Origin of the sequence: Stenotrophomonas sp. PA-6-5C, assembly GCF_021605635.1 — a bacterium.
Taxonomy (GTDB): Bacteria; Pseudomonadota; Gammaproteobacteria; order Xanthomonadales; family Xanthomonadaceae; genus Stenotrophomonas; species Stenotrophomonas lactitubi.
Genome location: NZ_WKEE01000023.1, coordinates 1 through 57,308 on the forward strand (window position 1 = coordinate 1; position 57,308 = coordinate 57,308).

Annotated in this window: 46 protein-coding genes and 2 pseudogenes (1 of these 48 running past the window's edge); 25 read left to right on the top strand and 23 right to left on the bottom strand. The window is 67.5% G+C overall.

Translation table 11 applies throughout. The features are described 5' to 3' along the window. Window positions 1-541: 541 nt before the first annotated feature. Window positions 542-1,729: a benzoate/H(+) symporter BenE family transporter gene (locus GIW57_RS11630; protein ID WP_236510923.1), complete on the top strand. Its 1,188-nt coding sequence runs from the start codon at window positions 542-544 to the stop codon at window positions 1,727-1,729. Window positions 1,730-1,734: 5 nt separating this feature from the next. Here the strand turns inward: GIW57_RS11630 and GIW57_RS11635 are convergent, their stop codons facing one another. From GIW57_RS11635 to egtB, 4 genes are all read right to left on the bottom strand, one after another. Then, complete coding sequence (locus tag GIW57_RS11635; protein ID WP_100461605.1) at window positions 1,735-2,478, bottom strand: DUF2628 domain-containing protein; 744 nt, start codon at window positions 2,476-2,478, stop codon at window positions 1,735-1,737. 31 nt (window positions 2,479-2,509) lie between these two features. Next, a complete protein-coding gene (locus GIW57_RS11640; RefSeq protein ID WP_236510986.1) occupies window positions 2,510-4,645 on the bottom strand; it encodes a lytic murein transglycosylase in 2,136 nt (711 codons plus the stop codon). Between the two features lie 137 nt (window positions 4,646-4,782). Next, window positions 4,783-5,760, bottom strand: coding sequence for an L-histidine N(alpha)-methyltransferase (gene egtD, locus GIW57_RS11645; protein ID WP_236510926.1), 978 nt, complete (start codon window positions 5,758-5,760; stop codon window positions 4,783-4,785). Further along, the gene (gene egtB, locus GIW57_RS11650; protein WP_236510929.1) at window positions 5,757-7,028 is read right to left on the bottom strand and encodes an ergothioneine biosynthesis protein EgtB; all 1,272 of its coding nucleotides are present in this window, start codon (window positions 7,026-7,028) and stop codon (window positions 5,757-5,759) included. The genes egtD and egtB overlap by 4 nt, the downstream gene beginning before the upstream one ends. Before the next feature lie 94 nt (window positions 7,029-7,122). On the opposite strand from egtB, the pseudogene GIW57_RS11655 reads away from it, so the two are divergent. Further along, window positions 7,123-8,025, top strand: a pseudogene (locus GIW57_RS11655) (GGDEF domain-containing protein); the annotation flags it as partial. Here GIW57_RS11655 and GIW57_RS11660 read toward each other — a convergent pair. After that, window positions 8,007-8,399 (bottom strand): YchJ family metal-binding protein, encoded by a 393-nt coding sequence (locus GIW57_RS11660; protein ID WP_100461621.1) that lies wholly within the window; start codon window positions 8,397-8,399, stop codon window positions 8,007-8,009. The pseudogene GIW57_RS11655 and the gene GIW57_RS11660 sit on opposite strands and share 19 nt — an antisense overlap. Window positions 8,400-8,471: 72 nt before the next feature. On the opposite strand from GIW57_RS11660, the gene GIW57_RS11665 reads away from it, so the two are divergent. After that, window positions 8,472-9,251 carry a sulfite exporter TauE/SafE family protein gene (locus tag GIW57_RS11665; RefSeq protein ID WP_100461625.1) on the top strand — a complete coding sequence of 260 codons (780 nt, stop codon included), beginning with the start codon at window positions 8,472-8,474 and terminating at the stop codon, window positions 9,249-9,251. Window positions 9,252-9,576: 325 nt separating this feature from the next. Here GIW57_RS11665 and GIW57_RS11670 read toward each other — a convergent pair whose 3' ends face one another. The 4 genes from GIW57_RS11670 to folE all read right to left on the bottom strand — a co-directional run bounded on the left by GIW57_RS11670 (window position 9,577) and on the right by folE (window position 15,852). Next, complete coding sequence (locus GIW57_RS11670; protein WP_236510932.1) at window positions 9,577-12,957, bottom strand: ATP-binding protein; 3,381 nt, start codon at window positions 12,955-12,957, stop codon at window positions 9,577-9,579. Between the two features lie 16 nt (window positions 12,958-12,973). Beyond that, window positions 12,974-13,675, bottom strand: coding sequence for a DUF4194 domain-containing protein (locus GIW57_RS11675; RefSeq protein ID WP_100461634.1), 702 nt, complete (start codon window positions 13,673-13,675; stop codon window positions 12,974-12,976). After that, window positions 13,662-15,131 (bottom strand): DUF3375 domain-containing protein, encoded by a 1,470-nt coding sequence (locus tag GIW57_RS11680; protein ID WP_100461639.1) that lies wholly within the window; start codon window positions 15,129-15,131, stop codon window positions 13,662-13,664. Before GIW57_RS11680 ends, GIW57_RS11675 begins: the two co-directional genes overlap by 14 nt. A gap of 109 nt (window positions 15,132-15,240) precedes the next feature. Beyond that, window positions 15,241-15,852 carry a GTP cyclohydrolase I FolE gene (gene folE, locus GIW57_RS11685; protein ID WP_089241981.1) on the bottom strand — a complete coding sequence of 204 codons (612 nt, stop codon included), beginning with the start codon at window positions 15,850-15,852 and terminating at the stop codon, window positions 15,241-15,243. 589 nt (window positions 15,853-16,441) lie between these two features. Here folE and GIW57_RS11690 point away from each other — a divergent pair. The 6 genes from GIW57_RS11690 (at window position 16,442) to GIW57_RS11715 (ending at window position 22,164) form a co-directional block, all read left to right on the top strand. Beyond that, on the top strand, window positions 16,442-16,897 hold the full coding sequence (locus tag GIW57_RS11690) for a MarR family transcriptional regulator (RefSeq protein WP_025875653.1): 456 nt from the start codon (window positions 16,442-16,444) through the stop codon (window positions 16,895-16,897). Between the two features lie 108 nt (window positions 16,898-17,005). Next, on the top strand, window positions 17,006-17,215 hold the full coding sequence (locus tag GIW57_RS11695) for a DUF1656 domain-containing protein (protein WP_010487502.1): 210 nt from the start codon (window positions 17,006-17,008) through the stop codon (window positions 17,213-17,215). Next, window positions 17,212-18,129 (top strand): HlyD family secretion protein, encoded by a 918-nt coding sequence (locus GIW57_RS11700; RefSeq protein ID WP_236510935.1) that lies wholly within the window; start codon window positions 17,212-17,214, stop codon window positions 18,127-18,129. The genes GIW57_RS11695 and GIW57_RS11700 overlap by 4 nt, the downstream gene beginning before the upstream one ends. Beyond that, on the top strand, window positions 18,126-19,586 hold the full coding sequence (locus tag GIW57_RS11705; RefSeq protein ID WP_236510938.1) for an efflux transporter outer membrane subunit: 1,461 nt from the start codon (window positions 18,126-18,128) through the stop codon (window positions 19,584-19,586). Before GIW57_RS11700 ends, GIW57_RS11705 begins: the two co-directional genes overlap by 4 nt. Before the next feature lie 3 nt (window positions 19,587-19,589). Continuing rightward, window positions 19,590-21,629, top strand: coding sequence for an FUSC family protein (locus tag GIW57_RS11710; RefSeq protein WP_236510941.1), 2,040 nt, complete (start codon window positions 19,590-19,592; stop codon window positions 21,627-21,629). Between the two features lie 136 nt (window positions 21,630-21,765). Beyond that, window positions 21,766-22,164 (top strand): hypothetical protein, encoded by a 399-nt coding sequence (locus GIW57_RS11715; protein ID WP_236510943.1) that lies wholly within the window; start codon window positions 21,766-21,768, stop codon window positions 22,162-22,164. Between the two features lie 314 nt (window positions 22,165-22,478). On the opposite strand, the gene recD is transcribed toward GIW57_RS11715, so the two are convergent. Genes recD through recC form a run of 3 tightly spaced genes read right to left on the bottom strand, consistent with a single transcriptional unit; the run spans window position 22,479 to window position 31,368 of the window. Then, window positions 22,479-24,359, bottom strand: a complete 1,881-nt coding sequence (recD, locus tag GIW57_RS11720; protein ID WP_236510946.1) for an exodeoxyribonuclease V subunit alpha — start codon at window positions 24,357-24,359, stop codon at window positions 22,479-22,481. Beyond that, entirely contained in the window at window positions 24,356-28,030 is a 3,675-nt protein-coding gene (recB, locus tag GIW57_RS11725) for an exodeoxyribonuclease V subunit beta (RefSeq protein WP_236510949.1), read from the bottom strand. The genes recD and recB overlap by 4 nt, the downstream gene beginning before the upstream one ends. After that, on the bottom strand, window positions 28,027-31,368 hold the full coding sequence (recC, locus tag GIW57_RS11730; RefSeq protein ID WP_236510952.1) for an exodeoxyribonuclease V subunit gamma: 3,342 nt from the start codon (window positions 31,366-31,368) through the stop codon (window positions 28,027-28,029). Before recC ends, recB begins: the two co-directional genes overlap by 4 nt. Window positions 31,369-31,562: 194 nt before the next feature. Here recC and GIW57_RS11735 point away from each other — a divergent pair, with 194 nt between their 5' ends. The 6 genes and pseudogenes from GIW57_RS11735 to GIW57_RS11760 all read left to right on the top strand — a co-directional run bounded on the left by GIW57_RS11735 (window position 31,563) and on the right by GIW57_RS11760 (window position 35,646). Then, the gene (locus GIW57_RS11735; RefSeq protein WP_100461673.1) at window positions 31,563-32,351 is read left to right on the top strand and encodes an ATP-binding cassette domain-containing protein; all 789 of its coding nucleotides are present in this window, start codon (window positions 31,563-31,565) and stop codon (window positions 32,349-32,351) included. Continuing rightward, on the top strand, window positions 32,351-33,100 hold the full coding sequence (locus tag GIW57_RS11740) for an MlaE family lipid ABC transporter permease subunit (RefSeq protein ID WP_005414955.1): 750 nt from the start codon (window positions 32,351-32,353) through the stop codon (window positions 33,098-33,100). Before GIW57_RS11735 ends, GIW57_RS11740 begins: the two co-directional genes overlap by 1 nt. Window positions 33,101-33,158: 58 nt before the next feature. Continuing rightward, window positions 33,159-33,626 (top strand): annotated as a pseudogene (gene mlaD / locus GIW57_RS11745) (outer membrane lipid asymmetry maintenance protein MlaD); the annotation flags it as partial. 50 nt (window positions 33,627-33,676) lie between these two features. After that, entirely contained in the window at window positions 33,677-34,339 is a 663-nt protein-coding gene (locus tag GIW57_RS11750; RefSeq protein WP_236510956.1) for an ABC transporter substrate-binding protein, read from the top strand. After that, a complete protein-coding gene (locus GIW57_RS11755) occupies window positions 34,329-34,640 on the top strand; it encodes an STAS domain-containing protein (RefSeq protein WP_100461686.1) in 312 nt (103 codons plus the stop codon). Before GIW57_RS11750 ends, GIW57_RS11755 begins: the two co-directional genes overlap by 11 nt. Window position 34,641: 1 nt before the next feature. Further along, window positions 34,642-35,646, top strand: coding sequence for a VacJ family lipoprotein (locus tag GIW57_RS11760; RefSeq protein WP_236510958.1), 1,005 nt, complete (start codon window positions 34,642-34,644; stop codon window positions 35,644-35,646). 105 nt (window positions 35,647-35,751) lie between these two features. On the opposite strand, the gene GIW57_RS11765 is transcribed toward GIW57_RS11760, so the two are convergent. The 3 genes from GIW57_RS11765 to rmuC form a co-directional block, all read right to left on the bottom strand. Continuing rightward, window positions 35,752-36,297 carry a glutathione peroxidase gene (locus tag GIW57_RS11765; protein WP_099821635.1) on the bottom strand — a complete coding sequence of 182 codons (546 nt, stop codon included), beginning with the start codon at window positions 36,295-36,297 and terminating at the stop codon, window positions 35,752-35,754. A gap of 126 nt (window positions 36,298-36,423) precedes the next feature. Further along, window positions 36,424-36,825, bottom strand: coding sequence for a hypothetical protein (locus tag GIW57_RS11770; RefSeq protein ID WP_236510960.1), 402 nt, complete (start codon window positions 36,823-36,825; stop codon window positions 36,424-36,426). Between the two features lie 70 nt (window positions 36,826-36,895). After that, complete coding sequence (gene rmuC, locus GIW57_RS11775; RefSeq protein WP_099819403.1) at window positions 36,896-38,446, bottom strand: DNA recombination protein RmuC; 1,551 nt, start codon at window positions 38,444-38,446, stop codon at window positions 36,896-36,898. 45 nt (window positions 38,447-38,491) lie between these two features. Here rmuC and GIW57_RS11780 point away from each other — a divergent pair, with 45 nt between their 5' ends. Further along, entirely contained in the window at window positions 38,492-39,097 is a 606-nt protein-coding gene (locus GIW57_RS11780) for a glutathione S-transferase N-terminal domain-containing protein (protein WP_236510962.1), read from the top strand. Between the two features lie 145 nt (window positions 39,098-39,242). Here GIW57_RS11780 and GIW57_RS11785 read toward each other — a convergent pair whose 3' ends face one another. Further along, the gene (locus GIW57_RS11785) at window positions 39,243-40,250 is read right to left on the bottom strand and encodes a zinc-binding alcohol dehydrogenase family protein (protein ID WP_236510965.1); all 1,008 of its coding nucleotides are present in this window, start codon (window positions 40,248-40,250) and stop codon (window positions 39,243-39,245) included. A 90-nt stretch (window positions 40,251-40,340) separates the two neighbouring features. On the opposite strand from GIW57_RS11785, the gene GIW57_RS11790 reads away from it, so the two are divergent. Beyond that, entirely contained in the window at window positions 40,341-41,315 is a 975-nt protein-coding gene (locus tag GIW57_RS11790) for a LysR family transcriptional regulator (RefSeq protein WP_100461691.1), read from the top strand. A 12-nt stretch (window positions 41,316-41,327) separates the two neighbouring features. Next, entirely contained in the window at window positions 41,328-41,957 is a 630-nt protein-coding gene (leuE, locus tag GIW57_RS11795; protein ID WP_165378510.1) for a leucine efflux protein LeuE, read from the top strand. On the opposite strand, the gene GIW57_RS11800 is transcribed toward leuE, so the two are convergent. Beyond that, the gene (locus tag GIW57_RS11800) at window positions 41,895-42,863 is read right to left on the bottom strand and encodes a LysR family transcriptional regulator (protein ID WP_236510968.1); all 969 of its coding nucleotides are present in this window, start codon (window positions 42,861-42,863) and stop codon (window positions 41,895-41,897) included. The genes leuE and GIW57_RS11800 overlap by 63 nt on opposite strands. Before the next feature lie 99 nt (window positions 42,864-42,962). On the opposite strand from GIW57_RS11800, the gene GIW57_RS11805 reads away from it, so the two are divergent. The 3 genes from GIW57_RS11805 (at window position 42,963) to GIW57_RS11815 (ending at window position 46,094) form a co-directional block, all read left to right on the top strand. Next, window positions 42,963-44,051 carry an aldo/keto reductase gene (locus tag GIW57_RS11805; protein ID WP_202908219.1) on the top strand — a complete coding sequence of 363 codons (1,089 nt, stop codon included), beginning with the start codon at window positions 42,963-42,965 and terminating at the stop codon, window positions 44,049-44,051. 47 nt (window positions 44,052-44,098) lie between these two features. Next, window positions 44,099-44,512, top strand: coding sequence for a hypothetical protein (locus GIW57_RS11810; RefSeq protein WP_100461695.1), 414 nt, complete (start codon window positions 44,099-44,101; stop codon window positions 44,510-44,512). A 154-nt stretch (window positions 44,513-44,666) separates the two neighbouring features. Next, window positions 44,667-46,094, top strand: coding sequence for an amino acid permease (locus GIW57_RS11815; RefSeq protein WP_100461696.1), 1,428 nt, complete (start codon window positions 44,667-44,669; stop codon window positions 46,092-46,094). Window positions 46,095-46,164: 70 nt separating this feature from the next. Here GIW57_RS11815 and GIW57_RS11820 read toward each other — a convergent pair whose 3' ends face one another. Together GIW57_RS11820 and GIW57_RS11825 are read right to left on the bottom strand one after the other, a co-directional pair. Continuing rightward, window positions 46,165-47,406, bottom strand: coding sequence for a dipeptidase (locus GIW57_RS11820; protein WP_236510972.1), 1,242 nt, complete (start codon window positions 47,404-47,406; stop codon window positions 46,165-46,167). 145 nt (window positions 47,407-47,551) lie between these two features. Continuing rightward, window positions 47,552-48,721, bottom strand: a complete 1,170-nt coding sequence (locus GIW57_RS11825; protein WP_100461698.1) for a class I SAM-dependent rRNA methyltransferase — start codon at window positions 48,719-48,721, stop codon at window positions 47,552-47,554. A gap of 351 nt (window positions 48,722-49,072) precedes the next feature. Here GIW57_RS11825 and GIW57_RS11830 point away from each other — a divergent pair, with 351 nt between their 5' ends. Together GIW57_RS11830 and GIW57_RS11835 are read left to right on the top strand one after the other, a co-directional pair. Next, entirely contained in the window at window positions 49,073-50,029 is a 957-nt protein-coding gene (locus GIW57_RS11830) for a TerC family protein (protein WP_025875596.1), read from the top strand. A gap of 106 nt (window positions 50,030-50,135) precedes the next feature. After that, the gene (locus GIW57_RS11835) at window positions 50,136-50,906 is read left to right on the top strand and encodes a rhomboid family intramembrane serine protease (protein WP_100461700.1); all 771 of its coding nucleotides are present in this window, start codon (window positions 50,136-50,138) and stop codon (window positions 50,904-50,906) included. 149 nt (window positions 50,907-51,055) lie between these two features. Here the strand turns inward: GIW57_RS11835 and GIW57_RS11840 are convergent, their stop codons facing one another. Then, entirely contained in the window at window positions 51,056-52,171 is a 1,116-nt protein-coding gene (locus GIW57_RS11840; protein ID WP_236510975.1) for a glycerophosphodiester phosphodiesterase, read from the bottom strand. A gap of 187 nt (window positions 52,172-52,358) precedes the next feature. Between GIW57_RS11840 and GIW57_RS23695 the strand changes: the two genes are divergently transcribed. Together GIW57_RS23695 and GIW57_RS23700 are read left to right on the top strand one after the other, a co-directional pair. Beyond that, a complete protein-coding gene (locus tag GIW57_RS23695) occupies window positions 52,359-52,859 on the top strand; it encodes a hypothetical protein (RefSeq protein WP_268927342.1) in 501 nt (166 codons plus the stop codon). Window positions 52,860-52,870: 11 nt separating this feature from the next. Continuing rightward, a complete protein-coding gene (locus GIW57_RS23700) occupies window positions 52,871-53,473 on the top strand; it encodes a hypothetical protein (protein ID WP_329605758.1) in 603 nt (200 codons plus the stop codon). On the opposite strand, the gene GIW57_RS11850 is transcribed toward GIW57_RS23700, so the two are convergent. The 3 genes from GIW57_RS11850 to GIW57_RS11860 form a co-directional block, all read right to left on the bottom strand. After that, window positions 53,421-54,008, bottom strand: a complete 588-nt coding sequence (locus GIW57_RS11850; protein ID WP_100461702.1) for a sce7726 family protein — start codon at window positions 54,006-54,008, stop codon at window positions 53,421-53,423. The genes GIW57_RS23700 and GIW57_RS11850 overlap by 53 nt on opposite strands. 68 nt (window positions 54,009-54,076) lie before the next feature. Beyond that, window positions 54,077-55,426, bottom strand: a complete 1,350-nt coding sequence (gene mnmE / locus GIW57_RS11855) for a tRNA uridine-5-carboxymethylaminomethyl(34) synthesis GTPase MnmE (RefSeq protein WP_236510978.1) — start codon at window positions 55,424-55,426, stop codon at window positions 54,077-54,079. A gap of 3 nt (window positions 55,427-55,429) precedes the next feature. Next, window positions 55,430-57,308: the 3' portion of a polysaccharide deacetylase family protein gene (locus tag GIW57_RS11860; RefSeq protein ID WP_236510980.1), read on the bottom strand. 791 nt of this gene lie beyond the right edge of the window; 1,879 of the gene's 2,670 nt are visible here — the last part of the coding sequence; the start codon falls outside the window, past its right edge; the stop codon is at window positions 55,430-55,432.

Consider the following 57,308-nt stretch of genomic DNA (forward strand, 5'->3'; position numbering starts at 1 on the left):
GCAAGATGGACAATCATCCTTCCTGCAGGCGCCTTCACAAGATACCTGCGCATACTTTCAAAGATCCGGGGAAGTGGCCTCAGCGCCGTTCCCGTGTGCTGCGAAGTTTCCTTCGTAGCGAGCCGCCCATTATAGCCGGCTTTTCCGCTTCGTCAACACCTTTTTTCAAGGCCGTCTCTCCGAAGTGGACGTTGTTGCCGATGCTGCTTCGGCGTTGGACCCGAGGGCCTTTCGTCGTTGCGAGCCGCCTATTATGCCGGACTTTTCGAGTCCGTCAACACCTTCGTTCGATCATCTCGTCCGGCGGTGGTGGCGTCGCTGTTCGCGTTGGTGGCTTCCGAAGAAGTCGCCGCGCTGCAGCAAGGGAGCGAATTCTAGAGATCCTGCAGAATTCGTCAACTCTTTTTTTCAGGAAGATGACAGAACAGCGCCTGCACCCTGCATGGCCGCTGCTGATGCATCGCCTGCGGCGTTGCCCGCGCGTTGCGCGGGCAACGCCGCAGGCGCTATCAATACACCGGTGCATAGCAAAGAGAAGAGCATGGACACGCAGAAACGACAGGGATGGTGGCGGGATCTTTCGACGCCGGCGATCGTCGCCGGCTTCATCACCGTGCTGGTCGGCTTCGCCAGTTCGGCGGTGATCGTGTTCCAGGCGGCGCAGGCGGTCGGTGCCGACCAGGCGCACATCGCCTCGTGGATGTGGGCCCTTGGGCTGGGCATGGGCGTGACCTGCATCGGCCTGTCGCTGCGCTACCGCGTGCCGGTGGTCACCGCATGGTCGACGCCGGGCGCGGCGATGCTGGTCGTCGGTGCCGGTGGCGCGTCTCTGTCTGAAGCCACCGGTGCATTCCTGCTTGCGGCGGTGCTGGGCATGCTCGCGGGCTTCTCTGGGGTGTTCGCCCGGCTGATGAAGCGCGTGCCCATGGCCTTGGCCGCTGGCATGCTGGCCGGTGTACTGCTGCGCTTCGGACTGGACGTGTTTGTGGCAATGAACACCCAGCGCGTGCTGGCGTTGGCCATGTTCGCTACGTGGCTGCTGGGCCGCCGCCTGTTCCCCCGTTATGCGGTGATCGCCACTCTGCTGGTCGGCATCGCCATCGCCGCCAGCCAGGGTCTGCTGCATGCACAGCAGGTGCACCTGCAGCTGGCCGTACCGCAATGGGTCACTCCTTCGCTGTCGTGGACGGCGATGGTCGGTATCGCCCTGCCCCTGTTCGTGGTCACCATGGCCTCGCAGAACATCCCCGGTGTGGCGGTGATGCGCGCCTCCGGCTACGACGCACCGGTGTCGCCGGTGATCGGCTGGATCGGCGTGGTCAACACGCTGCTGGCACCCTTCGGTGCCTACGCGTTGAACCTGGCAGCCATCACTGCGGCGATCTGCATGGGCCGTGATGCGCACGAGGATCCGGCACGGCGCTACACGGCGGCGATGGCGGCCGGCGCCTTCTATATCGTCATCGGCCTGTTCGGGGCCACCGTCGCGGCCCTGTTCGCTGCCTTCCCCAAGGAACTGGTGGCCTGCGTGGCCGGCATCGCCCTGTTCGGCACCATCGGCAACAGCCTGGCCGGTGCATTGGCAGTGGAGCGCGACCGCGAGGCCGCGCTGGTCACCTTCCTGGTGACCGCCTCGGGGATGACACTGGCCGGTATCGGTTCTGCGTTCTGGGGCCTGGTCGCCGGGACGCTCTGCCTGTGGGTGCTGCGGCCGCGGCAGGCCAGCTGAAGGGATCAGCCCGTCAACGCGGCCCCGATGATGGCCAGGGTGGCGGACACGGCGATGGCGATCACGGCACCAATCACGCTGGTATCGCCACGTGCTGCCAGCGCGCTGCGCACCGCAGCGTCATTGTCCGTATTGAGCGACTGGGCGCGCGCGATCTCCCGCTGGCAATGCTGCAGGTACCAGCTGTTGGCGAAGACACCCACGGTAACGCTCAGGCCCAGGTTGATCACCAGCGACAGAGCATCCGGCACGTCGAGGAATACCTCGATCGCGCTGGATGCCACCAGCACGCCGACCCAGATGGCGGCCATGCGGTACATCTTCCGGTACATCATCCAGATCACGCCAAACAGGAACCCCGGCCAGTGCCAGGTGCCCACCGCATTCGCGGTGCCCTGGTCCAGGCGCCAACGCTTGCGATAGATCGGGAAGTTGCCGCCGACAATGGCTGCATACAGACCCAACTGGCCAGTCAGGCCGGCGCCCAGTGGAATGACATCGGGCGTTGCCGCCGCCGCCGGCGCACGGTAGGGGTCATGGCTGGCCGCTGCGGCGCCGCCGTCGGCACCCGACGCCGGCGTGACAGTCAACTGCAGCGTCTGCAACGCCTGCCAGCCAGCCATGCCCTCGCACCAGAGCAGGGTGTGGCCGGTGATGACGCCGTCCTGCTGCAACCTCCGCAGGCCAGCCAGGTCCACTGGCCCTTCACTCTTGCCGTTACGGGCGTAGTACCACTGTGCTTCCTGCATTGAAGACCTTCCTGGGTGGGCGTTGCGCGGTTTACAGGGACGCGCTGGAGAGCGTCTGCACCAGCGTGTGGCGACCGCCGGGAGCGACGGTGATCACATCGGGCCCGGCGTTGGCGGCCTCCAGGCAGACGTAGTCGCGCCAGCCGTCGCCGACATCGGCCATCTTCGCGGCAGCGTCGGCGCCAGGGTTCCATGCCACCAGCGAGCGGCTGCCTTCGGTGCGGATGTCGATGCGGCGCTTGAGCATCGGGTCGCGCAGCACATAGTGCCCGCCGGCCTGGGTGTAGATGCGGTCGCTGCGGCCCGGATCACGAGGATCACGCAGCGACCAGGGACCCTGCTGGCGGCGAGGCTGGGCGTAGTTCTCGAACTTGTCGAGGTAGTCCAGGCCATCGACGCCGTCGACGTCGACCTTGCTGGCGTCACCGACACGGAAGTAGTTGTGCAGCGCCTGGGTGATGGTGGCCGGGGCCTTGCCGGTGTTCTCGGTAACCAGCTGCTGGCGCAGTTCACGGCCGATACGGACGGTCATGGTCAGGCGCAGGCCGAGGTTGTCCAGCGCGGGTGGGGCCAGGGTCAGTTCGATGCTGCCATCGTCGAGACGGCGCGCCTGCTGCAGTTCCCAGGGCAAGGTGCGCACGAAGCCATGGGCCGGCACGTCATCGCCCTGCCCCTGGCGGCCGAAGTACGGCCAGCACACCGGGCTGCCGCCACGGATGGGCGTGGGCAGTGCCGCACGCTTGGGCGAGAGCCACATCACATCGGGTTGGCCCTTGGGCACGAACGAGAGCAGTTGGCCGCCGAATACACTGATGGCGGCGGTGGCCTGCGGGGTTTCCACCAGCCAGGCATCGAGTCCCTGGAACTGGCCACTGCTGACACCTTGGATCTGTTGCACGCTGGATCGACTCCGGATGGCCGGCGACTGCGCGGCGCTGTAGTTGGTGGGAAGGCTGAAGCGGGTGGGTGTGGCCGGAACCTTCGCCTGCGGTTCGCTCTGCAGCGCGCGCAGGATGCGCTGGCCGGCGCGACCATCGGCGTCGGCCCAACCGAGCCGGCGCTGCTCGACCTGGATGGCGCGACGACTGGCGGTACCGATCATGCCATCGGCGGCGCCGATGTCATGGCCGCGCGCCAACAACAGGGTCTGCAGCTGGCGGCGCTCGTCGCGGCCAAGACCGGGATCATCGGTAGGCCAGGCGGTGACCAAGCCGTTGCCGCCACGCAGACGGTCGGCCAGGGTGGCGATGGCCAGGGCATAGCTCTCGGCGGCGTTGTAGCTGTAGATCGCGTCGTAGTTGCGGAACACCAGCAGCGCCGGGCCTTTGTTGCCGGCTGGCAGCAACAGCGCGGCGCGGGCATCGGCGGGCAGGCCGGTCGGCGCCAACGCACTGCCGTCCAGGCCGGTCACGCCCAATACGCGCCAGTCGGCCAGTGCCCGGCGCTGGGTGCGGCCGGCCTGACTGGCGTTGAACCCAGGGGGGACGCGCACTTCCATGCCCCAGGGTTCGCCGGTTCGCCAGCCGGCACGCTTCAGATAGTTGGCGGTGGAAGCCAATGCATCGGGAATGCTGCCGACCAGATCGCGGCGGCCATCGCCATCACCATCAGCGGCAATGCGTGCGTAGGTGCTGGGCATGAACTGGGTGTGGCCGAAGGCACCGGCCCAGGAACCGGTCAGGCCCTGTGCCTGCAGGTCACCCTTGTCGATGAGCTTGACCAGCGCCAGCAGTTCGCCGCGGAAGAAAGGCTGCCGACGGCCGGCACAGGACAGCGTGGCCAGCGACTGCAGCAGCGGGCGCTTGCCGAACACGCGCCCGTAGTCGCTCTCCACACCCCATACGGCGACGATGGTGACTGGATCGACGCCGTACTGCGCCGATACGCGCTGAAGCAGATCGCGGTGCTGCTGCAGCATGGCGCGACCATCGTCCACGCGCTGGCGATCGACCAGTGCGGCCAGGTAGTCCCAGATCGGTGTGGTGAACTCCGGCTGCGCATCGAGCAACGGCAGCACGGTGGGATCGGGCTGCAGTCCGGCGGTGATGGCCGTGAAACGGTCAGCGGCAATGCCCTCGCTGGCGGCGGTAGTCTGCAGGCCCGCCATGCAGCGGGCGAACGCGGGATCAGCGGTTGCCGCGGCTGTCGGCGCGGCCGCCGCTGGCATGGCAAGTGCGGCGGCCAAGCCGAGCGTGGTCAGAATGGGCATGGCGTCCTCCGTGTTGCCGGTGCTGGAGCCATGGTAACGCGGAGGGGCGGCAAGGTTGGTCGTTGCTATCGGCCAGCGGCCGGCACTACCTGTGGCTACGGTGCGGGGCGCAGAAGGCGCAGCCCGTACGCTGGATTGTCAGCGTTCCAGTGCGCCACCACCTCCAGCCCTGCCTGCTGCAGCAGGTGGCCGAAGCTGGCGTCGGTGTACTTGTGGCTGTACTCCACACGGATGGGTTCGCCGACGTTGAAGTGGAAGGTGCGCCCGTCGAGATGGACGTCCTGCTCACGCTGGCTGACCAGGTCGGTTTCGATGCGCAGGCGTGCGGTACTGTAACGGGCCTGATGACGGAAGCCATTGAGATCGAAATCGCTGCCGATCTCACGGTTGAGGCGGGCCAGCAGGTTCAGGGTGAAGGCGGCGGTGATGCCGTCGGCATCGTTGTAGGCGGCCTCGATCAGTGCCGGGTCCTTGTGCAGGTCGATGCCGACCAGCGCCAGGCCGTCCTTGCCCATCGTCTGCCGCATCGCGCGCAGCAGCGCGATCGCCTCCTCATCAGCGAAGTTGCCCAGCGTGGAGCCCGGGAAGAACAGCAGCCGGCGCGCGGCAGGCCGGTCGGGTGCGGGGACCTGTACCGGCCGTGTGAAGTCGGCACACACCGGCAGCATTTCCACCTCCGGCAGCGCCGGTGCCAGGTGGTCGATGCTGGACAACAGCGCCGCGCGCGAGATTTCGATGGGCGTGTAGGCCACCGGATCCTGCAGGGCGGCCAGCAGGCGGGCGGTCTTGCGGCCACTGCCGCTGCCCAGTTCGACCACATGCACGCGCGGCCCCACCGCCTGCGCGATCTGCGGCAGCACCCGATCCAGCAGGGCCAGCTCGGTGCGTGTGGGGTAGTACTCGCGGGTGTGGGTGATCTGCTCGAACAAGCGCGAGCCGCGCGCGTCGTAGAAGTATTTGGAAGGCAGCTGGCGCGAGGCATGCGACAGCCCCGCCACGGCGTCGGCAAGGATCTGCTGGCGGCCGGGGGTAAGGTCGGTCAGCGCCTGCAGCGCGTCCTGGACGGTGCTCATGAAAGATCCCTTGCCAGGCGCATGCCTGAGAACTGCCAACGCGCCGGTGGCATGAAGAAGTTGCGGTAGCTGGCCCGCACATGGCCGCGCGGGGTGGCACAGCTGCCACCGCGCAGCACCCATTGGCCGCACATGAATTTGCCGTTGTATTCGCCCAGATTGCCGGCGAACGGACGGAAGCCGGGGTAGGCGCCATAGGCGCTGCTGGTCCATTCCCAGACATCTCCGAACAGCTGGCGGATGCCCCTGCCCTGCCCTGCCTGCGGATGCAGCTGGTCGTCATCGGCGAAGTGGCCTTCGACCGGCTGCGTGGCGGCGGCCGCTTCCCATTCGAACTCGGTGGGCAGGCGGGCACCGGCCCAGCGTGCGCAGGCATCGGCTTCGTAGTAGCTGAGATGACAGACCGGTGCGTGCAGATCGAGCTCGCGCCAGCCACCCAGGGTGAACTCGCGCAGCAGGTCGTCGTCCCAGTACAGCGGATGCTGCCACTGCTCGACCTCGCGCAGCGCCCAGCCCTCGCTCAGCCACCAGCGTGGATCGCGGTAACCACCCGCGTCGATGAAGGCGCGGTACTCAGCGTTGCTGAGCGGACGTTCGGCGAGTGCATGCGCGGGCAGCAGCACGCGGTGCACGGGTGATTCATTGTCATAGGCGAATGCTGCGTGCTGCGGCCAGGCGGATGCACCGATACTGACGATGCGTTCGCCCTGTTCGACCCAGCCCTGCGCGCTGGGAGCGCTGACGGCGGTGGGCAGGTCATCGCGATACGGCGGCTGCAGCGGATTGCACCAGAAGGCGTGCTTGATGTCGGTGAGCAGCAGCTCCTGGTGCTGCTGCTCGTGATGCAGCCCAAGTTGCAGGTGCTGCAGGGCGTCGCTGCCCAGATCGCCGTTGCGTAGTTGTGCCAGCACCTGCTCATCCACGTGCCGGCGGTAAGCGTGGACCTGCTGCAGCGAGGGCCGCGAGAGCAGGCCGCGCTGCGGTCGCGCGTGGGCCGGGCCGAGACTCTTGTAATAACTGTTGAACAGATAGTCCCAGGCCGGATCCCAGGGTGTGTAGCCAGGCCGGCTGGCGAGGACGAAGCGTTCGAAGAACCAGGTGGTATGGGCCAGGTGCCATTTGGCCGGGCTGGCATCGGCCATGCTCTGCAGCAGGGCATCTTCAGGGCTGAGCGGTGCGGCCAGCTGCATGCTGCGCGCCCGCACGTGGGTGAAGTGGCGGGCGAGGTCATGCTGCGGGGCAGCGACGGCGGCGGGTACGCTGTCCATGTGACCAGCTTCGACCGCGGCCGGTGAGCGCGATGTCATGGCCCGGTGCCGTGGTGTTCACATCAGGGCGCGCATTCAAGAAGGGCACTGCTGCGCCGTAGCGATTTTCATCCTGTTGGCCGCACAGCAGCCCAAAGGCATGCACGACCTGCTGTCGAACCGGCACTTCCCGTGGCTGCCGAGCGACTGGAGCGCGCTGGCACAGCTGCCTGCCGTGCTGTTCCTGCTGGCCACCGCTGCGCTGGGGTGGCAGGCATGGCGCCAGCCGCGACCGCTGCATACGGCGATGCTGTTGGCCCTGCTGTGCCTGTGGTGGATGCTGCCGCGGATCTTCCTGCAGCCGGTGCTGCTACCGGCGCTGAGCGTAGCCGCGCTGCTGCTGATGCTGGCCGCGACCCTGCAGGAGTCCTTCCACATGGCATTCGGCGACGAGCTGACCGGCCTGCCCGGCCGACGTGCATTCAACGAAACCCTCAAGCGCGCCACCGGCACCTACAGCATCGCGATGATCGACGTTGATCATTTCAAGATGTTCAACGACACCCACGGCCACGACACCGGCGATGACGTGCTGAAACTGGTGGCCTCACGGCTGTCGCGGGTGGGCGACGGCGGCCGCGCGTTCCGTTATGGCGGCGAGGAATTCGCCGTGGTTTTCCTCGATCGCCCGGCATCGGCCTGTGTGGACGCGGTGGAGGCGCTGCGTCAGGGCATCGAGCAGAGCCGGATGCAGCTGCGCGACCGCACTACCCGCAGCCGTGACGATGCGCTCGGCCAGCAGCAGCGTGGGCGCGGCGGTGGCGGTGCGGTGGTGCAGGTGACCGTCAGCATCGGCCTGGCCGACAGCCGGGTCGATCCGCGTCCCGCCGGGGTGGTCAAAGCGGCCGACCAGGCGCTGTATGCGGCCAAGGAGGAAGGCCGCAACCGCGTGTGCGCGCATGGCGGCCAGCGCGTGCTGGCCGTGCGCGGCAGCCACGCTCAGACGGCGTCGAGGTAGTACCAGCGGCCTTCGATCCGCAGGAAGCGGCTGTGCTCGGTCATTTTCACCGCGCTGCCGCCACCGACGCGGTAGCGGGCGGTGAAGCGGACCTCGGCGCTGTCGGTGCCGGTCACCTGGTGGTCCTGCACGGTGAGGCCCAACCATTGGGTGCGCTGGCCGGGGGCATCATCGAGCGACAGTTCTGCGGGGCGGGTGTCCGGATGCCAGGTGGCACGCAGGTAGTCCGGCAGATGGCGCACATAGGCGCTGTAACGCGAGCGCATCAGACGCTCGGCATCGGGCGCGGCGTCGCCGGCATGGAAGCGACCGCAGCAGGCGGCGTAGTCGGCGGCCAGGCCACAGGGACAGGGATCGGGGGCGGTTCGGCTCATGCGGGTATTGTCGCGTGGGCGGCGGCAATGTGACAGGCGTATGCTGTCGCGCCCTCACTTCGATCGATCGCCGTGCTGGAACTGATTCCTCCTGAGTTGTGGTGGCTGGTGGCGATCGCCTTCATTGCCGGACTGGTCGACGCGGCCGTGGGTGGCGGCGGACTGGTGCAGCTGCCGGGCCTGTTCACGGTGCTGCCGCAGCAGACGCCGGCGATGCTGTTCGGCACCAACAAGTTCAGCTCGATGTTCGGTACCGGCGCGGCGGCGTGGCGCTATGCACGCAACGTGCGCTTCCCGTGGAAGCCGGTGTTGTTCGCCGCGGGTACGGCCTTCGTGTTCTCCTTCCTTGGCGCTACGGCGGTCAGCCTGTTGCCCAAGGACGCGGTGCGGCCACTGGTGCTGGTACTGCTGGTGGCGATGCTGGCCTACACGTTGTGGAAGAAGGACTTCGGCGCGCTGCACCGGCCCCGCGAGATCGGCCGCAACGAACTGGCCATCGCGCTGGCGATCGGCGCGGCAATCGGTTTCTACGATGGCTTCTTCGGGCCCGGCACCGGCAGCTTCCTGATCTTCCTGTTCGTGCGCTTCTTCGGGCTGGACTTCCTGCGTGCGTCGGCAGCGTCGAAGGTGGTGAACCTGGCGACCAACGTGGCGGCGATCTCGTTCTTCGTGCCGACCGGCAACATCCTGTGGCTGTTCGCGCTGCCGATGGCAGCGGCCAACATCATCGGTTCGGTGGTGGGCACGCGGTTGGCGCTGAAGGGCGGCACGCCGTTCATCCGCAAGCTGTTTGTGGGTTTGGTGGTGGTGCTGATCGCGCGGATGGCGTGGGATACGTTCCGTAGTTCGTGATCCACCGCGTCGCGGGCGCTTTGATTGTTGCGAGGGCGGTCGGGCAAGGGGCACGGCAGGACACGCCGTGAACCCATCCATGGGGGCTCGTGAGCGCCATCCATGGCGCTCGCGGTCCTTCCGTGCCCCTTGCCCAACCGCTGCCCAGCCTCTGCGCGAGCGCGGAAGCCGGCAGCAAGGCAAAAGCAAAGACAGAGTTGCTTCTGGTAGGGGCCAACCTTGGTTGGCACGCTGTTTCCGGTCGCGGAGAGCAGCCGAGCATGGCCCGGCTCTACAGGGGATTGCCGGCCAGCGGCCGGCACTACCAGAACGCCGGCCGAGGCGGTCAGGCTTCGGCTTCTTCCGGTTCGTCGGCCTGCTGGCGGCTGCGCTCCGGCAGCTTCAGGCGCTTGCCTTCTTCGTCGTACTCGATGAGCAGCACGCCCGAATCGTGGCGGCCGCTGATCTCGACGAAGCAGGCGCCACCGATGAACGGTTCCAGCGTCATCACCGATTTCAGCGGGGTGGCCACCACCATCTGGAAACCGAAGTTGTCGAAGATGTTCATCGCCAGCGCGGTGAACTCGTTGTCGGCCTTGTCGAAGGCTTCATCGAGCACGACTGCGGCATAGCTGGGCAGCTGGCTGTCGGCGCCGCCGAGCTGGTAGCGCAGTGCCGCCGCCAGGCAGGTGGTGGCCAGCTTCTGCCGCTGGCCACCGGATTTGCCGGCGCCGCTGCGGTAGATCTCGACCTGCTGGCGCGTTTCCGCGTCCAGTTCCACGCCGATGAACTCCACGTGCAGGCGCACGTCCAGCACCACTTCGCGCCAGCGCTTGTCTTCGCCTTCCTGCGAGCCGAGGCGGTGGACCAGCTGGCGCAGGACGGTGAACTGCGTTTCAGCCAGGTCGCGCTGCTCGGTCTGCTGCTGCGACAACACCTCGCGCAGCTGCTGGTGGAACTCCTGCACTTCCGGCAGGCGCCGGTCGTTCAGCTCGATGGTCAGCAGGGTGCCACGGTTGAAGGGCACCTGCTCCAGGCTGGCGTTGACTTCGTCCAGGCGCTGGCCGATCGACTTGCGGGCCTCGGCGCTGTGCCGCTGCAGCGCGAGCAGGTTGTTCTTGCTCTGGTTCTGCAGCAGGTCGAAGAAGCGTTCTTCATGCTGCGGCAGGCCATCGCGTTCGAGGCGTTCAAGGCGGGCCAGGAAATCCTCGGCCGAGGCCACCGACACGGTGAAGTCGCCCGATTCTTCCGGCCACTGCTGGATGAAGCGACGGAAGCAGCCCAGCAGCAGGTTCTCGATGCGGTTGACGTCCTGTTGCGAAGACGACAGCTGTTCGTTCAGCGCGTTGCTGACCTGGCGCATGTGCGCTTCCAGCGTTTCCAGGCTGAGCGGGCCCTGCTCCTGCAGGCGCTCGGCCAGGCCGACTTCCTGGTCTTCGGCCAGCGCTGGCAGGACCAGTGCACGGCTCTGCTGACGGGCACGGTCCAGGCGGTCGCGTTCGCGCACCAGCTGGCCGCGCTCGACGCGGGTGTCTTCGTAAGTGCGGCGGGCCTGCTCGATATCGGCGCGGGTGGCGTCGATCTGCTGGGCGATCCTGGCCAGATCGGCATTGCCTTCGCGCAGGGCGTGCAGGCTGGCCTCGATGTCGGCCAAGCGCTGCTGCGGCGCGGCGACGTCGATTTCGTTCCAGCTGATGCCGACCAGCTGGTGGCAGGCCAGGCGACGTTCGTTATCGCGGTCACGCTGGCTGCGCAGGCGCGCGATGTCGGTATCGCAGCTGGCGATACGGGCGGCCAGCTCCTGTGCTTCCTTCTCGAAGACGGCGAGCCTGTCGCGGTTGCTGAAGCCCAGCAGCCAGCGGCGGCGATCGTTCACCGCACTGCGGTCGTCCTTCTCGAAGCGGTCGCCCGGATGCTTGACCTGGCCTTCGCGGGTGATGCCGCGGTCGACGTTGCGCAGCTGCTTGGCGTCCACGCATTCGTAGTCGAAGCGCTTGCCCAGCTCGCGGCGCAGCCAGCTTTCGAACACGTGGTCGCGCAGTTCCAGCTTGTGCAGCAGCGATTTCGCGGACGGTTCGCGGGCGAACGCATCGTCATTGCGACGCACGCGGTAGTAGGTGAACCGCATGCCCAGGTGGGTGCGGTTCACCCATTCGGCGACGTCGTTGTAGTGCTTGTCGTCGACCAGCAGCGATTGCGCGAAGCCACCGAGCACACGCTCGATCGCGCCCTGCCAGCTCTGCTCTTCCGAGCGGACCTGGATCAGTTCGCCGACGAACGGCAAGGCCGCTTCGGAGATACCGGTTTCTTCGGCCAGGCGCGCGCGCAGCTTCTGCATCGGCGCAGGAATGCTGGAGGGCGTGCGCTGCATCGCCTCCAGTTCGCCACGCACGTCGGAGAAGCGCCGCTCGTCGTCGCGCTTGCCGCCCAGCCGTTCGCTGATGGCGTCGTCCAGGGCGCTCGAAGCACGCTGACGGTCTTCCAGTTCGGACTGCGCCTGCTCGACCAGCGCGGCGAAGCCATGCGCGTCGTCGGGCAACGCGGCCTGCAGTTTCTGTGCGGCGTCGTGTGCCTGCGCCTGCTTGGCCAAGCGGCGGTCGCGTTCGGCTTCGGCGCGGCCCTGCTCGCGTTCCAGTTCCTCGATGCGCTCACCACCCTGCTGGCGGCGCTGCAGTTCCAGCTCAGCCAGGCGTTCGGTGTGGTTGTCCAGGGCCGCACGGCGCTGCGCTTCTTCACCCAGCAGGCCACGATCGCGCGTGTCCATCTCGCGCAGGCGCGCTTCGATCAACAACTGGCGGCGGCTTTCGCGGAAGCTGTCGATACCGAGCTTGAGCGCTTCGTCGTCGCCGCGACGGCGGCTCATCGCCTGCAGGTCGCGGTAATGTTCGCGCGCCGGCTGCAGGGTTTCGACCTGACGCCGCGCCGTGACCACGGCCTGGTGCGCGCCATCGAGTTCGGCGAAATCGCTGACCAGTCGTTCGGCAGCGTCGAAGGTCTTCGGCGTGTCGAGCATGAAGTCGCGCAGGAAGACGTTCAGGTCTCCGAGGTTCTTCGCGGACTGCGTCTTGTGCAGCAGCCGCAGCGCCATCTCGTTGTCGATGCCGAGCAGATGGCGGAAGCGTTCGGCGTAGCCGGAGAACGTATCGAAGTGATGGACGTCGGCCAGCTTCTGCTTGAGCTTGCGCAGATCCAGGTCGAAACCGCCGAGGTCCTTGGCGATGTCGAACGGGCGCTCGGCGATCATGTAGTGCTTGCGCACGTCACCTGCGGAGGTGCTGCTGCCAGCGATCCACAGCAGGCGTACCAGGCTGACCACACGGCCATCACCGGCGCGGTACTCCAGCACCAGCGCGGTCCAGGTTGCGCCCTTGCGCAGGTACTGGGTGGCGATTTCACCGGTGCCACTGTCCTGCTGGTCGGCCCACGCGCCGCGCACGTAGGACACCAGGTTGCGGTCGCGGCCGCTGCGTTCGGCTTCACGCGCAGCGGCGTTGAAGTCGACGATGGCCGGCGGCGTCAGCAGTGCGGACATGGCATCGAGCAGGGTCGACTTGCCCGAGCCGGAGCGGCCGACGAACAGGAAGCCGCGCTCGGCGATCGGCACTTCGGTCAGGCCGTTGAAGGTGCCCCAGTTGTGCACCTGCAGGCGGCGCATGCGGAACTGCTGCAGGCGCGGGTCGGGCAGGCCGTCGTTGAACAGGGCGGGAGTGTGCTTGGAAATGGCCATGCGGTGCTCGGGTCTCTCAGGCTTCAGCGGCCGGGGTTTCACGCAGCTGGCGGTAGACCGCCGAAAGCTGGGATACGTCTTCGGCGGAGAACAGCAGCTTCAACGCCGGCGAGACTTCGTGGCGGTCTTCCTGGCCGCCGAGGCGGGTCAGGATGTGGTTGTCCTTCATCTTCTGCACCGCCGAGGCGACGCGCCGATTGAAGCCGGCGCGGTCGGTGGACAGGTTCTTCTCGTAGATGGCCAGCGCTTCGGCCATTTCGGCGTCGGCGACCACGGCACGGTTGCCGCGTGCATCGGCTTCGCCCAGCTGCTGGCGCAGGTACAGCAGCAATACCGAATCGATGAAGGTCAGCGGCGACGTGCGCAGCAGTACCGGCGCATCGACGTCCTCGGTATCGGCCTGGCGGGTGAACGCCACGCCACTGTCACGGTCGAGCACCAGTTCCAGGAACAGGTCCGACAGCGCCGAACGGATGCCGGCTTCGCTGCGGATCAGTGCCGGCCACAGTTTGGCGTGGCGCAGCTGGTCGATGCTGGGGCCGATCAGCAGCTGGCACAGCGCGCGGCGCGCATCCAGCGGCAGGCGGCCGGTATCGCCCATGTAGTAGACGTCGTTGCCGCGCCGGGGCTGCACCACGGTCGTCACCGGCTCTGCCTCGTAAGCGTCTTCGGCCAGGTCGGCATGCGGTGCGTCGATGGGGTCTTCATGCCAGCTCATGGCGTCTCTCCTGGGTAAACCAAACCAGCGGGATGCGGGCGCGACGGATCTGCCCGTCGCCACCACGCCATTCGGCAAGCTCCTGCTCGCCGGCGATCACGCTGCCAAAGCGCGTGCCCAGCGAGAGGTAGCCAATGACACTGCCCAGCCCCTGCGGCGCTTCGCGCTGCGACAGGGCCTGGGCGATGCTGAGTTTCGGCTGGCTGTCGAGCAGATCGTGCAGGTCGCGGCGCAGGGTGCGGAAATCGATTTCCGAGGACGCCACCAGGTCGCCCACGCTTTCCAGGCTGATGCTGGCCGCATCGTTGTATTCGACGTTGCCATCGACCTGGGCGCTGCGCGGGTCGTGCAGCTTCCACTGCGACCACGAGCGCAGGCGGCTGGTGGTCAGCTGCAGGTCGCGGCCGATGGCGCGCTGCGCCGGGAAGTCATCGCGCAACGCCAGTGCTTCGGACTGCGCCTGTTTCAACAGCTGGTTGAGGCGGCGCTGTTCCAGGTAGCCACGGCTCTGCACGAAACCGCGCAGGCTGCGCGCGAAGTTCTGCAGCACGTCATGCACCTGGCCACCGCGCTCGAGCATGGTGCTGGTGAAACCACGCAGGAAATTGCGCTCGTTGCGGTCCAGGCGTCGGGCAAAGCCACGGGCCAGCAGCGTCTCCAGCGCAGCATCGAGCTGGGCGCTCTGTTCGGCGTCGTTGAGCAGGCGCCAGAACGCCTGGAAGCTACGACCCGCGTCGCTCTCGCCGATCACGTCCACGCCCTCAAAGAGCTTGGACAGCACGTCGCCGCGCTCGCCCTCGTCATCGATGATGCGTTCGCGGAAATCACGGTTGAGCTGTTCGAAGTCGTCGCGCACGCGGCGGAAGTCTTCGGTCAGTTCGTCGGCCAAGCCGATGATCTGCCGCGTACGTTCCAGCGCGCGCTTGCCATCCAGCGCGGTCACACGGCCGGCGCCGACACGGGCGATCTCGGCATCGATGCGGTCGCGCTCGTCGCGCAGTGCGGACAGGCGTGCGTCCGGATCGGCCTCGGTCTGCGCGGCGAGCTGCGAGAGCTGTTCGATCACCAAGGCCAGTCGGCTCTCGGTGGCGGCCACGCGGGCCTGCTCCATGCTGTCGGCGAAGCGGATCGCCTGCAGCGCCTGGGTCGACAGTTCGTACTGTTCCTGGTCGGCGCCTTCGGGCAGCCGGCGTTCCAGCCAGCCCTGCGCCAACCAATGGGCGACGTAGGCCTGCGCGGTCCGCGGCAGCTCGCGCGACAGCTCGTCACCGTTGAGCTGGTCCAGCGCGCGCTGCAGGCGCTCGTTGAGGACCGACGCCGGCAACGTGCGATCGCCGTCCATCAGCAGGCCCTGCAGCAGGCCGATGATTTCCGGTGCGTGGTCGGCGGCGAGCAGCTTCCATTGCGGCTGTTCGCGCAGGTGGCGATAACGGGTGATGCGTTCGCGGTGCTTCATGCAGCGAGATCGGTCCGAAGGGCGCGGCGGCCAGCGCGCGCGCGCAGGCGCGGCGCAGGCACGGCGAAAGCGGCGGCCGCGCGGGGCCGCCACCGGGAGGCGACGGCGCTCAGCGCTTGCCGCCCACTTCGATGAAGCGCAGGAACTCGGCGCGGGTGCGGGCGTCTTCGCGGAAGCTGCCCAGCATCTTCGAGGTGACCATGCTGACGCCACGCTTGTGGATGCCGCGGGTGGTCATGCACTCATGGGCGCCTTCGACGACGACGCCGACACCGACCGGCTGCAGCACATCCTGGATGCACTGGGCGATCTGCGCGGTCATCTTTTCCTGCACCTGGAAGCGGCGGGCGTAGGCTTCGACCACGCGGGCCAGCTTGCTGATGCCCACCACCTTGCCGGCCGGCAGGTAGCCGACGTGCACGCGGCCGATGATCGGCGCCATGTGATGCTCGCAGTGGCTTTCGTATTCGATGTCGCGCAGGACGATCAGTTCGTCGTAGCCGGCCACTTCCTCGAAGGTGCGTTCCATGTAGGCGCGCGGGTCGTCGCGGTAGCCGCTGAACCAGTCGCCATAGGCTTCAGCCACGCGGCGCGGGGTATCCAGCAGGCCTTCGCGGGTGGGGTCCTCACCGGCCCAGCGCAGCAGGGTGCGCACGGCATCCTCGGCCTGGACCTGGGTGACATCGCCCTGCGGGGCGGCCTTTTCGTTGTTCTTGCTCATTGCATACAGCGCCCGAACGGGGGGCGAGCATCGTACCCGACCGGGGGGTGGGTCGTCCTCTGGGGACGGTTCATCGGGGGTGACGCGCGGCGCCGGACTGCTATCGGTTTGGAGCGGGAAGGGCGGCAGGGCAGGACACGCCGTAAACCCATCCCTGGGGGCTCGGTCGGCGCATCCATGCGCCTCACGGTCCTGCCCTGCCGCCCTTCCCGCTCCCTGACGGTTTCCTGCGGGCGCGGCCGGACCGCCCGAAAGCGGGGTCAAAAGCTGGATTCATGGCTTCGGAGACTGCACGGGTTGCAGCTTTGGTGGGTGCGGACCTTGGTCCGCACTGCTTCTGCCTTTAGAGCCAACCCTCCGCGCTCGCGGGGTGATGGGTGGGCGGCGGAGGGCCGGGCGGGGCAGGGCCGTGAGGCGCATGGATGCGCCGATCGAGCTTACATGGACGTACTTGCAGCGTGCCCTGCCCCGTCCGGCCCTCCGCCACCCCAACCGATAACCAGCAGGCGCAACGCTTTCCTCAACACACCCACCCATTCAGCAAAACCTATTGATAGGAATGAAATTAGTAGTATCCTATCTATTACTTATGGACCGACCCCTCGACGAGCGTACCGTGCTGCAGATGCAGCTCAGCTCCGGCCTGCTGTACGCAGGGCGGCAGTGGCAGCGCCTGGCCGACAGCCGCTTGGGCAGCTACGGCATCTCCACCGCCTGCACCATGCCCCTGTTGATGATCGGCCGCTCCGGCGGTGGCATCCGCCAGGTTGCGCTGGCCCAGCAGCTGGGCATGGAAGGCCCGTCGCTGGTGCGCCTGCTGGACAAGCTCTGCGCCAGTGGGCTGGTCCGCCGCGAATGCGATGCCAGCGATCGCCGCGCCAACCTGTTGTGGCTGACCGAGGAAGGCCAGGCGCTGGTGCGCGAACTGGAAGATCAGTTGATCGGCCTGCGCCAGGACGTGTTCGGCGAACTGTCCATGGATGAACTGCACGCCGTACTGAAGGCGTGGCGCCTGCTGGCCGAGGCTGCCGACCGCATCACGTAAGCCCGCTGTCCGTGAACACCGCCGCTGCCGTGCATGCGCCAGCGGCTTTTGCCCGTTGCCGTTGTTCTGTTCCGCCTCCCCTTCCCCATACCGCCCCTGCCCCTACCGATGCCCGGTGAATTCAGTCTCCACGGAGTGTTCGTCCCGACCCTGCTCGGGTTGATGCTGCTGGCCTACCTGGTCAACAGCGGCCTGCACGCGCTGCTGCAGCGTGCCGGCGCCTATCGCCACGTATGGCACCCGGCGCTGTTCAACCTGGCCTTGTACGGGATCGTGCTGGGCCTGCTGTTCCACCTCCTGCGTTGGATGCAATCGTGAACAAGATCGTGAAGAAAACCCTGCCGGTGCTGCTCACCTGCGCAGCCGTGATCGTCGCCCTGCTGGTGCTGCGCCAGCTGTGGGTCTACTACATGGATGAGCCGTGGACCCGCGACGCCCACGTCGGCGCCGACGTGGTGCAGGTGGCGCCGGATGTGTCCGGCCTGGTCGAAACGGTGCAGGTGGCCGACAACCAGGCCGTGAACAAGGGCGACCTGCTGTTCGTGATCGACCGTGCGCGCTACCGCATCGCGCTGGAGCAGAGCCGCGCCAGCCTGGCCGAACGGCAGGCGTCGGTCGCGCAGCTGCGCCGCGAGATCGGCCGCGACCGCAGCCTGCAGGATCTGGTTGCCGCCGAGGATGCCGAAGTGCGCCGGGCCAAGCTGCAGGCCGCACAAGCCGCACTGGCCACCGCGCAGGCCGCGGTGGACCTGGCCGAACTCAACCTGGCCCGCACCGAAGTGCGCGCGCCGGCCAATGGCCGGGTCAACGACCGCACCATGCGCGTGGGCGACTACGTGGTGGCCGGCAAGCCGGTGCTGGCGCTGCTGGATACCGGTTCGTTCCGCATCGATGGCTACTTCGAGGAAACCCGCCTGCGCGGCGTAGCCCCGGGGCAGCGCGTGGACATCCGCCTGATGGGCGAGGACACCCCCCTGCACGGCCATGTCGAAAGCATCGCCGCCGGCATCGAGGATCGCTACCGCAGCAACGGCAGCACCCTGCTGCCGAATGTGACCCCGGCCTTCGACTGGGTGCGGCTGGCGCAGCGCATCCCGGTGCGCATCGCCATCGACGAAGTGCCTGCTGGCGTGGAGTTGATCGCCGGGCGCACCGCCACGGTGACGGTGGACACCGGCCGCCACGTGCAGAACAAGAAGGCCGGCGCTGCGCCGACACAGGCGGGTCTGTGAACGCCGCCCTGCCCCGCCTCGGCCTGATCGTCGCCCTGGCCAGCCTGGCCGCGTGCAGGACCGTCGGCCCGGACTATGCATTGCCGGAAGGCTCGGCGTTCAAGCGGCCGCAGGCCAATGCGGCCTTCATCGACACGCAGAACCCGCAGGTGGCCGCCAACCAGGCGCTGCCGGCACGCTGGTGGTCGCTGTACAACGACCCGGTGCTGGACGGGCTGATCACCCAAGCGCTGCGCGACAACGTCGAACTGAAGGCCGCCGACGCGCACCTGCGCCGCGCTGCGGCGGTGTACGAACAAGCGATGGACGCCGGTGGCTTCGAGTACGAGGCCGAAGCCGGGGTCAGCCGCGCACAGCTGTCGGCCGAATCGTTCCTGCAGGAACACGAACTGCCAGTGATCAACCTGGCCGATGGCAAGTTCGCGGTCAGCTACCAGTTCGACCTGTTCGGCAAGCTCAAGCGCGGTGCCGAAGCGGCGCGCGCCGACGAACAGTCGGTGGCCGCCGCACGTGACCTGGCCCAGGTGAGCGTGGTGGCCGAGGTGGCCGACAGCTACCTGGAGATCTGCCACGCCAACCATGAGCTGCATGTAGCCGAGCACTCGCTGCAGCTGCAGCAGCGCAGCCGCTCGGTCACCCAGCGGTTGATCAGCGCCGGCCGCGGCACGCCGCCGGAACTGGCGCGCGCCAATGCGCAGGTCGCGCTGCTGGAAGCGGCATTGCCTCCGCTGCACGCGCAGCGTTCGGCCGCCGCCTACTCGCTGGCGGCACTGTTGGGGCAGACCCCGGGCCAACTGCCGGCCGGGGTGATCGACTGCGCGCACGCACCGACCCTTGCCCAGCCGCTTCCGGTCGGTGATGGCCGCGCACTGCTGCAGCGCCGTCCCGACATCCGCCAGGCCGAACGCAAGCTGGCCTCGGCCACCGCGCGCATTGGCGTGGCCACTGCCGAGCTGTACCCGGACATCCGCCTGGGCGCCTCGGTCGGTGCCGCCGGCCTGCTGGAGGACTTCGGCCAGCCGATGACCCAGCAGTGGTCGATCGGCCCGCTGATCTCGTGGACGCTGCCGTCCTCGGGCACGCATGCACGCATCCACGCCGCCGAGGCTGGCGCCGATGCAGCACTGGCCGAGTTCGACCATGCCGTGCTGCAGGCGCTGCGCGAAACACAGACGGCGCTGGACCGCTATGCGCAGGATCTGCGCCGCCTGCAGTCGTTGAAGGTGGCGCAGGAGCAGGCCGCGCTGGCCGCCGAGCAGAACCGCCGGCTGTACCAGGGCGGCCGCACGCCGTACCTGTCGAGCCTGGATGCCGACCGCAGCCTGGCCAGCAGCGATGCCACCCTGGCCGCGGCCGAAGCGCAGGTCTCGCGTGACCAGATCCATCTGTTCCTGGTGCTGGGTGGTGGCTGGCAGGCAACCGTCGCCGCAGCCGGCACCCCGACCGCAGCGAAGTAAGCCATGAACGCGCTGACCGACCGCCAGGCCTGGCTGTTCTCGATCAAGACCTACCTGGCAGCAATCGTCGCGCTGTACATCGCCATGGCCGGCAACCTGTCGCGCCCGTACTGGGCGATGGGCACGGTGTACATCGTCAGCCAGCCGCTGCTGGGCCCGACCCGGGCCAAGGGCGTGTACCGCATCCTCGGCACCCTGGCCGCCGGCCTGGCCACCCTGCTGATGCTGCCCGCGCTGGTGGAAACACCCCTGGTGCTGAGCGCGGCGATGTCGATCTGGCTGGCCGGCTGCCTGTTCCTGGCCCTGCTCAACCGCGGCCCGCGCGGCTACGCGTTCCTGCTGGCCGGCTACACCACCGCGTTCATCGGCTTTCCGGCGGTGACCTCACCGGAGACCATCTTCGACACCGTGGTGGCACGCAGCGAGGAGATCATCCTCGGCACGGTGGTGGCGGTGCTGTTTGCTTCGCTGCTGTTCCCGGCCTCGGTGCGGCCGATGCTGGGCGCGCGCATCGGCAACTGGATGGAGGACGCGGCGCAGTGGTGCCGGCAGATCCTCGAGCGCGGCCGTGCGCATGCGCCGCGCAACCGGTTGGCCGCCGATCTGGTGCAGTTCGAAGCGCTGATCGAGTTCCTGCGCCGCGATGATCCACGCCATGCCGGGTCGGCGGTGTCGATGGAGCGCCTGCGCGAGCGCATGCTGTTGCTGTTGCCGGTGCTGTCCTCGATCGCAGACCGCCTGAGTGCGTTGCGCAGCGATGCCCAGGCGTTGCCGGAAGGCCTGCCGACGCTGGTCGATGACATCCACGACTGGATCGACACGCCGTCCAGTGCCAGCGACTACGCGCGCCTGCGCGCACGCATCAGTGCGCTGAAGCCACAGGTGGACCGCGACCTGCAGCACCTGCAGCTGGCCAGCCTGTTGCTGCGCCTGGAAGAGCTGGTGGACCTGTGGCAGGACTGCCGCACCCTGCAGCACGCGATCGACCAGGGCACCGCGCCACTGGACCGCGCGCACTACCGCATCCGCACCGAACGCACCGCCACCGACAAGCACGTCGACTACGGCATGGCGCTGTTCTCCGCGCTCAGTGCCGGCGTGGCGCTGATGAGCTACTGCGTGCTATGGATCGGCCTGGGCTGGGAGGGCGGTGGCAACGGCGCGATGATGGCCGCGGTGACCGCCGCGTTCTTTGCTGCACAGGATGACCCGGCGCCGAGCATGGTCTCATTCCTGGTGTGGGCGATGGTGGCCTCACTGGTGGCCGGCGTATACCTGTTCGGCGTGTTCCCCGCCGTGCACGACTTCGGGCTGCTGGCGCTGGTGCTGGCGGTGGTGTTCCTGCCGTTGGGCCTGCTGCTGCACCACCCGAAGAGCGCGCTGTTCGCGCTGCCGCTGACGGTCAACCTGGCTGCGCTGCTGAGCCTGCAGAACACCTACAGTGCCAACGTCCAGACTTTCGCCAACTCGTCGATCGCGATGTTCATCGGCATTGGGTTTGCCGTGGTGATGACGCGGTTGTTCCGCTCGGTCGGTGCCGAATGGACCGCGCGACGGCTGGTACGGCAGGGCTGGACCACCCTGGCCGAGGCGGCCGAAGGCCGCGGCCAGCAGGACCGCCAGCGCTTCGCCGCACGCATGCTGGATCTGCTCGGCCTGCTGGCACCGCGCCTGGCGGCGACCCCGGAGGGCAGCGACATCGCGTCGGTGGACATGCTCAATGAAGCCCGCATCGGTCTGAACATCCTGCAATTGCGCCGCGCGCGGCTGGAGCTGCCGGAGCGAAGCCGCGAGGCGGTCGAGCACATCCTCGAAGAGATCGCCGCGCATTACCGCCGGCAGATCGCCGCGCGCAAGCCGATCGCCGCTGCCGAGGCGCTGCGCGAGCGGCTGGACACGTCCCTGGGGCGGGTCGGCAGCGTGGCGGCGTGCAAGGCCCGCGACGAGGCGCTGATGGGCCTGGTCGGCCTGCGGTTCGCGCTGTTCCCGGAGGCCAAGGCGTTGACGCTGGGGCTGGCGGACGCCGCAGCGCCGTCCGTCTGATGCGATCCGCCGGGCATGGCCCGGCGCTACCCTGTCCGCCTGATAGGAATCGCCGGGCATGCCCCGGCGCAGCCCTTATCCTCCGGTAGCGCCGGGCCATGCCCGGCGGCTTTTCACCAGACAACAGGAAGCTCCAATGAGTTACGACATGATGGTGTTCGAGGCCAGCGTCGCCCCGCGTGAAGCGGCGGCGTTCATCGCCTGGTTCGAGAAGCAGACGCAGTGGAACGAACGCCACGAGTACGACGACCCGGCGGTCAGCAGCCCGGCGTTGCAGGCGTGGTTTGCGGAGATGGCACAGGAATTTCCGCCGCTGAACGGCCCGCTGAGCAACGACGATGACGATCGCGCCGAAGTGACCGAGTACAGCATCGGCCGCGATGTGATCTATGGCGCATTCGCGTATTCGGTAGCCGAGCGCGCGCATGATCTGGTGCAGGACCTGGCCGAGAAGCACGGCGTGGGGTTCTTCGATGTGAGTGCTGATGAAGCGGCGATCGTGTATCCGGATGGGCTGGTGTTGATGCCGGAGTAGGTTTGGCGGCAGGGCTGCGCCCTGCACCTGCCGAATCAACGTCAACGTCAACGTCAAAAGCGGGCGATCCGTGGGATGGCGGGGTGGGTCCGGTTGCGGGGGACGCCGTGAATCCGTCCATGGAGGCTCGGTCGCGCCATCCATGGCGCTCACGCCCCCGCAACCGGACCCACCCCGCCTTCGATAGGTTCCCGCGATCTGTCGGAATGGCATGGCCTGCTGTTGGTGGGTGTCGACCTTGGTCGACACGGTAGATCCACGCCATGCGTGGATGAAGGTGCGCGTTGTGATTGGAGGAATTGGAAGGACTGAGGTCAGAACAATTGGCCCTGCACCGTGGGTTGTTCGATGCGTGTTGGTTCTTCGGGCACTTCTTCCGCGCCCAGCCGCCAGGCCAATCCACCGAGGCGACTGGCATGCCGCTTCAACGCCGCCTCCAGTACCTCGGCGCTGCCGGCCACCTGCAGGCGCTGGCGGGCGCGGGTCAGGCCGGTGTAGACCAGCTCACGCGACAGTACGCGGCTGTCCTGCCGTGGCAGCTGCAGCCACACTTCGTCGAACTCCGAGCCCTGCGCCTTGTGCACGGTCATGGCGAAGGCGCTCTCGTGTGCAGGCAACGCTGCCGGGTGGAAGGCGCGGGGCTGGTCGGCGGTCTCGCCGGGGAACCAGGCCGCCATCGCGCCGCTGCCATCGCGCAGGCAGATGCCGATATCGCCGTTGAACAGGCGATGGCGGTAGCTGTTCTCGGTGATCAGCAGCAGCCGGCCCTGGAAGTAGCCCGGGGTGTTGCCGGCCAGCAGCTGTTCGATGCGGCTGTTGAGGCCACGCGCGCCCTGCGGGCCTTCGCGCAGTGCGGTCAGCACGCGCAGGCGACCGGCCTGCTGCAGCGCCTGCGCCGGATCCACCGCGTCGGCCAGCGCGCGCCAATGATCAAGCAGATGCTCGCGCTGGCCGCGCAACGGATCGGCTTCGCCTTCATGGAAGCGGACGCCGGCCAGTTCACCGCTGCGCAGCAGGCGCAGGGCGGTGCCACTGTCGCCGCCGCGCACGGCCTGCGCCAGCGGTGCCAGGTCCAGCGCATCACTCTGCCGGTAGCCCCGTTGCAACTGCACGCGGCGACCAGCAAATGCACGCGGTGCTGCCTGCGGCTGCAGCGTGGCCGGTGCCAGCAGGCCATGCAGCGCCTGCGCGTCGTCGGCGCGGGTGCCGATGCCATCGCCGCTGGCGCGCAGGATGGCACTGAGCACATCGCCTGCCTCCACCGATGGCAACTGGTCGGGATCGCCGAGCAGGATCAGGCGGGTGCCGCTGGCGATCGCGTCGACCAGCTTGGCCATCAACGGCAGGTCGATCATCGAGGCTTCGTCGACCACCACCACATCCACCGACAACGGGTTGTCGGCGTGATGGCGGAAGCGCGGTGAATCGGGAATCACTCCGAGCAGGCGATGCAGGGTGGTGCCGGTGCTGGGCAGCGCGGTGCACAGCGCCGGGTCCAGCCCCTGCTCCTGCAGCCGCTGTACGGCCAAGCGCAGGCTTTCGGCCATGCGCTCGGCAGCGCGGCCGGTGGGCGCAGCCAGCGCTACCTTGGGTACGGGCAGGCCCTGGTGCAGCGCCTGTGCGGCCAACAGCAGCAGCAGGCGAGCGATGGTGGTGGTCTTGCCGGTACCGGGGCCACCAGTGACCAGGGCCAACGGGTGGCGCAGGGTCACGCCGGCGGCGCGTGCCTGCTGGTCTTCGCTGGTGGCGGCCTGCGGGAACAGGCGCGCGAACAACGGCGCCACGGCAGCCATGTCCGGTGCAGGCAGCGGATGGCGGCCGATGCGCTGCAGGCCGACCGCCAGCTGCCGCTCGTACTCGCGGTAACGGCGCAGGTACAGCAGGCCGTTCTCCAGCACCAGCGGTGCTTCCTCTGCGGCGGCGCTGGCGTCCTGCGGCGTCGCTACCCAGGGCGAGGCCTGCAGCTGCGCCAGCCACTGCGCAGGCTCTGGCCATGCTGGCACGCCGTCGATCAGGCGCTGTGGCTGGCGTGGATCGAAGCCTGCGTGCCCCTGCGCTACGGCCAGCGAGGCCAGTGCGGCCGCCAGCGCCACGTTGTCCGGGGTGTCCTCGCGCAGGCGCTTGAGGCTGGTGGCCAGGGCGTGGTCCAAGGTGCGCAGCTGGCCACCGCGATGCAGGTCGCGCAGCAGGCTCATGCGGTTTCTCCGCGCGCGCGCGCCGCCATATCGGCCTGGGCCGCTTCGCCGCCGGCAAACAAGGCATCCAGCGCATCCACCAGTTCCGGTGCGAAGCGCTGCACGTGCACGCCGTTGCCGGCAACGTCCAGGCCCCGGCAGAACAGGTATCGGATCCCGCCCATGTCACGCGCGTAGTCGTACGCCGCGCCCAGGCGGAACCGCAGCCAGCGATGCAGTGCGACGGTGTAGATCAGCGCCTGCAGGTCGTACTCGCTGTGGCGCATGGCAATCTCCAGCAGGTCCGGGCTGTAGCCCGGCAAACGGTTGGATTTGTAGTCCAGCACATACCAGCAGCCATCACGCACGTAGGTCAGATCGATCTTGCCGGTCATCAGGCCTTCCAGCCTTCTGCGCAGGCCGAAGCCACGCCGCGCGCTGGCGATGCCGTGGTCATGCAGCAGCTGCAGCAGCACCGGTACTGCGGTCGGTTCGATGGCGAAGTGGAACTCGATCTCGGCGCGGCGCTCGTGCTCGGGCACGCTGCACAGCGCACCACCTTCGGGCAGCGGCACGGTGAGGGTATGGCCCACCAGCGGCACCAGCACCGCCACGCCGTCGTCCAGATCTTCGTCGGCATAGCCTTCGTCGTGCAGCGAGCGGCGCAGTACGTCGGCCTGTCCCTCCGGTGCCGGTTGCTCAGGCTGCCAGCCGGTCCACAGTCCGAAGTCGACGTTCTCCAGTGCATCGTGCAGGACGTTGCCGAAACGGCTGCCCATGAAGCGTGGATCCGGCGGCGCCATGTCTTCTGCAGCGGCTTCCGGCAATGCCGGTTCCAGCGGCAGCTCGGCACCGGCGGGTTCGTCGGCGGCCGGTGCCGGCAGTTCGGTGGCCGCCGCTTCGATATCGTCGCTGTTGCCCGCGTCGGCATGCGCCAGCTGGGTGAAGCTGTAGACCCACCAGTCATGGGGCACACGCCGGGTCAACGCACGCACTGCGGGCAGCTCGCCTTCGGTTTCGGCCAGCAGCTGCGGCAGGCGGCCCGGCAACGCGCTGTCATCCAGCTCCGCGTCCGCGTGCGCGCGCAGCGCCTGCAGATCGCCCAGCAACGGGGCCAGGCGGGTTTTCGCGTGGCCAGCCAGATCGCCGGTGGCGATCCATAGCGCATGCTCGGCGCGGGTCAGGCCGACGTACAGCAGGCGCGCGTCTTCTGCCCGCTGTTCGCGCTCGCGCTGGCTGCTGGCCGCTTCCCAGGCGTCGTCCTTGTCCAGCTTCCAGTGCAGCTGGCGCTCGCCCTGCAGGTGCACGGTGCAGTGGGTGGCAGTGTTCGGCGCGCCACCATCGATCCCCACGAACGGCAGGAACACGAGCGGGTATTCCAGGCCCTTGCTCTTGTGCAGGGTGATGATCTGCACCCGCCGCGCGTCGGACTCCAAGCGCAGCAGCTGCTGCTCATCGTCCTGGTCGGCGTTGGCCATCTGTCCCTGCAGCCAGTCCAGCAGGCCGTGCATGCCCAGTGCCTGCGCCGAGGCTTCCTGCAGCAGCTCGCCCAGCTGCAGGTAGTTGGTCAGGCGCCGCTCGCCATCGATCAGCGCCAGCAGGCGCTCGCCCTGCGCCGCGCAGACATCGGCAACCACCGCGAACGGACCGCCTCGCTGCCAGCGTTCACGCCAGTGCAGCAGCTGCGACTGGAACCCGCGTTGCAGGTCCCCTTCCCGCTCCATGCTGGCAATCGCGCTTGCGCGCTGCCCCAGCAGCACGGTTGCCAATGCGGTGCGCAGGCGCCCTTCGTCGGCCGGTTGCAGCAGGGCCAGCAGCAGCGCACGCAGGTCACGGGCCTCGCTGGTGGCAAACAGGCTCTGCTTGCCGGCCGCCACTGCGGGAATGCCGACCGCAGCCAGCGCGCGCTGCACCAGCGTGGCTTCGCGATGCGAACGCACCAGCACGGCGATATCGCCAGGCTGCAGCGGACGCCCGCGCAGCAGCGCGGTGCCGGCACGCGCTTCCAGCAGGATCTGGTGGATCGCGGCTACGCAGGCCTGGGTCGTCGCGTCGCGCGAGGCATCGGCGCTGAAGGCCTTTTCGCCCTCGCTGCGCAGCAGGCGCAGGGTGAGTGCAGGTGCGGCCCGGCCATCACGCAGGTAATCCTCATCGGCACGCACGCCGCCCGGACGCACCGGCTCGAACTGGATGTCGCGTTCAAGGAAGGCGTCTTCGCCAGCGTTGTCGTACAGCGCCTGCAGCGCGCGCAGCACGGATGGGCGCGAGCGGAAGTTCTGGTCCAGCGCCGGTGCCTGCTCGGCCACCTGCTTGGCTTTCAGATAGGTATGGATGTCGCCGCCGCGGAAGCCATAAATGGCCTGCTTGGGGTCACCGATCAGGAACAGCGCCGGCTGCAGCCCCAGTTCGTCCACCTCCGGCGAGGCGCCGAACACGGTATGGAAGATGCCCCACTGGCGGTCGTCGGTATCCTGGAATTCATCGACCAGGGCGATGCGGTACTGCGCACGCAGCTGCTTCACCAGGGTCAGCCGCTGCGGGCCTTCAAGTGCGCGGGCGACGCCGTCGATCAGATCGTCGTAGGTCTGCACGCGGCGCAGGCGCTTCAGGGCCGCCAGGCGCTGGCTGGCATCCTCGCGCAGCGCATGGAGGAAGTTCAGTGCACTGGCCCGCAGCCACTGCTCACGCTCGGCGAGCAATGCGACATAGCGCGCCAACGGGGCCTGCAGCGGCGAAGACGGTGTGCGCTCGGTGAACTTCTTGTTGGTCTTGGCTACCAGTGCATCGGGCAGCAGCGCCGGCAGGCGGTCACTGGACAGCAGTTCGGCGGCGTCGCCGCGCTCGGCCCAGCCCAACAGCTGGCGGCCCAGCGGGTGCAGCCAACCCAGCTTGTAGGAGACGCCGTTGATCCACTTGTTGTCGACCGCTTCGCACAGGTCCAGGAAGAAGCGCTCACCGTGCTCGCGCACGGCAGCAGCCAGTTCCACCGCGGCCGCTTCCAGGGCCGGGCGCGGGTCGTCCACCGCCAGCGGCTGCGGCCGCGGATGCAGCGGTGGCGAAGCCAGCAGCGCGCGCAGGTCAGCCGCCAGCGCATCCGGGGTGGACCACAGCCAGGTCAACGGTTCCAGCGTGGCCGGGTCGTTGGCATGCACGCGCCAGAGATCGGCAGCCAGTTCTTCCAGCAGCTCGCGATCGCTGGCCAGCAGTTCCGGCGGGTCGAAGGTATGCCCGCTCTCCAGCGCATGTTCGCGCAGCACGCGGGTGCAGAAGCCGTGGATGGTGAAGATCGCCGCCAGGTCGATTTCATCGGCAGCCACCTGCAGGCGCCGCTTCAACGCCTTGGCGCTTTCCGTGCCGTCCTGCAGATGGCGTTGCAGCACCTGCCGGGTCAGCACTGCGTCGGGCGTTTCATCATCGCCGGGCGGCAGATCGACCAGGCGTGCGGCCAGAGCCAGGCGCTCGCGGATGCGCTTGCGCAGCTCCTGGGTCGCCGCATCGGTGAAGGTCACCGCCAGGATCTGGCCGATACGCAGGCCCTGCTCGACCACCAGACGGGTGAACAGTGTCGCCAGGGTGAAGGTCTTGCCGGTGCCGGCACTGGCTTCGATCAGTCGCGTGCCGTGCAGCGGCAACGCCAGGTAAGGGTCGGGCAAACGTGTATCGATGGAAGGGTCCTCGGCAACGCGGCTCATGCGTGGCCTGCCTGTGGATCAGTGCCGAAGCTGCGGCCTTCGCGCACGGCGCTGAAGACCACCTGGCTGTTGCGCAGCAGGTCGGCATAACTGGCGTCGTCGGCAAATGGATCGGCGCCACGCAGCAGCAGCTGCCACGCATCACTGTTGGCTTCACCCCAGCTGCGGTCGCTGCCATGCCATTGCTTCCAGCCTTCGCTGCGCTGCTTTTCCACCGGCGCGTTGAACAGCACCCAGCCGGTGTAAGGCGCGAAGCGAAGCGGCTCGCGCAGGCCGCGCTGGCGCAGCTGCAGCAGCGCGCGCAATGCCGCGCGGGCTGCAGGCACGGTCAGCGCAGGCAACACATGCGGACCGGGGCCGGCATCACCACCATCGTGGAACTGCACCAGCGGCAAGGCATCGCCGGCGGCGTTGGCCAACAGCCAATCCAGCCCTTGGCGGATCACCGCGTTGCCGTTCAGCGCGCCAGCGCGCAATCGCACCAGGCCCTCGGGATGGCGATCACCGACCCGGCCATGCAGGCGCACACCGTCGATCTCCACTTCATAGCGGCGGCTCTCCAGCGGCATGCCCTGCAACCAGCCCAGCATGGCCGTGGCGTACGGGCGGGTCTTGAGCTGCTCCACTTCGAACTGGCGCTCGCCGAGGATGCCCGACGGCAGCAGCCCGCGTGCGCGCAGCCGCGGGTACAGCGGCTCGCTGTCGCCGGTCAGGGTGGCCTGCACCACGGCCAGCTGCACGCTGCGCTTCTCCGGCCCGCGCGAAGACAGCACCAGCGGCTCCAGGTCGTCGACGTCCTCGACGTCGTCAGCCAGGCGCAGGCCCAGCGACTGCGCGAGGAACTGGCCGGCCGGATCGCACAGGAAACGACGCAGGCTGTCCAGCGAGATCTCTTCTTCCACCGCGTCCTCCGCCGGTGGCGGCAGTGCGGTGTCGAACCACGGCAGCAGGCTGCCGCGCTGCCCGCCCAGTCGCCCGGCGGCCGGATGCCACTGCCGGCGGTAGCTGAAGCGGCGCGGGTCGCCGTCACCGAAGGCGGCCGGCGAGAACGGCTGCAGCGCATGGCGCACGGTGAAGTCCCGCGTGGCGGTCGGCGGATCAAGGTGATAGGCCGCGGCGGCATCGATCAGTTCGCTGACCAGCACCGACGGCTCCCGCACGCTGCCATCGCGCGGGTCTGCGCCGAGATAGCTGAGGTAGAACACGTCCTGGGCGGCAGCGAACAGCTGCAGGAACAGGAAACGATCATCTTCGCGGGTGGAGCGGTCGCCCGGGCGGCGGCGCGGCGTATCCAGTTCGGCGGTGAGCTGGTTGAGGCCGGCGGCCGGGTCACGACGCGGGAAATCACCATCGTTGAGGCCGAGCACGCAGATCACCCGGAACGGCAGCAGGCGCATCGGCACCATGCGGCCGAAGCTGATACCACCGGTCAGCAGTGGCGCCCGTGTATCGGCCTCGGCCAGGGCACCGGCGAAGTGCGCACGCACCACCTCCGGCGGCACGCCGTCAGCGAACCCGGCCTTGTACGCATCCTCGGCGAACTGGTTGAGCAGCTTGCGCAGGCGCTCCAGCGCACGCTGGCTGTTGGGAGAGCTGGGCGGCGTCGGCAGCAGCGCATCGAGCAGCGACAGCAGGCGTTGCCGCCACTGTGCCGGGGTCAACAGCTCGCCGAGCCGGCGCTGGTAGACGGCCAGCACGCGCAGCAGGCGCAGCAGCCGGTCCAGCGCATCCAGCGCCCCGCCTTCCAGCTCGATCCACGGCGCCACCCCGGCCAGGTCCACCTCGCTGCCGGTGGCGTGGCCCAGCAGCAGCCGATCCAGCGCGAACTGCCAGGTGTAGGCGTCATCGCTGGGGGCCTGCAGCTGGCCGCGATGGTCGGCATCCAGGCCCCAGCGTGCGCCGGCCTGCTGCAGCCAGCCATGCAGCCGATCGAAGTCGACCGCTTCCAGACCGGCGGCCTCGGCCAGCGGCGCACTGGCCAGCAGGTCCAGCACCTCGTTCAGGCCGAAGCGCGAAATCGGCAGGCCCAGCAGGTGCACGAACACATCAGCCAGCGGCTCGCCGGCCAGTGGACTGCTGTCGGCCAACGCATAGGGAATGTGCTCGTCGTCGCCGCCACGCCCACCGAACACCGCTTCCAGATAGGGCACATACGGATCGATGTCCGGCGCCAGCACGGCGATCTCACGTGCCTGCAACGGCGGGTCGAAGCGCGGGTCCTGCAGCAGGCTGCGCAGCTGGTCGTGCAGCACCTGCAGCTCGCGCAGGCGGGTGTGGCAGGCATGCACCTGCAGGCTCGGGTCGTCGCTGCGCAGGCCATCGCGCAGTTCGCCCGACGGCAATGCGCGACGGTGGAACAGGTCGCGCTGCAAGCGATGCAACAGGCTGTCGGACAGCCCGCCCTGGTCCAGGGTCGGCCGCGCATCTTGCTCGGGGTCGGAATAGGCGGCGATCTCGCCGGCCGGATGCACCACTTCGTAGCTGCCCAGCACCGCCATGAAATCGCGGCCGGCCGCACCCCACGCTTCCAGCAGGCGGTTCTCGCCGGCGGCCTCGCCGAACGGGTCCGGCGCGCCGCTGCGCAGGCGCTCTGCCAGGGACTGCAGGTCGCCCCAGTAGGACTGCACCGGCGTGGGCAGATAGAAATGCAGTTCGCCCGCCCGCGACTGGGTGGCCATCACCCGCAGTACGTCGGGCGAGATGTTGAGGGTGGCAAACGCCGACATCCGCGGTGGCAGGCCCTTCGGCAGCGGCTGGGCGGCGCCCTCGAAGCGGTCCAGGTAGGCCTGGATGCGGCGCGCGCGGTAACCATGACCAGCGGCGATGCTGCGCCAGAGGATGGCCTGCGGGTCGGCCGCATCGGCGCCGGCCTCCCAGCGCAGCAGCCAGTCGCGGCGCCAGGCCTGGTACTTCTCGAACACCGAGGCCAGTTCGCCGGCCAGGGCCCAGGGTTTCAGCGCGTCGCCACCGGCAAGATAGGACTGCAGCGCACGCATGGGGGGCTGCGCCAGCAGGTCCGGGTCGCGCAGGGCCTGGTACAGGCGCCAATGCAGGGCGGCCGCGTCCAGGTCGTCGGCTTCGCCATCGACATTGGCGTTCAATGCACGGGCAACGAACTCACCGGGGGTGAGGAATTCCAGGTTGGCGGCCACGCCATACTCGGCAGCCAGGGTCGCCTGCAGCCAGCGCCGCATCGCCACCTGCGGGATCAGCACCACCTCCGGGGCCAGCAGCGGCTGTCCCGGCACCGGCACACGCACATTGCGCGCCAGCAGGGCAGCCAGCACGTCCAGCGAATTGGAATGGTAGAGACGAAAATCGCTGCCCGGGTCACTCATCGTGCACAGTGTGCAGCACACCCGGCCGTATTCAATGGCGGAATACGGTGATCGCGACGGATTGTTCCGGTCGTTTCAGGAATTGTCCCGGTCTGGCGACGGTCCGGCCGTGCAACAATACTGGACCGTCCAGTCTGCTTATGTTCAGCAGTCTGACCCGATGCTTCAATGTCGAAAAAACGTTAAGGGTGCCCATGTCGGCTTCCACCTCCAGTCTGGTGCAGTTGTCCAACGTCCGCATCGACCGGAGCGGGCGCACGATCCTGCGCGACGTTTCGCTGCAGGTGCCCAAAGGCAGCATCACTGCCGTGCTGGGTCCGTCCGGCAGCGGCAAGTCCACCCTGCTGGCGGCGCTGACCGGCGAACTGCGTCCGGTTGCAGGCGACATCACCCTGTTCGGCAAGCCGATCCCGCAGCGCACCGCCGAACTGCTGGAGATGCGCAGGAGCGTTGGCGTACTGCTGCAGGGCAATGGCCTGCTGACCGACCTGACCGTGGCCGAAAACGTCGCCCTGCCGTTGCGCACCCACACCCGCCTGCCGGCACCGGTGCTGCGCCGGCTGGTGCAGATGAAGCTGCATTCGGTGGGCCTGCTGGCTGCGGCCGATGCCTGGCCGCGTGAACTGTCCGGAGGCATGGCCCGCCGCGTGGCACTGGCCCGCGCATTGGCCCTGGACCCGCCGCTGATGATCTACGACGAGCCGCTGACCGGGCTGGACCCGATCGCCTCGGGTGTGATCATGAGCCTGATCCAGCGCCTCAACCACAGCCTGGGCCTGACCAGCATCATCGTCAGCCACCACGTGCACGAGACCCTGCCGATCTGCGACCAGGTGATCGCGATCGCCAACGGCGGCATCGTGTTCCAGGGCACGCCCGAAGCGCTGCAGTCCAGCCAGGACCCGCTGCTGCGGCAGTTCCTGCACGGCCAGCCCGACGGTCCCATCCCGTTTGATGCCGCACCGCGCGCGAGGGTTGCCTGATGCCGTTCGTGCAAGCCACCCGTTCGCTGGGCCGTGCCGGTCTGTTCTCGCTGACCGTGCTGCGCGGTTCGCTGCCGACCCGTGATTTCCTGGCCGAGCTGACCCGCGAGATCTACAAGATCGGCGCGCGCTCGCTGCCGATCATCGCCGTGGGCGGCGCCTTCGTCGGCCTGGTGCTGACCCTGCAGGGCTACCGCACGCTGACCACCTTCGGTGCGGCCGACGCGCTGTCCACCCTGCTCGGCCTGTCGCTGTACCGCGAGCTGGCACCGGTGCTGACCGCGCTGTTGTTCATCGGCCGCGCCGGCAGCTCGATCGCCGCCGAGCTGGGCCTGATGCGCGCCACCGACCAGATCAAGGCGCTGGAGCTGATGGCCATCGACCCGGTGGCCAAGGCCGTGGCGCCGCGCTTCTGGGCGGCGGTACTGACCGTGCCGCTGCTGACCGGCATCTTCTGTTCGCTGGCGATCAGCGCCAGCTATTTCGAAGCAGTGCACGTACTGGGCCTGGACAACGGCGTGTTCTGGTCGGCGCTGCGCAACAGCGTGGACTTCTGGGACGACTTCGGCGTGGCGATGCTGAAATCGGCGATCTTCGGTGGCACCGCCGCACTGGTTGCCGCCTATGTCGGTTTCCACGCCGAACCGACCATCGAAGGCACCTCCGTCGCCACCACCCGTGCGGTGGTCAACGCCTCGCTGCTGGTGCTGATGTTCAACTTCGTGCTGTCGGCAATGTTGTTCACCTAACCCCTCCATCGGCGGTGCGCATCGGCGCGCGGCCACCACGACTGATCAGGTAATCCACATGGCCATCCGCGGTCCCAGACTCGAATTCTCCGTCGGCGCTTTCCTGCTGCTGGCCCTGGCCTCGCTGATGGTGCTGGCCGTCGCCTCGACCAACCAGCGCTGGAGCTGGGGTGGCGAAGGCTATGAACTCAAGGCCCGCTTCTCCCAGGTCGGCCAGCTGCGCAAGCAGGCGCCGGTGAAGATCGGCGGCGTCACCGTCGGCCAGGTCGCTTCCATCGAACTGGACCCGGTGAAGTTCGAATCGATCGTGACCCTGCGCATGGACAGCAAGGTCAAGGACCTGCCGGCCGACACCTCCGCCGGCATCTTCACCAGCGGTTTGCTTGGCGAGAGCTATATCGGTCTGCAGCCCGGCGGTGATCCGGACGTGCTCAAGCCCGGTGAGGAAATCGTGTTCACCCAGCCGGCCGTGGACCTGCTGCAGCTGGTCGGCAAGTACATGTTCAGTGGCAGTGCCGGTGGCGCTGGCCAGAAACCCAACGATGGCGAGCAGTCGCCTGCAACGGAACCGCAACCATGAAGATGAAACTGATCCCGGCCCTGCTCGCCTCGTCGCTGCTGCTGGCCACCCCGTTCCTGGCCCAGGCGCAGGCCGCCCCCGCCGCTACCGCCGCCCCCCAGGGCCAGGCCGGCAAGGTGGTGATCGACGCCAGCAGCCGCATCATGTCGACCCTGCAGCAGCGCCGCGCGGAGTTCACCAGCAACCCGGCCAGCCTGCGCAGCTACATCGACAGCGAACTGACCCGCACCTTCGACCGCGATTACGCTGCGCGCCTGGTGCTGGGCACGCACGCCCGCGGCGCTTCGGACGCCGACATCAAGCTGTTCGCCGATGCGATGGCCGACAGCCTGATGCAGCGTTATGGCTCGACCCTGCTCAACATCCAGGGCAAGCCGAGCTTCCGTCTGAAGGGCGAGAGCCCGCTGCCGGGCAACCGTGGCGTGCGCGTGGCCACCGAACTGGTGCGCGCCGCCAACGAGCCGACGCCGGTTGAATACTGGATGCGCAACGTCAACGGCCAGTGGAAGATCTTCGACGTGAACATCGAAGGCATCTCCTACGTGCAGACCTTCCGCAACCAGTTCGATGCCCCGCTGCGACAGAAGGGCATCAAGCAGGTGGCCAACGATCTGCGCAGCGGCAGCATGCAGGCCGGACCGGCCGGCAATGGCAAATAAGGCGCTGGCGCTGCTGGAAGGTGACACCCTGCGCCTGCGCGGGGCGCTCGACCGTGCAGCGGTGATCGCACTGTGGCCGCAGCTGCAGGCCCTGCCGGCGCAGCTGTCGCGGCTGGAACTGGCGGAGGTCGAGCGCGTGGACAGCGCCGGCCTGGCGTTGCTGGCCGAGCTGGCCGCACGCGCGCGCCAGGGCGGTCATCCGCTGACGATCTCCGGCGCCCCAGCTGGCTACAACGAACTGAGCGCGGCCTACCGGCTGTCGCCCGACCTGGACTTCAACGCTACTTCTGCTGCGAGCTGACATGAACGTCGTGCGCGTTTTCCCTCTGATCCTCCTGGCCGCTGCGCTCAGCGCCTGTGCCGGCAAGCCGGCACGCAGCGACGCGCCGGTGGCCGATACCGTGGTTCCGTCGACTGCTGCAGCACCTGCCGCAGCCACTGCTGCTGACACCGAGCCGGCCAGCCAGCCGACCCAGGCCGACACGCCGCCCGCTGCGGCGGCGGTGGACACCGGCAGCCGTGCCCCGACAACCGATGCAGCCACCGACGCGGCGGCGACCGCTCCGGGCGGCGACAACGACTTCGATGCGCTGTACGGCACCAGTGACAACAGCCGCAGCGCTGCCGCCTACGACCCGTGGGAACCGTTCAACCGCAAGGTGCACGGGTTCAACAACGCCGTCGACCGCGGTATCGCCCGCCCGTTGGCGACCGCCTATACCCACGTGGTGCCGCGCTTTGCACGTACCGGCGTAAGCAACTTCTTCAGCAACCTGCGTGCGCCGCTGACCATCACCAACCAGCTGCTGCAGGGCCGACCGGCCGATGCGTGGGACAGCCTGGGCCGGTTCCTGATGAACAGCACGCTGGGCATTGGTGGCCTGTTCGACCCGGCCAGCAAGGCGATGGTGCCGCGTCGCAACGAGGACTTCGGGCAGACCCTGGGTGCCTGGGGCTGGCGTCGTTCGCGTTACGTGGAACTGCCGTTCTTCGGCCCGCGTACCGTGCGTGATGTGTTCGGCCTGGCCGGTGACATCCCGTTGTCGCCGATCCGTCGCATCGAAAGCGACAAGTACCGCATCGGCCTGCAGGGCCTGCAGCTGGTCGATACGCGTGCACAGCTGCTGGCGATCGACGACCTGCGCGATACCGCGGTGGACGAATACGCCCTGGTCCGCGATGCCTGGATGCAGCGCCGCAACTACCAGATCGAGAACGATCTGCGCGGCAAGCGCGAGCGTGGCAGCGACGATGCGAATTCGCCGATCCCGGTCGATGCAATGCCGATGCCGCAGTGGACCAACTGACCGCTGCCGGCAACACATGAAAAAACCCCGCTTCGGCGGGGTTTTTTGTTTTACCGCCGTCCACCGACCTTCCGGTAGGTGCCAACCTTGGTTGGCACGTCGTCTTCAGGCCGCCAGCGCCGCCTCGACCGCTTCGCGCAGGCGCGCATCATCGGCGGCAACGTCCGGGGCGAAGCGGGCGATGACCTTGCCATCGCGGCCGACCAGGAACTTCTCGAAATTCCACAGCACCGCCGGTGCCGGGTGGATCGGAATCTCCTTGCTGGCCAGGCGCTCGCGCAGCGGGCCTTCGCCGATGGCCTGCGGCTGCGCGGCGGTCAGCTGCTGGTACAGCGGGTGGGTGTCTTCACCGGCCACGCTGATCTTGGCGAACATCGGGAAGCTCACGTCGTAGGTCAGCTGGCAGAACTGCTGGATCTCCGCCTCGCTGCCCGGCTCCTGGCCGAGGAAGTTGTTGGCCGGGAAGCCCAGCACTTCCAGGCCCTGCGCGTGCTTCTCCGCGTAAAGCGCCTGCAGGCCTTCGTACTGCGGGGTCAGGCCGCACTTGGACGCCACGTTGACCAGCAGCAGTACCTTGCCTTGGTAGTCGGCAAGCGAGGACGGCTGGCCGTCGATGGTGGTGAGGGAAACATCCTGGATCGAGGTACTCACGCGGGGGCTCCGGCTACAGCTGGGAAAGGCCCACCAGCATACCGCCGCACGCGCTGTTGTAGAGCCGAGCCCATGCTCGGCTGATGCCACGGTAGCCGAGCATGGGCTCGGCTCTACAGGACATCCTCAATCAACGCAGATGGTGCCTTGTGCCTTGCCATCGTCGACGCGTTGGCGGCAACCGAAGTTCTGGCTGGCGTCACGCTGGCAGGTGCCGGTCGCCACCGCACCGGCAGCGACCTCGCCCGTCGCCAGGCACTGGCCACTGCAGTCGCTCTTGCTGCTGCAGGACTTGCCCGCGTCGGCATAGGGAATCACGCACTGCACGCGTTGCAGGCGGCCCAACGGCTGCAGGGTGCCGCCCGCCGCGCGGCAGTCCACATCGCGTGCTTCTTGCAGGGCTGCAGTGGCTTCAGGGCTGTCGGTCGCCGTAGCTGCCGCGCCGGCATCTTCACTGGCCGGTGGGGTGCTGCTGCAGGCGGCAAGCAGCGCGCTCAGCGCAAGGCTGGCAAGGAATCGGAGGCGCATGGCAGTACCTGATCGGTGTGGACGGCGCCAGCATACGCATCCGACGATGCAGATGGCGTGTCAGCCGGCGTCAGGCGTCCTCACCCTCGCCTTCTGCCGCCTCTTCGTCGCTGGGTGCTTCGCTCAGATCGCCCAGCAGGCCCTGCGCCTGTTCGGTCGCGAGTGATTCCACACCACGCAGTCGGCGTTCGATGGTGCGGGTCTTGCGGCTGGCCTCGCCGATGCTGCGGCCCACGGTGGTGATCTGCTTCTCGGCCTTCTCGAGGATGCCGGCGAACTTGCCGAACTCGCTCTTCACTGCGCCCAGCAGCCCCCACACTTCGCTCGATCGCTGCTCGATCGCCAAGGTACGGAAGCCCATCTGCAGGCTGTTGAGCAACGCGGTGACGGTGGTCGGGCCAGCCACCACCACGCGGTGCTCGCGCTGCAGCAGGTCGACCAGGCCCGGACGCCGGATCACCTCGGCATACAGCCCTTCGGTGGGCACGAACATCACCGCGAAATCGGTGGTGTGCGGCGGCACGATGTACTTTTCGCTGATCGACTTGGCCTGCACGCGGATCGCGCGTTCCAGCTGGATGCCCTGCAGGCGCACGCCCTCGGCATCACCCTGTTCCTGCGCATCGAGCAGGCGCTCATAGTCTTCGCGCGGGAACTTGGAATCGATTGGCAGCCAGACCGGCGTGTCGTCGTCGCGACGGCCCGGCAGGCGCACGGCGATGTCGACCATCTCGTTGCCGTCAGGACGCACCTTCACCCCGCGCGCGTACTGTTCCTGGGTGAGGGTCTGCTCGAGGATGTTCTCCAGCTGCACTTCCCCCCAGCTGCCGCGGTTCTTGACGTTGGTCAGTACCCGCTTCAGGTCGCCCACGCCGGTCGCCAGCTGCTGCATTTCACCCAGCCCGCGCTGCACCTGTTCCAGGCGTTCGGACACCAGCTTGAACGAATTGCCCAGCCGCGTTTCCAGCGTGGACTGCAGCTTCTCGTCCACGGTGTGGCGCATCTGCTCGAGCTTCTGCGCGTTGTCGGCCTGCAGCGCGCGCAGCTGTTCTTCCAGGGTGGTGCGCATTTCCGAGATGCGCTGTTCGTTGCGCTGGGTCAGCTCCTGCAGGCGCAGGCCCAGGCTCTCGGTCAGGCGCTGCTGCGACTGCGCGCCTTCTTCGCGGCCCTTGCGGGCATCCTCAACCAGGGCCTGCCGCAGCGCACCGAACTGGGTATCGGTACGGGCTGTCAGTTCCTGCAGCTGCTTTCCGAACGCATGGATGCGCGCCTCCTGCTGCTGGCCGAACACATCCAGCTGCACACGCAGTTCCTGCAGGCGTTCGCCCAGCGAGACGGCACTGCGTTGCTGACTGTCGGCCGCCTCGGCGCGGGCCTTGCGCGCATCTTCGCCCAGCGCTTCACGCAGCAGATCCAGACGCTGATCGGTGCGGGTGGACAGATCGGTCAGCGCGCGCGCGAACCCATCGAGCTGCTCGCGCAGCTCGCTGCGGCCGACGCGCGCTTCATCACGCACGGCCTGTTCCAGGCGGTCGTGGGGCGGGCGGCGCAGCAGCGCCACCAGTTGCAGGACGAGCACGACCAGCAGCAGGCCGGCGACGAGGAGGAATTCGGTTTGCATGTGGCAAGTGTAGGCTGGCCGAGTCTCAGCTGCTGAAACGAGCCCATGATTGTTCTGTACGGAAAGCCCACCTCGATCAACGTACGCAAGGTGCTGTGGCTGTGCGCCGAACTCGATCTCGCGTTCACGCATGACCCGGCACCCGCGCCGGACCTGTTGGTCACGCTCAACCCGAACCGGCAGGTGCCGGTGCTGCGCGACGGCGACTTCGTGCTGTGGGAGTCCAACAGCATCTGCCGCTACCTGGCCGCACGCCAGGGCCGCGATGACCTGCTACCCACCGTGGCGCATGACCGCGCCAGGGTCGAGCAGTGGATGGACTGGCAGGCCACCGACCTCAACAGTGCCTGGCGCCACGTGTTCATGGCCCGCGTGCGCCAGCACCCCGATTTCGCGGACGACGCACGCGCGGAGGCCAGCCTGGCGCACTGGAACCAGCTGATGGGCACGCTGGACGCGCAACTGGCGGCCAGCAACGCCTACGTGGCGGGAAGCACCTTCACCCTGGCCGACATCGTCCTCGGTCTGTCGGCGCAGCGCTGGCGCAGCACCCCCGGCAACAAGCCGGTGCTGCCGCATGTGGACGCCTGGTTCGAGCGCCTGCGGCAGCAGCCGGGTTTCACCGCCTACGTGGACAACGGAGTGGCCTGAGGAGAGGTTCTCGCCGCTGTTGGCAGGTGTCGACCTTGGTCGACACGTCGGAAGGTACGTGTGTAGAGCCGAGCCTATGCTCGGCTGAACGGCATGCGCCAACAGCAGCCGAGCGTGGGCTCGGCTCTACAGGAAGGGCGTGGCCTTACCAGCCTTCCAACACGATCTTGCCCTTCGCCCGATGGCTTTCCAGCAGCGCGTGCGCACGCCGCAGGTTGGCCGCGTCGATGCGCCCGAAGTGCTCACCCAGCGTGGTCTGCAGCACACCGGCATCGACCAGTTCGGCGACCCGGTTCAGCAGGTCATGCTGGCGCTGCATGTCCGCCGTGCGGTACAGCGGCCGGGTGAACATCGATTCCCAGTGCAGCGACAGCGCCTTGCGCTTCAGCGCCATCACATCGATCTGGCCCGGATCATCGATCAGCCCCAGCTGCCCCTGCGGCGCCAGCAGCTCGACGAGCTGCGCATAGTGCTGGTCGGTGTGGGTCAGGCTGGCCACGTGGTCCACCTCGGTGATGCCCAGCCGGGCCAGGCCCTCGGCCAGCGGCAGGGTGTGGTCGATCACATGGTGCGCGCCCATCGCCTGCACCCAGTCCTGGGTCTCCGGGCGCGAGGCGGTGCCGATCACCGTCAGCTTGGTCAGCCGGCGCGCCAACTGCACCAGGATCGAACCCACGCCGCCCGCTGCACCGATCACCAGCAAGGTCTGACCGTCGCCGCCGCCCTCGCCGATGCGCAGGCGGTCGAACAACAGTTCCCACGCGGTGATCGCGGTCAGCGGCAGCGCCGCCGCGGCGGCATCGTCCAGGCTGGCCGGCTTGCGGCCAACACTGCGCTCGTCCACCAACTGGTATTCGGCATTGCTGCCCGGGCGATCGATCACACCAGCGTAGTACACCGCATCGCCGGGCCGGAACAGGGTCACTTCGCTGCCGACCGCATCGACCACACCAACCGCATCCCACCCCAGCACACGCGGGCCGTCGGTGGCAGCGCCGCGTCGCACCTTGGTGTCGACCGGGTTCACCGCCACCGCGCGCACCGCCACCCGCAGGTCGCGTGGGCCCGGCTGCGGTACGGGCAGGTCAAGGTCGATCAGCGCCTGCGGGTCGTCGATCGGCAGGCCGGCATGGGTGTAGGCAATAGCGCGCATGGGGGGAGATCCAATGAGGAGAGGCCACAGCGTGCGCCGTGCGCTGGGAGGCAGAAAGGCGCAGAATCGGTCAACACTTTCACTGCAGCAATGAAAATGGTCCGTTTCGACGATCTGCAGCTGTTCGTCCGTACCGCTGCGCTGGGCAGCTTCTCGCAGGCCGCGCGCGAGGCCGATCTGCTGCCGGGCCAGGTGGCCGCAGCGGTGGCGCGGCTGGAACGCGAACTGGACCTGCGCCTGTTCGTGCGTACCACCCGCAGCCTGCGGCTGACTGCCGAAGGCGCGCTGTACCTGCCTTATGCACAGGACGTTCTGACCACCCTGCGCGAAGGCCAGGCGCGGGTGCAGGGCGAGGATGCCGAACTGCACGGCACCCTGCAGCTGTCGGCGCCCTCGGACTTCGGCCGCAACCTGCTGCTGCCGTGGCTGACCGCGTTCCGTGCCGCACATCCACGGCTGCGCCTGCACCTGCGCCTGTCCGATGAAGTGGCCGACGTGTTCCGCGACCCGGTCGACGTGGCCATCCGCATCGGGCACTTCGACGACGCCAGCTACGTCGCCCTGCCGTTGCTGGAAGGCAACCGGCGGATACTGGCTGCTTCGCCCGAGTACCTGCGGCGGCGTGGCACGCCAATCCGGCTGGACGATCTGCGTGAGCATGATTGCCTTGTCTACCAGCTCGGCGGCCGCGCCTACGATCGCTGGTCGTTCGAGCTTGAGGGGCGCCGCGTGGTGATCCCGGTGCGCGGGCCGCTGGTCTGCGACGACGCCGACGTGGTGCGGCGCTGGGCGGTCGCCGGCGAAGGCATCACCTACAAATCCTGGCTGGACGTGCGCGAGGACGTGTTGGGTGGACGCCTGCAGGTGCTGCTGGGCGGCACCGGCAGCCACATCCCCCTGCAGCTGGTGTGTCCGCACCGCAAGCAGTTCTCGCCGGCGGTGCGGCAACTGCACGCGCAGCTGCGCCAGTACCTGCAACCGCTGCTGTCCGCGATGCCCGGCCATGGCGGCCTGCCCCTGTCGCCTGCAACGTCACTGGCCGACAATGGTGCTCCCCCGTTGTAAGAGAATCGCGCCATGCCGTGGATGGGCATCCAGGACCTGTGGACCTTCCTGCTCGCTGTGCTGGTGTTCCTCGCCCTGCCCGGGCCGGGCACCTTCACCCTGCTGACCGCCACCGGTCGTGGCGGTGTACGCGGCGGCTACACGGCGCTGGCCGGCCTGCTGGTCGGCGACCAGATCCTGATGTGGCTGGCACTGGCCGGTGTGGCCGCGCTGCTGAAGGCCAATCCGACGGTGTTCCACGCGGTGCAGTATCTCGGCGCGGCGTACCTGGTGTGGGTCGGCATCAGCCTGCTGCGCACGCCCAAGGGTGACGGTGCCGAGGTTGGCCCGGTGCGCATGCAGCCGGGCCGCTACTTCCACCAGGCGATCCTGGTCAGCCTGCTCAATCCGAAGGCGATCCTGTTCTACATGGCCTTCCTGCCACTGTTCATCGACCCGAAGGCCCACCAGGGCATCGCCACGTTCGCCGCGCTGGCCGGGATCATCTTCGTGGTCAGCATCGCCTACTGCTCGCTGCTGATCTGGGTCGGCAACCTGGCCCGCCGTCGGTTGATCCAGCACCCGCGGGTCAGCGATGCGCTACGGCGTGTGGCCGGCCTGTTCCTGGTCGGCTTCGGCATCCGCCTGGGCCTGAACGGCTGAGATCCCGTCGGCGCGGAGGGCCGCGCGCAGGTGGTCGATGAACACCCGCAGCTTGGGCGCCATATGCTCGCGCGCCGGGTAGTACAGATGAAAGCCGGGGAACGGCGGCTGCCAGTCCTCCAGCACGCTGCGCAGGCGGCCGGCGGCCAGGTCGTCGGCGACCAGCGAAGCAAAGCCCTGCGCCATGCCGAGCCCAGCCAGCACCGCCGCATAGGCCAGTTCGGCATCGTTGAACACCAGCCGCCCCGCGACGGCTACGTCCAGGTCACGCCCCTCACGGCTGAATTCCCAGGGCATGAGCCGGCCATTGGCGCGGCGATGGACGATGCAGTCGTGGCCCTGCAGCTCCTGCGGGCTCAGCGGCACCCCGTGGCGCGCGAAGTAGCCCGGCGTGGCCACCACCACCTGGCGCTCGGGTGGCCCGATCGGCACCGCGATCATGCCCTGCGCCAACGATTCACCCAGGCGGATGCCGGCGTCGAACCCCTCGGCGACCAGATCGGTCAGCGCCGGCTCCACGCACAATTCCACCTCTACCTGCGGATACCGGGCCAGGAAGGACGGCAGCGCCGGCAGAACCCGGCGTTCGGCAACGATGCGTGGCAGGGTGATGCGCAGCCGACCGGCCGGCACCGTCCGCGCGCTGTCCAGGTCGTCGAAGGCCGATTCGATCTGTGCCAACCCGCCACGCACGCGCTGCAGGAAGCGTGCGCCGTGCTCGGTCAGACCCACCCGGCGCGTGGTCCGTTGCAACAGGCGCACGCCCATCCGCGCCTCCAGCGCACGCACGCTCTGTGACAGCGCCGAGGTCGAGACGCCCAGGGCATCGGCGGCACGGGTAAAGCTGGCGTGGTCGGCCACGTGGACAAAGGCAACCACCGCAGACAGCGGTGCGGAGGGATCCATTGTGAAGCCTTCCTTCATTGTAAGTTCGACTGCATCCAGTTTATCCACAAGATCATCGGACGGATGCTTGGCCTCCCGGCGGAACACCCGCCTCCTCCGATGGAATGCCACATGTCACTTGATCACTACCGCCTGCTCGGCCGCTCCGGCCTGCGTGTCAGCCCGATGGCGCTGGGCACGATGACCTTCGGTGCCGACTGGGGTTGGGGCGCGGACGAAACCGAGGCCCGCCGCATCTTCGATGCCTACGTCGAACGCGGCGGCAACTTCGTCGATACCGCAAACAACTACACCAATGGCAGCGCAGAGACCCTGCTCGGGCGGTTCGCCCAAGGCCGCCGCGAACGGCTGGTGATCGCCAGCAAGTACACCCTGGCGACCGTGCCGGGCGATCCGAACAACGCCGGCAACCATCGCAAGAGCATGATGCGCTCGGTGGAGGACAGCCTGCGCCGGCTCGGCACCGACTACCTGGATCTGCTGTACCTGCACGCCTGGGACGACACCACCGGGGTGGACGAGGTGATGCGCGGTTTCGACGACCTCGTGCGCAGCGGCAAGGTGCTGTACGCCGGCATCTCGGACACGCCAGCCTGGCAGATCGCGCGCATGCAGACCCTGGCCGATCTACGCGGCTGGTCGCCACTGGTGGCGCTGCAGATCGAATACAGCCTGATCCAGCGCAGCGTCGAACACGAACTGCTGCCGATGGCCGATGCGCTCGGGTTGGGCGTGGTGGCGTGGTCGCCGCTGGGCAGCGGCGTGCTGACCGGCAAATACAGCGCGGCGGACCTGGCCGCAGCCGAGACCGCCGAGGCCGCGCCGGGTGGTTCCAGACGCAATGTCGCGCTCATCAATGGCGCGTTGACGCCGCGCTCGTTGAACATCGCCGGGGAAGTCGCTGCGATCGCGGCAGAGCTGTCGCACTCGGCTGCGCAGGTCGCTCTGGCCTGGTTGCTGCAACGACCCGCGGCCGGGGCCATGCCGATCGTCGGTGCACGCACCCTGGACCAGTTGGAACACAACCTGGCGGCGCTGGATCTGGCGCTGCCGGCTGAGGCGTTGGCACGGCTGGATGCGATCAGCGCGGTCGCGCCGGCCTTTCCGCACGACTTCCTGCAGATGCCGCTGCCGCGCATGCTGATGAGCGGTGGTACGCGTCTGCAGCCACGCGCACCGGGCAGGTAAATACCGGGGGCGCGCTATGCTGGCGCCCCATGCTGGAAGGAGGCGCCATGGCCGCAACACCAACGCTCGCGGTCGCTGCAGCCCTGGTGTTGCTGCTTGCCAGTGGATCGGCCACGGCCGCACCTGATCACCGCTGCCTCACCGGCGGTGCCAACGGCACGATCCACCTGGAATGGCGCTGGCTGGACGATGGCCGCGCCGATGTGCGCTACGCCGGGCACCGCGAGCGCCTGCCGCTGCACCGGGTTTCCGAAGAGACCACGGTGCTGGACGAAGACCGCCCCTACCAGTTCGATACCGTCTGGGAAGAGCGCGTGGAGGGCCGCATCAACGGTCACTACACGCTGAGCACGCAGGGCGCACGGATCTACAGCTTCAGCTACGTGCGGGCCCGAGACGGTCGCCGCACGGATTTCGAAGAAGACTTCAACGCCTTCCAGGACGACGGCTGTCACTGGTAGCCGCCTGGACTGAGGCCGTTTGTGCCGATTCCGGCAGCGTGCCCACAGTCCAGCGCGCGCTGTGCCGGCCATGACCCCCGTCAGTGGCAATGCTGCGCTGCGTTCGGTCACACTCGGTGACTTGTCGTTCTCAGTCACCCCTTCCGAGGCCTGCATGTCCCTGCTCCGGCGCAAGTCCCTAGATTCCGTCACCGTCCATGAAGCCGGCCGGCGTCTGGTCCCGACCCTCAGCTGGCCGCACCTGATTGCGCTCGGCATCGGCGCCATCGTCGGTACCGGCATCTACACCCTGATCGGCGTCGGTGCCGACCGCGCCGGCCCCGCTGTGCTGATCTCCTTCGCCATCGCCGGCGCCGTGTGTGCCTGCGCTGCATTGGCCTACGCCGAACTGTCCACGATGATGCCGGCTGCCGGCAGCGCCTATACCTACAGCTACAGTGCCCTGGGCGAAGTCTTCGCCTGGGTGGTGGGCTGGAGCCTGATCCTGGAATACTCGCTGGTGGTGAGTACCGTGGCGGTCGGGTGGTCGGGCTATTTCGTCGGCTTCCTGGAATGGGTACATACCCAGTTCGGCTGGGACCTGCGCCTGCCGGCCATGCTCGCGGCGGGCCCGCACGTCGAAGGCGGCATGATCAACCTGCCCGCCATCGTCATCACCTGGCTGGTGGCACTGATGCTGATGGCCGGTACCAAGGAGAGCGCCACCCTCAACGCGATCCTGGTCGTGTTCAAGCTGATCGCGCTGGCCATCTTCGTGGCGGTGGCCCTGCCGGCGTTCGACACCAACAACCTGCAGCCGTTCATGCCCTACGGATTCGCCAAGACGCTGGGGCCGGATGGCGTCGAGCGCGGTGTGATGGCCGCAGCGGCGATCATCTTCTTCGCCTTCTACGGCTTCGATGCGATCTCCACCGCGGCAGAAGAAACCAAGAACCCGGCGCGCGACCTGTCCATCGGCATCATCGGCTCGATGGTCGGCTGCACCATCGTGTACGTGCTGGTGGCGTTGGCCGCGATCGGTGCGATGAGCTACACCGTGTTCGGCCAGAGTGCCGAGCCGCTGGCACTGATCATGCGCCAGCTGGGCCAGCCGACCGCCGCGATGCTGATCGGTGTGATCGCCATCATCGCCCTGCCGACCGTGCTGCTGGCCTTCCTGTATGGCCAGAGCCGCATCTTCTTCGTCATGAGTCGCGATGGTCTGCTGCCGCGTGGCCTGTCCAAGGTCAACGCACGCACCGGCACGCCGGTGGCGACCACGCTGTTCACCGCCGTGGTTGTGTCGGCGCTGGCCGGCGTGGCCCGCCTGGACGAGATCGCCGCGCTGGCCAATGCCGGCACCCTGGCCGCGTTCACCGCCGTTGGCATCTGCCTGGTGGTGCTGCGCGTGCGTGAGCCGAACCGCGAGCGCACCTTCCGCACGCCGTTCGCCTTCATCGTCGGCCCGCTGGCGGCACTGGGCTGCATCTACCTGTTCGTCAGCCTGCCGCACACCACCCAGCTGTACTTCCTGGCGTGGAACGTGGTCGGCCTGGTGCTGTACTTCGCCTACAGCCGTCGCAACGCGCTGATCGGCCGGTAAAGGTAGCGCCGGGCCATGCCCGGCGGTCTTTGGGGATTGCCGGCCAGCGGCCGGCACTACCGCAGGGCGGTCAGCCGCCCTGCTTTGCCGCGTAGTCCTGCGCCTGGCGCATCACCCGCAGCAGGTTGCCGCCCCAGATGGCGGCGATCTGCTGCTCGGTGTAGCCCTTGCGCAACAGCCACGCGGTGATCTTCGGCAACTGGCTGACATCGGGCAGGTCGCTCAGGCCACCGCCGCCATCCCAGTCCAGGCCGATGCCGACGTGCTCGGGGCCGACGACCTTCAGGATGTGCTCGAAGTGGGCGAAGAAGTCGTCCAGGCTGGCGTGGCGCACCGGATGTTCGTGGTCCAGTGCCTGTTCGGCCTTCTGCAGGGCAACGCCCTGTTCGATGGTCATGCCTTCCCAGCCACCCAGCTGCTTGCTCAGGGCCTCTTCGGCCTGCTTGCGCTCGGGCGACTTGGCGGTGTCGATCAGATAGCCGCCGTACGCGTTGACCTGGATCACGCCGCCGGCCTTGGCCAGCTTGCGCAGGCGCGCGTCGTCAAGGTTGCGTGGGTGGTCGTAGATCGCCTTGGCCGAGCTGTGCGACAGCACGAACGGCACCGGCATCATCGCCAGCAGATCATCGAATACGGCATCGGAGGCGTGCGACTGGTCGATGACGATGCCCAGCTTCACCGCGGAGCGCACCAGGTCCTTGCCGGCCGGGCTCAGGCCCTTCCACTCCGCGCCCTTGGGGTCGGTGGCCGAGTCGGCGAACTCGTTGTTGGCGAAATGCACGGTGCTGAGCAGGCGCAGGCCCGCACGGTGATAGAACGACAACAGGCTGGGATCGGCCACCAGCGGGCTGGCGTTCTCCATGCTGATGTAGACCACGCGCTTGCCAGCGGCCTTGATGCGCGCGGCGTCATCGGCGGTCAGCGCCAGCGCGAAGCGCTCTGGGTTGGCGGCCAGCATCTGCCGGATCTCCAGCAACCGCTGCAGGCCGTGATCGCGTTCGGCCAGATGCGCAGCGGCAGTGCGGTCGCCCTGGTCGGTGTAGATCGCCCAGAAGCCGCCATCAAGCGCGCCTTCGACCATGCGCGGGTAATCCACCTGCGAGAGCGCATTGCGGTCGTGCCGCTGCTCGATGTCGAAGCCGTCGCGGCCGAAGTTGGCCGGCGTATCCAGATGGCTGTCCAGGGTCAGCAGGCGCTGCTGCAGTGCCTTGGCCCGGGCCAGTTCCTGCGCGCTGAAGTCGATGGCATGGGCGGACAGCGGCGCACTCAGCGCCAGGGCGAGCAGCAGGGACAGGCGACTCAACGAAGGCATGGGCTCTCACCAGCAGAGGGAAGAGCCCGACCATAGCGCTGCTGTCCACGCTTTTGTAGAGCCGAGTGCAGGGCTTTTGTAGAGCCGAGTGCAGGCTCGGCGCTACAGGTTGCCGGCCCGTATCCGGCGTGACGTGTTCCGCAGCTCAGTCCACCACGCGGCAGAACACGGCCTTCAGGTAACGCGATTCCTGCACGTGGGCCATGAACGGATGGTCCGGACCGGCGCCGGCCACCTTCAGGATCTGGATGGTGCGGCCGGAGAAGTACGCTGCGCGACGCAGCATGTCGAGGAACTGGTCCTCGGCCACCAGGCCGGTGCAGGAGAACGTGGCGAACAGGCCACCGGGCTTGACCACGCCCAGCGCCAGCTTGTTCATGTCCAGGTACTTCTTCAGCGCGGTGATCACCTGCTCGCGGTCGCGGGTCATCTTCGCCGGGTCCAGGATCACCACGTCGTACTTCTCACCACGGTTGGCCGCATCACGCAGCCACGGGAAGATGTCGGACTGGACGAACTTCGGGCGCACGTTGTTCAGACGCGAATTGCCCTTGGCGATCTGGATGACGTCTTCATCGATGTCGATGCCGACCACTTCCGATGCACCGCGCGCGGCCGCATACACGGCGAAACCGCCGGTGTTGCAGCACAGGTCGAGCACGCTCTTGCCTTCCACCTGCTGGCTCAGCCACTCACGGTTCTCGCGCTGGTCGGCGAAGAAACCGGTCTTGTGCGCACCGGCCGGGTCGGCGCGGAACTTGATGCCGTACTCGGTGATCACCGACGCTTCGGTGGTGGTGTTGCCATGGAAATCGAAGCTTTCCTGCTTCTGCACGTGCTCGTCGGCGAAGCTGTGGAAGCGGCAGCCCGGGAACTGCTCGCGCAGGGCGTCGTAGATCCACTCGCGGTGGCGGAACATGCCGGCGGCAAAGAACTCCACCACCACCAGGTCGTTGTAACGGTCCACCACCAGGCCGGACAGACCGTCGCCTTCGCTGTGTACCACGCGCCAGGCGTCGGACACCGCATCAAGCTTCAGCACCTCACGACGCAGCGACACCGCCTGGGCGATCTTGCGCGAGAACCAGCCAGCATCCACCGGGATCTTCGGGTCGGTTTCGAGGATGCGTACGGCAATACGCGAATGCCCGTTGTAGAAGCCACGGCCGATGAACTCGCCATCCACGCCGACGACGTCGACGAGGGAGCCGGGCTTGGGCCGGACGGTCGGCTTCTCGACCAGTTTCTGGAAGATCCACGGGTGGCTGGAACGCCACGCGTTCTTGAGGCGGACAACGGGAAGGGGGGTATTCATCCACCTATTGTAAACCGGGCGCCGGGGTCAGATCCCCACAGGGACTCTGCCCCCCGGGCCGGTGTGCCAACCAAGGTTGGCACCTACCGGAGCTGGCCCCGCCCCAGTGCATTTGACGCCGGCCCGGCCAGGCCGCAGAATCGGCGGCAGAAGGGGAGTAGCTCCCAGACGTTGTCGCCGTCAATTCGAGCCCGCAGGCTCCGGTGCAACGGCAGTTCCGGCCCATCGGAACTGCGAGCGAGACCTTCGCCGTACTGGCGAAGCTCTGTCCCTGGATCCCCTCCCGATCCTCCGTTGCAGATCCTCGCCGTCCGGCTTGAGGCATTTTTCATTTTCCCAACGGACAAACCCATGCAGACGATCGGTAATTTGTGGTTGTGGGGCGGCTTCGCAGCGGTGGTGGTCATCGCCCTGCTGGTCGACCTCGTATTGATGCGCCATGGTGGCCCGCACAAGGTCACCTTCAAGGAGGCCCTGTGGTGGTCCATCGGCTGGGTCGCGCTGGCCCTGGCCTTCAACGGCGGCCTCTGGTTCTACCTGAACGAGACGGCCGGCCAGGTCGTGGCCAACAAGGTCGGCCTGGAGTTCCTGACCGGCTACCTGGTCGAGAAGGCGCTGGCGGTGGACAACATCTTTGTCTTCCTGATGATCATGAGCTACTTCGCGGTGCCGGAGGAACAGCGCCAGAAGGTGCTGATCATCGGCATCCTGGGTGCGATCGTGCTGCGTACGATCATGATCTTCGCCGGCAGCGTGCTGATCACCCAGTTCCATTGGCTGCTCTACGTGTTCGGCGCCTTCCTGCTGTTCACCGGCTGGAAGATGTGGTTCGCCGCGGGCCAGGAGCCTGACCTGGAAGCCAACCCGGCCCTGCGCTGGATGCGCAAGCACCTGCGCCTGCTGCCGGACTACGAAGGCAACGCGATGAGCGTCAAGCGCGACGGCGTGCGCTGGTTCACCCCGCTGTTCGCGGTGCTGATCCTGATCGCAGTGACCGACGTGATCTTCGCGGTGGACAGCATCCCGGCGATCTTCGCGATCACCACCGACCCGTTCATCGTGCTGACCTCCAACGTGTTCGCGGTGCTCGGCCTGCGTGCGATGTTCTTCCTGCTGGCCGGCATGGCCGACCGCTTCCACCTGCTGCCGTACGGCCTGGCCCTGGTGCTGGCCTTCATCGGCATCAAGATGATGATCATCGACCTGTTCAAGATCCCGACCCCGATCTCGCTGGGCGTGGTCGCGGTGATCATCGCCGCCACGGTGGTGCTGAGCCTGAAGAACCCGCCGAAGGAAGGCGGCGCCTGATCCAGGCGGATTGACGGATGCGGCCGGTGGATTGTCCCGCCGGCCGCACCCACTCTCCCGCAGCGGTGGCCTTGGTTTCGCGCCGGCCACCGCCATTGCTGAGGGTATGAACACGAACGCGCCCCTGCCCGCCGGCGACGCGCCGGCCGACCGCAACGACCGCACGCGCATCCTGCGCGCCTTCAATGCCAGCCTTGCCGCCGTGCTGGTGCTGGTGGCCGTGTTCGCCCTGCAGGACCATTTCGACTGGCGACCCTGGGCTGTGGCACCGCTGGAAGCCAAGGGACTGCTCGGCCTGATCGGCGGACCGCTGCTGCATGCATCGATCGAACACATCGCCGCCAACAGCGCCGCGATCCTGATCCTCGGCACCCTCGCCGGCAGCGTCTATCCCAAGGCCACGCTACGTGCCCTGCCCCTGCTCTGGGTCGGTTCGGGCATCGGTGCGTGGATGCTGGGCAACCCCGGCAGCTTCCATCTCGGCGCCAGTGGCGTCACCCACGGCCTGATGTTCCTGCTGGCCAGCCTCGGCCTGCTGCGCCGCGACCGCGCGGCCATCGCCACCGGGCTGATCGGCATGCTGTTCTACGGCGGCATGCTGATGACCGTGCTGCCGCACGCCGACGGCGTGTCCTGGCAATCACACATGGGCGGTGCCTTCGCCGGCATCATCGCCGCGCTGCTGTTCCGCACTGCCGACCCGCTGCCGCCACGCCCGCGTTACAGCTGGGAGGACGAGGAAGACGAGGTCGAGGCGCTGGCCGACGACGAACTCGAGCCGCCGTCGCCGCAGCGCGTGCCGGTGCTGTGGCAGCCGCGCGAAGGGCAGGACTATGTGGTTGTCCCGTTCCGCCGGCCGGAAGACCCGCGCGGTTGAGCGGTGGCGGGGTCGGATCCCCGAAGGCGCTCTGACCCCGATCACCGATGACCCGGTAGCCGCCGACCTTGGTCGGCGCTCCTGCCTGCGGCGTTCATGACCCCACGGCGACCGCGTGCCAACCAAGGTTGGCATCTACCACCGGCGCATCAATCCGTCGCGTTTCCCGCCGCGCCCATTCCATCCACCGCCTGCCGGCCCAGTGCCGGGTCATCGGTGAAGAAGGCATCGATGCCGGTCGCCAGGTAGGCGCGCATCTCGGTGATCGACCCTTCCGCATTGCGCGCGTTGTCGGCACCCTTGCGCAGGTTGCTGGCCTGGAAGTGGTTCTCCGGGCGGAACGTGTACGGGATCACCATCAGGCCCACCGCGTGCGCATCGCGCACCAGCGACGTCGGCCTGCCCAGCGCACCGTTGGCATCCAGCGGGATGATCGAGCGCAGCTCCGGGCCGATGCCATCGGCATAGGCCGCGATGTCCTTCAGTCCTGCCGGAGTCATCATCTGCGCATAGGTCAGCGCGCCACCGGCCTTGGTGATGTCGGCCGGCTGGGTATCGCCCTTCCACAGCAGCTGCAGCAGGCGGATGTTGCTGCCACGCGGGATCTTGCCGCGCAGGTAACGCAGGTTGGCGGTCTCGAACGACTGGATGGTGACCGGGCCGACGTTGGTATAGGCGTTTCCACGCAGCGCAGCCAGCACCTTGTCTTCCATCGGCAGCCCGATCGACTGGAAGTAGGTCGGGTGCTTGATCTCCGGCACCAGGCCGATGCCACGGTTCGCACGGCCGGCCTGCTGCACCAGGAACGCCAGGATCTCGTCCAGGCTGGCGATGCGGAACTGGCCGTCATAGGCGGTGCTGCGGAACTCCGGCAGGCGCTCGCGGGCGTACAGGGTCTTCAGCTCGGCCAAGGTGAAGTCTTCGGTGAACCAGCCTTCGACCGTCTGCCCATCGATGACCTTGCGGGTCTTGCGCTTGGCGAATTCCTTGTGCTCGGCCACATCGGTGGTGCCACCGATCTCGTTCTCGTGGCGGGCCACCATCACCCCGTCCTTGGTCATCACCAGGTCCGGTTCGATGTAATCGGCACCGTCGGCGATGGCCTGCGCATACGCCGCCAAGGTGTGCTCGGGCAGCAGCGCGCTTGCGCCACGATGACCGTAGACCGACACCTTGGGCGCGGCCGGAGGGGGAGATTCAGCACTCATGGCCACCGATGGTGCCACGGCCAGCGACAACAGCAACACACGACCCCACGACTTCACTGCGACTTCCCCAAGCGGTTTGTGATGGGCGTCAGTATGCGGCGGGAATGTGACAGGTTGGGGGAGCCGGTGTTCGGCTGCCTGCGGTCGGCCAATGATCGCGCTGATCTCCGTTCGGATTCGATTCTGCAATTTTTCCGATTGAACCGCGGAAAGGATGGGTCATAGCCTCGACTGACCAACACCAATGTTGGCAGAGGACCAGACCATGGAGAAAACAATGTACGTGCCCATCCTGAAATGGCGGCAAGGTGAGTACCTCGCTGTAGGTCGTACACGCGAGACCATCAAGGACTGGATGTATCCCCTGTTCGAGATCCCGGTCGAACAGTGGGACTTCGAGAACGATGCGCCCGCCAAGTCGCTAGACGACCATCTGAAGAATGTCGGCAAGCGATTGAGCACCAACTGGAAGAAGCGCCGCTGCCTGTTCGATTCACCACATCTTGCCGGCGACGACACGATGGCCAACGGAGACCATCACCTCGCGCGCGTCTTCGATCTCGCGCGGGCGTCGGCCTGCCAGGCCATTCCGGTCACCGGTCTCGGCCGGCATCTGGTGTATCAGCAGGCAGTGGCCAGCATCATCGCCCAGGATGGTCGTGGGTGCGCACTGCGCTTGATTCCTGATGACCTGGAAGGCAACCCTTCGGCAAAGATCGACGGCGTGATGCATCTCCTGGCGTAACACCAGAACAGGTGGACGTCGTTCTGGACAGTGCGGCAGATGTCGCAGATTCTCCGACCCTGCAGGCATCGTTCTGGCAGGCGTGGATCGCTGGATTGCCACACATGGACCGGTGGAGATCGCTCACCGTGGCCGGCGGAAGCTTCCCTGCAAGCCTGAACCCGTCAGCAGGGTATCGCCCTCATGGAGATGTTCATCGTCGCGAATGGCGTGGGTACACCCGGCTCGCTGCCAGTGCCCCGCCGCGTCAGCCGTGGTTCGGCGACTACGGATGCGCGTCACCACAGACCGAGATGATGGACCCACGTCTGTTCGACCCGAATGCAAAGATCAAGTACACGATCGATGACCAGTGGCGGATCATCGTCGGCACCCAGGTCAAGCGCAATGGCCGCGACCAGTACCGCGACCTGTGCAGGCACCTGATCTCTGATCGCCCTGTGGTATTCATGGGGAGAACCTACAGTGCTGGCGACGAATACATCGAAGATTGCGCCAACAACGTCGCCAGCACAGGCGGCAGTTCGACCTGGCCAACGGTGGCGACCAACCACCACCTGACTAAGGTTGTTCGCGACCTCGCCAATCTGTCCGGCGCTTCAACTGTTCCCTGACCAGCGTGCGGATCTCGGCGAGGCTGTATACCTCTCCAAGCCGCTCGCACAGTGCTGTGCGGTTGCCGCGCAGCGCTGCCTTGTCGGGGTTCCTTGCACAGATCAGTGTCGTGATCTCATCACGCCAGAGAAGGGCGGCGACGTCCATCCCATTGACCGACGGATTGAGCCTAGCGGGTCGTAAAAGCTCCATTCGCACCGCATTACGCGCGCCGCGCGATACCGTTCGTACCCCCCACCACTCCGGCAAGACCTCCAGTGCGTGGTCAAGATGCCGCTGCCCCACGACAATCGTCGCTTTGTCGAGAACGTTTGAGTAGAACTGCTGCTGCACAGGAAGCCTGCGCAGCGTGTCGACGTCGCTCTTGATCTCGTAACCATGCAGATGTCCATTGATGACACAGACATCAACACGGCAGGCGCCGCGAGCGAGCCCCATCTCCTCCACGACCAGCGTATGGGGATTGGCCACGTGCTCGGCGATCACCTTGCGAAGGAGCGCGGATCTGACGTCGCTGTCGGTTATCGGGTCCATTGTCGAATCGTATCAAGAGGGAGTCGCTGTAATGCATGAAACCCAGGCATGTCGCAGTTCACCGCGCACTACTTGCCGATGCAGAAACTGGAGAAAATCCTTCCCAGCAGATCATCCGCACTCATCTGCCCGGTGATCTCGCCCAGTGCGTCGTGCGCCAGCCGCAGTTCCTCTGCGGCCAGTTCCAGGTGCTCGTGCACCAGCTCGCCGTCTGCGCGCTGCGCATGTTCCTGCGCGCGCTCGATGGCATCCACGTGGCGCGTGCGCGCGGAGAACTCACCGTCCACCTGCTCGCCCGCACCGGCCGAGGCGATCGAACGCAGGCGCGCATGCAGGTCGTCCAGTCCCGCGCCGGTCGCGGCGGAAACGAACACGCGGTCCGGGTCGTCCAGCGCCGGCATCGCATCCAGCAGATCCGACTTGTTGTGGATGTACACCTTGTGCGGCACTGCCAGCACGGCCTCACCGATGGCTGCTTCGCCCGCCGCCGGGTCGCGTGCATCCAGCACGATCAGCGCCAGGTCGGTACGTTCGATCTCCGCACGCGCGCGGCGCATGCCTTCGCGTTCGATGGCATCGCCACCGTCGCGCAGGCCAGCGGTATCGACCAGGGTCAGTTCCAGTCCGTCCAGTCGGATGGTCTCGCGCAGCGTGTCGCGGGTGGTGCCGGCGATGTCGGTGACGATGGCGCGCTCGCTGCCCGCCAGCGCGTTCAACAGCGAGCTCTTGCCGGCATTCGGTGGGCCGATCAGCACGGCATGCAGGCCATCGCGCAGGCGACGGCCGCGCTCGGCATCGCGGCGCAGCAAGGCCAGGTCACTATGCGCCTGCTCCAGCCCGCGCCGAACCTGTGCACCGCCCAGCGTATCCAGCGGTTCATCGGCGAAATCGATGGCCGCTTCCACGTGGATGCGCAGCAGCACCAGCTGTTCGACCACAGTGTCGATACGACGCGAGAACACACCATCCAGCGAGCGGCGTGCAGCACGTGCGGCGCGGTTGTCACCGGCCGCGATCAGATCGGCGATGGCCTCGGCCTGGGCCAGGTCGAGCTTGCCGTTGAGAAACGCGCGCTCGCTGAACTCACCTGGCCGTGCCTGGCGCGCGCCCAGCGTGATGCAGCGCGCGACCAGTTGTTGCAGCAACACCGGGCTGCCATGCCCTTGCAGTTCCACCACTTCTTCGCCGGTGAAGCTGTTGGGTGCCGGGAACCACAGCACGATGCCATCGTCGATCACCTCGCCATCGGCATCGCGCAGGCGCGCGTAGTGCGCATGGCGCGGCCGCAGTGCAGGCGCGCCCAATGCGTTGGCGATAGCTGCGGCGCGCGGGCCTGACAGGCGCAGCATGCCGACGCCACCTGCACCGGGTGCGCTGGCGATGGCCACGATGGTCTCGGTTCGGGTTGCGTCGTTCATCGCTCAGAGCTTCTCCAGCTGCGCGCGCGCCTGTGCCGCACCACTGCCTTGCGGCTGCAGCGCCAGGTAGGTGGTGTAGGCCTGCTTCGCCTTGGCTTTGTCGCCCGCGTGGAAGTAGGCATCACCCAGGTTGAGATGGGCCACCGCGCGCGACGGATCGATCTTCAGTGTGTTTTCCAGCCAGCGCGCGGCTTCGGCATAGCGTTGCTGGCGGTAGTAGACGAAGCCGAGGTTGTTGGCCGCCTGGGCGAAGTCCGGGCGCAGCTTCAGCGCCTCGGTGAACTGCGCCACCGCCTCGTCGTACTGCTTCTCGCGGTACAGCTGCAGACCACGGTCATTGGCCTGCTGCGCGCGTTGGCGGTCGGAGGCCGGGCCGGCGCTGGGCACCACCAGCTTGGCCTTGCCGCCCTGCAGGTCGGCCACGGTTACCGGCGCCTGGGCGCCCTTGGCTTCGCTGGCCGCATCGACCTTGTTGTTCAGCGCGATCGCATCGGCAGTCAGCTGGCGCGTGTCGGCGTTGAGGTATTCCTGGCTGTCCGGCACCTGGAACACGAACTCGCCACCCTGCGAGCCGGGCAGGCTGCCGAACGCCGGCGTCTGATGCGAGACCGCCGACACCGCCGGCGCCACGTAGGCGGCCAGCTCGGTACCGGTGATCAGGCCATCGCCATTGAGATCGCCCTTGCCGGCCAACGCCTGCAGCAGCACCCAGGTAAACACCGAGTGGCCGTTCGGGCCGGCATCGGCCACCTGCTGGTCGGCACCACCGGCAGTCAGCATCTGCCGCGCGCTGCGGCGTGCGTTCTCACGCAGGAACGACGACGACGAGGGACCGCCACGGGTCAGGCCCAGGCCGCTGTAACAGGCATCCATCACGAACATCACATGCTTGGCCTGCATGCTCTCGGCGATGTTCTGGATGTCGGTCATCGCGATGGCGTCGGTGGCGAATTCCTTCGGATCCGAATCGACCGGGATGATGTAGCCCAGGTCGCGGCCAGAGGCGAGCTGGCGGGTCGCGCCATGGCCGGCGAAGAACACGAACACGCGGTCATTTTTTCCCGTGCGGTCATCGGCCAGGCGGTCGTGGAAGGCGGCCAGGATGTTGTTGCGGGTGGCCTGCTCGTTCTTCAGCACGATCACCTGCGAGGACGGGAAACCGAACTGCCCGGTCAGCGTATCGGCCACGGCCTGCGCATCGTGGCTGGCGTATTCCAGCTTCGGCCACTTGGCATAGTTGTCGATGCCGACCACGATCGCCCACGATTTTTCGTAGCCGGTGGTGACGGTGGCATCGCGGTCGCTGCCCTTGCGCGGCCGGGCGACGCTGAAGTCGCGGCCATTCCAGCCGGCGAACTGGTAGCCGTCGGCGATCAGCCGATCCAGGATCTGCGGCAGTGCCTTCACCGCGCGGTCGTGGATATCATGGAACAGGATGATGCCGCGCTGTTCCTTGTTCACCTGGTCGAGCACGCGCTGCACGATCGACTCAGGCACCGGGTCGGCCCAGTCCATCGAATCGATGTTCCACATGATCGACTTCAGACCCGCTTCATTCAGCAGCTGCAGGCCTTCGGCGTTGCGCGCCCCATACGGGAAGCGGAACAGCGGCGCGCGCTTGCTGTCGACATCCTTCAGCAGGGTGTCGGTGTCCAGTACCTGCTGGCGCAGCGCGTCGCCGGTGGTACGCGACAGCTGCGCATGGGTCAGGCTGTGGTTGCCGACGGCGTAGCCCTCTTCCATCAGGTTGCGGCTGATCTTCGCCATCGGCCCAAGGCTGACCTTGCCGTCGGTCTCGACCTTGCCGAGGTTACGGCCGACCTCGAAGAACACGCCCGGTACGTCGTAGCGCTTGAGGATGGCCACCACTTCGTCGGTATAG

Excerpts from the sequence above, each read along its gene's own strand:
- GIW57_RS11755 (WP_100461686.1), top strand. The coding sequence starts at position 34,329 with ATGGCAAATAAGGCGCTGGCGCTGCTGGAAGGTGACACCCTGCGCCTG.
- GIW57_RS11835 (WP_100461700.1), top strand. The coding sequence starts at position 50,136 with ATGAACACGAACGCGCCCCTGCCCGCCGGCGACGCGCCGGCCGACCGC.
- GIW57_RS11670 (WP_236510932.1), bottom strand. The coding sequence starts at position 12,957 with ATGGCCATTTCCAAGCACACTCCCGCCCTGTTCAACGACGGCCTGCCC.
- egtD (WP_236510926.1), bottom strand. The coding sequence starts at position 5,760 with ATGAGCACCGTCCAGGACGCGCTGCAGGCGCTGACCGACCTTACCCCC.
- GIW57_RS11710 (WP_236510941.1), top strand. The coding sequence starts at position 19,590 with ATGAACGCGCTGACCGACCGCCAGGCCTGGCTGTTCTCGATCAAGACC.
- GIW57_RS11830 (WP_025875596.1), top strand. The coding sequence starts at position 49,073 with ATGCAGACGATCGGTAATTTGTGGTTGTGGGGCGGCTTCGCAGCGGTG.
- GIW57_RS11760 (WP_236510958.1), top strand. The coding sequence starts at position 34,642 with ATGAACGTCGTGCGCGTTTTCCCTCTGATCCTCCTGGCCGCTGCGCTC.
- GIW57_RS11815 (WP_100461696.1), top strand. The coding sequence starts at position 44,667 with ATGTCCCTGCTCCGGCGCAAGTCCCTAGATTCCGTCACCGTCCATGAA.
- GIW57_RS11805 (WP_202908219.1), top strand. The coding sequence starts at position 42,963 with ATGGAATGCCACATGTCACTTGATCACTACCGCCTGCTCGGCCGCTCC.
- recD (WP_236510946.1), bottom strand. The coding sequence starts at position 24,359 with ATGAGCCTGCTGCGCGACCTGCATCGCGGTGGCCAGCTGCGCACCTTG.
- GIW57_RS11635 (WP_100461605.1), bottom strand. The coding sequence starts at position 2,478 with ATGCAGGAAGCACAGTGGTACTACGCCCGTAACGGCAAGAGTGAAGGG.
- GIW57_RS11810 (WP_100461695.1), top strand. The coding sequence starts at position 44,099 with ATGGCCGCAACACCAACGCTCGCGGTCGCTGCAGCCCTGGTGTTGCTG.
- GIW57_RS11630 (WP_236510923.1), top strand. The coding sequence starts at position 542 with ATGGACACGCAGAAACGACAGGGATGGTGGCGGGATCTTTCGACGCCG.
- GIW57_RS11770 (WP_236510960.1), bottom strand. The coding sequence starts at position 36,825 with ATGCGCCTCCGATTCCTTGCCAGCCTTGCGCTGAGCGCGCTGCTTGCC.
- GIW57_RS11740 (WP_005414955.1), top strand. The coding sequence starts at position 32,351 with ATGCCGTTCGTGCAAGCCACCCGTTCGCTGGGCCGTGCCGGTCTGTTC.
- GIW57_RS11750 (WP_236510956.1), top strand. The coding sequence starts at position 33,677 with ATGAAGATGAAACTGATCCCGGCCCTGCTCGCCTCGTCGCTGCTGCTG.
- GIW57_RS11785 (WP_236510965.1), bottom strand. The coding sequence starts at position 40,250 with ATGCGCGCTATTGCCTACACCCATGCCGGCCTGCCGATCGACGACCCG.
- GIW57_RS11780 (WP_236510962.1), top strand. The coding sequence starts at position 38,492 with ATGATTGTTCTGTACGGAAAGCCCACCTCGATCAACGTACGCAAGGTG.
- GIW57_RS11820 (WP_236510972.1), bottom strand. The coding sequence starts at position 47,406 with ATGCCTTCGTTGAGTCGCCTGTCCCTGCTGCTCGCCCTGGCGCTGAGT.
- egtB (WP_236510929.1), bottom strand. The coding sequence starts at position 7,028 with ATGGACAGCGTACCCGCCGCCGTCGCTGCCCCGCAGCATGACCTCGCC.
- folE (WP_089241981.1), bottom strand. The coding sequence starts at position 15,852 with ATGAGCAAGAACAACGAAAAGGCCGCCCCGCAGGGCGATGTCACCCAG.
- GIW57_RS11680 (WP_100461639.1), bottom strand. The coding sequence starts at position 15,131 with ATGAAGCACCGCGAACGCATCACCCGTTATCGCCACCTGCGCGAACAG.
- GIW57_RS11640 (WP_236510986.1), bottom strand. The coding sequence starts at position 4,645 with ATGCCAGCGGCGGCCGCGCCGACAGCCGCGGCAACCGCTGATCCCGCG.
- GIW57_RS11675 (WP_100461634.1), bottom strand. The coding sequence starts at position 13,675 with ATGAGCTGGCATGAAGACCCCATCGACGCACCGCATGCCGACCTGGCC.
- recB (WP_236510949.1), bottom strand. The coding sequence starts at position 28,030 with ATGAGCCGCGTTGCCGAGGACCCTTCCATCGATACACGTTTGCCCGAC.
- GIW57_RS11825 (WP_100461698.1), bottom strand. The coding sequence starts at position 48,721 with ATGAATACCCCCCTTCCCGTTGTCCGCCTCAAGAACGCGTGGCGTTCC.
- GIW57_RS11850 (WP_100461702.1), bottom strand. The coding sequence starts at position 54,008 with ATGGACCCGATAACCGACAGCGACGTCAGATCCGCGCTCCTTCGCAAG.
- GIW57_RS11660 (WP_100461621.1), bottom strand. The coding sequence starts at position 8,399 with ATGAGCCGAACCGCCCCCGATCCCTGTCCCTGTGGCCTGGCCGCCGAC.
- GIW57_RS11735 (WP_100461673.1), top strand. The coding sequence starts at position 31,563 with ATGTCGGCTTCCACCTCCAGTCTGGTGCAGTTGTCCAACGTCCGCATC.
- GIW57_RS11790 (WP_100461691.1), top strand. The coding sequence starts at position 40,341 with ATGAAAATGGTCCGTTTCGACGATCTGCAGCTGTTCGTCCGTACCGCT.
- recC (WP_236510952.1), bottom strand. The coding sequence starts at position 31,368 with ATGAGTGACCCGGGCAGCGATTTTCGTCTCTACCATTCCAATTCGCTG.
- GIW57_RS11690 (WP_025875653.1), top strand. The coding sequence starts at position 16,442 with ATGGACCGACCCCTCGACGAGCGTACCGTGCTGCAGATGCAGCTCAGC.
- GIW57_RS11800 (WP_236510968.1), bottom strand. The coding sequence starts at position 42,863 with ATGGATCCCTCCGCACCGCTGTCTGCGGTGGTTGCCTTTGTCCACGTG.
- GIW57_RS11695 (WP_010487502.1), top strand. The coding sequence starts at position 17,006 with ATGCCCGGTGAATTCAGTCTCCACGGAGTGTTCGTCCCGACCCTGCTC.
- leuE (WP_165378510.1), top strand. The coding sequence starts at position 41,328 with ATGCCGTGGATGGGCATCCAGGACCTGTGGACCTTCCTGCTCGCTGTG.
- mnmE (WP_236510978.1), bottom strand. The coding sequence starts at position 55,426 with ATGAACGACGCAACCCGAACCGAGACCATCGTGGCCATCGCCAGCGCA.
- GIW57_RS11715 (WP_236510943.1), top strand. The coding sequence starts at position 21,766 with ATGAGTTACGACATGATGGTGTTCGAGGCCAGCGTCGCCCCGCGTGAA.
- GIW57_RS23695 (WP_268927342.1), top strand. The coding sequence starts at position 52,359 with ATGTTGGCAGAGGACCAGACCATGGAGAAAACAATGTACGTGCCCATC.
- rmuC (WP_099819403.1), bottom strand. The coding sequence starts at position 38,446 with ATGCAAACCGAATTCCTCCTCGTCGCCGGCCTGCTGCTGGTCGTGCTC.